The following is a 56,354-nucleotide window of genomic DNA, read 5'->3' as shown; positions in this document are numbered from 1 at the left end:
ATGACAAACCAAACCAAAATGGCAGCAAGGTGTAAATGCCAAAAAGAACTTGGTAAACCGGTGTATGAAACAAACCCACCAAAATAGAATATGAAATGACCAACAGCGTCATGGCGCGAAGCGGTTGCAATCCTTGGCGGGATTCCCAGACGACCACGGCCAATGTGGAGCCGAGCATCAAGATCTGTGGAAAGTAAATGATGGGTGTCAGCCCCACGAGTCCAACCGCCCACCTGAATGGACCGGTGATGGCGGCTGTCACGCAATAACTCAACAGTGCAAGCAATGCCAAGGCCTGAACACCATCATTGGCCGTCCAGCTGTGCCAGTTCATGTCTTGAACGGGTGAGGTCAAGCCTGGGTGATTCATCACAGGGCCAAGCCTGGCTTGGCGTGCAGGCATGCGGTCAGCCGAAGTCATGACTTAGCCGTGATGTTTGGACACCAGACCACTGCGATGCGTGAGCAACAAAGTCATGAATGCTTCACAAGTGACCCAGGCCCACAAGGCCAATTCGGTGTGGGTTGTGTGGAGTGCCCATGCAAAAACAGTCGCTTGCAGCACTGCGCCGGGCAACACCCTTTTGGCTAGCTGTTTTTCTCTGCCTGAGGCCACCCACCACCACGCGCTCAGCATGGCATTGGCAACGTTGAAGGGCAACCAAAATGACAAAATTTTGGCCCAATCAGCGTGCGAGGCGGTTGCCTCATTGAACAAAAGGGCCAAACCCCATTCAGCAAAAGCATGTGCAGTGACCGCGCCTACCAAGGCCAACAATAGAAATACAACAGTCCAGCTGTGCAGTCGTTGTGGCTGAAAGATTTGCCCTTGTCGATGCCAAGCTTGAACCCAGCGCGGTTGCGCGGCTTGAATCAATGGAGAAAACATGCTGGCTGCGGCGCGTATTGTTTTTTCTATGGCGGCATACATGCCCACCACTTCTTTTGAAAACACCATACCCATCAAAAAAACGGTGCTGTTGGCCAGCGCCGTCAATGTGTAATCGGTGATGGCCAAGTGGCGACTTTTTCGGGCGACATCACAGATGCCTGCCCAATGGGGCCTGGACCATGCCAAGCAGGGAAGGGCCAAAATGGTGGGCAAGGCCATGAGGCCTGACAAAAAGGTGGCACTGCTTTGGAGTGCGGCGGCCCACAACAGGTCTTGGGGCCCATCCACCAACAGAAAAATGCCGCAAGTCGCCAACACACGTCCAGCCAAACCAAAAAACAAGGTGTTGTGCATGATTTGCAAGCCCTGAAACAACCATGTGGGAAACACCGCCGATCCGACCACCGTCATGAAGCACCAGGCGAACAAGGGCCATTGGGCATGCCAGGAGGTGATCAGGGCGGTGCAGGTCAGCATCACCAAGGCGCTTGCAAAAAGCAAAAGCCATTTCAGGGCCGTGACATGCACCACCACGGCACCTGCAGCGTGTCTGTTTTCTGCTTTGTTTTGAGGGTCCAGTTTGGCAAGCTCTTTCGCGGCATGTGTGTTCATGCCCGCATCCACCAGCAAAACAAAATAAAAATTAACAGCGGCACTCCAGGCCAACCAGCCAAAGGCTTCAGCGCCCAAAGACCGAACCAAAAAAGGCAATGTCAGCAGTGGAATGATGTAGTTGGCCAGCTGAAGGGCGTACAAGGCATAGGCATTGCGCAGCAAGGTGGAGGGCATGGGCAATGTCCTCATTCGGGGCGCTTCAAAGGGTTTTTGAACAATTCATTTTTAAGAATGACGAATTGGTCGGCAAATTTGGAGCTCGCATTTCTGCGTTGTCTCACGTAGGCACGAGCCCAAATGAACATGATGGTCAGCATGGTGGAGCCGACCCCGGAAAGGATGACGTTGACTTTGATGCGTGGCCGCGATTTGTTTTGGGGGCTGATGGCGATGTCGAGCACCTGAAACAAGGAAAAATCCCGCGTTTCATCCATCTTGCCCAGCTCGGTGTATTGCCCCAAGATGGTCACAATGTTTTCCCAATACTCCACATCGCGCTTGCGTTGACTGTGCTCCATCAAGGCATCGGGTGCCTTTGACAGAGGGACAAACGCGCCTTGACTGTTGGGTTTGGATGCAGAGCCCGGTATTTCGCTGGTGGCTTCTTGCACTTTTTGTTTCAGGTTGCCCAGTTCGCTGCGCAAGAGTCGAACGTCGGGGTTGTCGTCGGTGGCATAACTGAGCAAGGTCCTCAGTTGAACTTCCTTGTTGGCAATTTGATTGCGCAAATCTCGTGCGGTGCTCAAGATGGCTTCATCTTGGCCGCGAAGGCGTGTAAAACCTGTTCGCTTTTCGGTTCTTCTCAGTTGTTCATCTGCTTCGTTGAGGCTTTGCCGGGCTTTGCTCAGCGCGTTGTTGAAAAAGTCGCTTCGCCTGCCACCTTCTTTTTTGGCCAAATCACTGGAAAAGGTTTGAAGTTCCAGGACGTAGGCATTGGCCAGTTGTGCCGCTCTGACCGGGTCAGAGTCTTCCACCGAAATCTCCACAATGCCATCTTTGCCCGAATTGATGTCGGTGCGTGACTCAAGCAATTGCCGGGCCGTGTCCATGTCCTTGGCTTCGTAGTGCTTGAGCAAATCATGGTTTTGAATCACACCATCCAAAATGGTGCGGCTGCGCAAAATGCCCACAAAAAGATCGGTCGGGTTTTTCAGGTTGAGCGCTGAATTGCCCAAGGCACTCTCTCCTCCCATCGCAATCAGGCCGCGGCTGATGGTGTTTTGGTTGTATTGAGGCGGAAGAACCCGGGTCGATGCCTTGAAATACTGGGTTGAAAATATCCCGTGCAACAGGACCAGAACCGAGACCACCAAGGGCACTCCCATCACCCACCATTTCGCTTGCACCAGCGGCAAGAGCACGGGCATGAGGCTGTAGGTGTCCGAGCTTGCAGAGGGCGGTCTTGAAGACACCTCTCTGTGCTTGGGCAGGGGGCGGCTGGGTTTCATTTACAGCCCTTTGACAATGCGAATGCCTGCAATGCCCATGCCCAGTTGGTAGACGATTTGTGAGATGTCCTTGACGCGTCGTATCCAGCTGACCGCTTCGGTGTTTTCTTCGACCCAGATCGTGTCACCCGGGGCGATGTCTTCAGACCCGAGTTGATCGGCTGCAACGAGGGTGCCATCTGGACGAATCACGATGGCGGTTGTGCTTCTGGCGGAACTTCGACGCCCTCCGGCCATTTGGATGTAGTCCTCGGCATCTCTGTTTTTCTGCCAAAGGAATGAACGTTCGGCCATGACCGAGCCCATCACTTCCACGGTTTCAGGAACAGCGGGAATGAAAAAACTGTCGTTGTTTTCGAGTCGAATTTTGGGCAGCTGATCTGGATGCCGAGTTTGGCTGTTGAGCTCCAAAATCATTCGGCCTTCTGGCTTGAGTTTGCGCAGGTTATCCAAGAAGGACTGGACGGCATTTTTTTCCGCTGAAACGGTTTCGGTCTCGCCCGTTGCAACGGTTTCGCGGCTGCGTTCAATCAGGAATTTGGCGAAATCACGCTCCATGGCGTTGATGGCATCTTCTGTGCGGCGTTGTTGTTGTTGTCTGACCGATTCTCGAAACAACTGTGCGCCGTAGAGATAACCCAAGCGCGTGACGCCGCCTGCTTTTTCCAAGAGCGTTGACAGTGTGTCTCCTGCTTGGACGGTGTACATGCCAGGCCTGCGAACTTCACCTTCGATCTTGACCACGCGAGTGCTTTGCTCAATGGGGCCTCGAAAGTCGTTGCGAGAGAAAACGGTGATCGTGTCACCGGGTTGCAGCACCAAATTGTGTTGAGGGTCTCGGTTAAAGACGACCTTGCCCAATTCAAAGGGTATCAAGGTCATTTGAAGTGAAGGGTTCAGAACCCTTTCAATCACTGCATATTCCCAATTGATCTCGGGAAATCTGGGTTCAATTTTGATGTTGGCGGGATCTGTCAAAAAAGATGCAATCTTGTTTTGACTGTTCTTTTCAATCCAGTAGGCGGGTGAAATCAGCGCGTTCACATCGGGAATAATGTCCGAGATGCGCAAGCCCTCTCGCCATGCATGCCGCAAAGGCAGGGCCACTTGTCCCTTGAGGGTCACCGCGTTGTTGAATTGTGGCGAGACAGGCACCAGCACCACCAGATCGCCATCGCGCAAAACGGTTTGCATGGCCTCTTTGCCAAAGTCCAACTCCTCAATCAAACGGCTGGCTTTTGGTGTCGGGGTCTTTTTGTCTGCAGGTTTGGCAATGCGTTCGAGTTTGATGCGCAAACCATCTGCTGTTGACGTGGTTCCCCCGCTGATGCTCAACAGCTGAGCCAGCGTCATCCCTGCTTTGTATTGGTAGATGGCCGAGTTGCGCACGCTGCCTGCAATGGCCACTTGGCCCTGCATGGGGGGGATGTGGATGACGTCTTCGTTTTGCAAGCGCATGTCGGCACTGCGGTTGCCGTTGAGCAAAAAATCATACAAATCGAATTCGGCAATTTTTTCATTGCCTCTGCGCAGTTCAATGTTTCTCAGGTTGCCGTTGGCAGCGGGTCCCCCGGTGACGAACAGCGCACTGATCAGTGATGACAGTGAATTGACTTGGTAGGTTCCAGGTTTGCGTGCAAATCCGGTCACATAAAGGCTGATGCTGCGCAAGCTGCCCATGGTCACAGACAGCTCAAAGCTTTTGTAAACCCGTGACATCGCTTGATTTAAAACGGGTTGCAGTTCTTTGTATGTGAGACCAGACAACTGAATGCTGCCCACTTTGGGAATGAAAACACTGCCCCTGCGGTCAACAGTGACGGCGTATTCCAGTTCAACCGAGCCCCAAGCCCGAACAATGATGTCATCGCCAGGACCAATGACGAAGTCAGCGGGGACATTGACTTGATCGCCGATGTTGAACGAGGCGTTTGGGCTTTGAAAAAGATGGTCTGCAAAGACAGGCAGGGTGATGCCCAGACTTTGTTGAACGAGTATTTCAAAATCGGACATGTCCGATTTCAAGGGTGATGCTTTTTCAGGGGGACGTGATTGGGGCGCTGATTCGACCACCACCCTTGTGGACAGGTTGTTGGCACGCAAACTGGGATAAAGACTGCCGGGTCTTTCCTGCCGTTGTGATGAGCTGCTGTCCTGTGGGGCTTCTGTGCTCGTGTTGGCGTTTTGTGGCTTAGGGCTGCCATAAAGCTCAGTGATGGACGGGGCCTTGTATTCTTGGGCGAATGACTCCGGCACACACAGCAAGGTGCTTAAGAAAAAGCAGGCAAGGACGGAGTGCATCCATCGCTTGTGGCCTGCATTTTCAGCGCGTGATGGAGGTGCCATAGGGTTTAAAAAAAACGGTGTCATGGTGTCACCCCAGTGGGATGAATCTGAATCGATGGTTCTTGGGGCCAAGGTTTGTAGGTGACGATGGATTGGCCGTGCGGGATGCTGGTGAAGTAGTGGACGTGTTCAAAAACCGCATCAATGATGGACAGTCCATAACCTGATTGCGCCAGCAAGTCGGGTTCAGGCAATGTTCTTGATTCCCGTTCGGCAGGTTTGAACGCCTGGCCTTGGTAATGCCATTCAAGCCAAAGTCCGTGGCGATCCAGGATGACCAGCAAATGGATCGGTGTGGCGTGGGTCTGTGCTGCCTGACAAGCATGTCCAATGACATTGCTTGCGGTCTCTGACAGTCCCAATGTCATGTGCTGTTTCCAGTGCACGCTGCTTGCTTCTTCACAATGGGACAGACATGGAGAAACGATGTCTTCAACCCAGGCGCGGATGTCCGGTAAAACCTGCATTTCGGCTTTGAACTGCTTTGAATGGACTGCTCTGGAAAGTGGATTCGGAGCGGTGTAGTGCAAGGCAATGCATGAACGATCGTCAGCGACCCCTGTGCTTGCGCAGGGTTGCTTGACCAGCGCATTGACCAATGGTGCTTCTTGCCCCATTGGATAAAGGGCCATGATCTGCGCTATTTTTTGGTAGGCTTCTTGAGCCAAGGGCAGTCCCCAAGCGTCAAGAATGCCATCCGAGACCAGCAGCAAGCGGTCATCTTGCAACACGGGCACCGAGCAACTGGTGATGGTTTCTGTCGCAATGCCCAAGGGCATCATGTGGCCCGCAATGAACAATATGTGCCCATCACAGGCTCTTTGCAGCAGCAGATGTGGTGCGCCGCAATCGACCCATTCGAGCAGGCCTTGCTGGGTATCGATGTCCGCCAAGCTCAAAGTCAAGAGACTTTCACTCTCTTTGAGCATGGGCGTGACTTTTTCTCTGAGCTGTTGGAGCACCTGCATGGGGCTGGCCATGTATTGCAGGGGTCTGAGTTGGGAGAGGCTGATTTTGATTCCAGCAGAAACAATGGCAGCACCCAAACCCTTGCCCATCACGTCACCGCTGACCAGACAAACACCGCGCTGCGTTGCGACCACATCGACCAAGTCCCCACTGGCACCGTCTTGTGCTTGTGATGCGGCGTGAATTTTCAGCCCAGGAATGCTTTCTTGGGGCAAAGAAAAAAGAAGGTATTTTTGGGCCAATGTGGCCAGTTTTTGCTCGTGTAGACGGCGTGTTTGGAGTTCTTCGTTTTGCTGTTCCAGCAAGATTTGAGCGGCCTTGAGTGCTTCGCGCGTTTGCCGAATGTCTTGCAATCTTTTGAGCGTGGCAAAGAAAGTTTGTTTTAAAAAGGGTTTGATCAGGATTTGATCGACGCCGAGATTGACGGCACTGGAAAACTCTTCCTGTTTTCCGTGTGCGGTCATCAAGACGCAGGCGGCTTGGGGGTGCAGGCGGTGCGCAGCCTCGACCAAACTCAGTCCACCGCCATCTGGATGGTGGCTGCCTAAATTCAGGTCTACAAAAAAAATATCCCAGTGCTTGCCGTTCAGAGCCTCAAGGGCCTGGTTGGGGCTGTTCACGGCCAGACAGTGTGCGTGGCCCTTTAGCCATGTTTTGACAAGATGACGCATGACGGCGTCATCGTCAACCATCAGCACACTCACGGGTGATAACGTTTCTGTCACTTTGATGGGCTGTTGAATTTAGATATGATGAATTTATTCTTTATTATCCACATTTAAACCAAAAGATTTGAAATGACGGGAGAAATGTTATCCCCAGAGCAGGTCATCTGGATCAACGCACGTTTTTTGACGCGGCCTGTGACGGGGGTCGAGCGCGTGGCCCGCGAAGTCATTTCAGCTTTGGTACGACATCATCTGGACTCACAGGGATGCTGGCGGGGTTCAGGTCAGGTGCTCCGTTTTGGCTTGATTGCCCCACGCACGCCAGAAGCACTGTCCAACCCTTGGCCAGAACTGCGTTTGTGGCAAACGGGGGGTTTTCAAGGCCATGCCTGGGAGCAGTGGGACCTGCCACGCTGCACTGCGGGTCGTCTTTTGCTCAATTTTTGCAATACCGCCCCATTGTTCAAACGGCATCAATGGACGTTTTTGCACGACGCTCAGACATTTGCCATTCCGCAAAACTTCACGCTGACGCTGCGTTGGTGGTATCGCTTGATGTTTTGGATGGTGGCCCGTTGGGGTTTGGGTGTGTTGACCAATTCGAGTTTTTCAGCCAGTGAGTTGGCCAGATTCATGGGAGTGGACCGATCTCGATTGACCGTGGCCCATTTGGGAGCGGATCACATGGCGCGTGTGACCCCAGACTTGACCCCAAGGCTCAAAACTTTGATGGACTTGTTGGCCGATCGACCCTTTGTGTTGGCGGTGTCGAGTGACAACCCGAATAAGAATTTTTCGAGCGTGATCAAGGCCTTGGAACTAATGGGGCCACATGCGCCAGCCTGCGTCATTGTGGGTCAAAAAAATGATCGGGTTTTCTCTCGCAGCACGCTCAGTACCGAAAAAATTCACCATTTGGGATACGTCACTGATGCCGAATTGGTGACCCTCTACCGACGCGCCACGGTCATGGCCTACCCTTCTTTTTATGAAGGTTTTGGCTTGCCACCCTTGGAGGCCATGTGGCACGGTTGCCCTGTTGTGGTCTCTCGCACGTCGGCGTTGCCCGAGATCAGTGCCGATGCGGCGCTTTACTGTGATCCGAATGATCCATCCTCCTTGGCCGCGGCATTGAGTTCATTGGTCCACGACCCTGTTCTGCGTTTGCAAATGAGCCGCCGTGGGCAAGACAGGGCAAGAACTTTTGTCTGGCGACAAACAGCCACGGTCATTTTGGACGCCGTCACAGCACCATGCCGATGACCCATCTTTGATGGGCATGTGGCGTCGTTTGTGATCGCGATCGCGGGTCTTTAGCCTGCTTTGAGGGCCTCATTGACCGCCCGTGCAAAGCTGGCTTTGAAGGCAGGTACTGAAAAAATCTGGGCGTGCTGACAAATTTTCTCGGCATCAAGCTCTGTGGCAATCCGTTCAAATTGCCAAACTGCTTCCGACAAACTCTCTGCCGTTTGTTCATGGAAAAAAACACCCGTGGGGTAAAGACCTTGTTGTGGTGTGCCAGGCCAAGGAATCACGGTTTCCAGTGCACCCCCTCGACCGTATGCAATCACCGGTGTTCCACAAGCCTGGGCTTCGACGGGAACGATGCCAAAGTCTTCTTCGGAGGGGAAAATGAATGCTCGCGCCTTGGCCAAATAAGCCCGAACTTGCTCTGGCGGTAAAAAGCCTGTGAAGGTGACATTGGGTCCTGCTTTGCTTCGGATTTTGGCCATTTCAGGACCATCACCGATGAGGATCAGCCGTTTGTCTGGCATGCTGGTGAACGCTTGTGCGACCAGATCAATGCGTTTGAAGGGCACAAATCGGCCTGCACAAACATAAAAATTGTCCCGTTCAGTCTCTAAACAGAACAAGTCGGTGTCCACGGGCGGTGGGATCACGCAAGGGGTGCGACGGTAGTATTTGCTGATGCGTTTGGCCACAAATTTGGAGTTGGCGATGAACTGGTCCACGCCATTGGCACTTTGAATGTCCCAGCCTCGGATGCGGTGAAGTTGCCAGCGGGCAAACCAGGATTTCAGGCCCCGCTCCAAGTTCATCTCGCGCAGGTATTCGTGGTAGTGGTCCCATGCATAACGCATGGGGGAATGACAGTAACAAACATGGGTTTGATTGGGACCTGTCAACACCCCTTTGGCAACGCTGTAGTGGCTGGAGATGATCAGGTCATAACTGCTGAGGTCGAGTTGCTCAATGGCCAGTGGCATCAGGGGCAACATTTTTCGGTAATGGTTGCGTGCACCTGGAATTTTTTGCAGAAAACTGGTGATGGGTGTTTTGCCGCGCAAAAAATGCCGCTGATCATCTTTCACAAAATCGATCAACGAAAAGACATCGGCATCAGGGTAAAGGTCAATGATGTGCTCGAGCACACGCTCGGCCCCACCGTAGATGACCAACCAGTCATGAACGATGGCCACTTTAAGGTGATGTGCACGCCGCGTGTGGGATTCATGTGCGGTGGGCATGCAGGACATCCTTGAATAAATCGGTGAATTGGCTCAGGCGGCGTTGTGACGTGAAGGCTTGTGCTTTTTGACGAGCATGCAGACCCATGTTTTGCCACCGCTCGGGATCCTGCTCCAGTGCCCAAATGACCTTGGCCAAATCCTCTGGATTGCCGGGCTCGAAGAAGGCGCCCGTGAGTCCCTCTTCAATCAATTCGACCCCGCCACCATGTCGACTGGCAATGCTGGCTTTGGCGGAAGCTGCAGCCTCCAAAATGACGTTGCCAAGGGCTTCGTACGAATTGCTTGGAAAGACCAGGGCATCCACGTCAGGCCACAAGGTGTCAGGGTCAATGTGGCCACGCCATTGAAGGTCGAGCAAGGGGTATTGCATTTGCCAGCGTTCAATGTCTTGACTCGGTCCTTTGCCTGCCAGCACCCATTGGATGGGCAAGCCTTTCAACCGCAGGATCTCTGCGGCCGCCAGCAACACATCCAAGCCTTTGGCTTGGTCAAGTCGGCCCAAAAATCCCAATCTGAGTGGGCCGATGCGGCTCCGAGTCGCGGTTTGGTGATGGCTTTTTTGGGGGTTCAGTGCGTTGTAGATGACTTGCCCCTGCGCTTGTCTGAACAAGCCGTGCTCACGATGGAGCTGCAAAATGAATTGACTGACCCCCACCACGGCCGAGACTGAAGCGGTGTGGTTGGCGCGTGGTGCGGTCAACCAACGGCATTCGGTGCACCTGCGTTCATGCAGGCCACAAACGCGCCCGTTTTTGTAGAGCACGGTTCGTGGGCATAAAAGTGAAAAGTCATGCAACACATGCACGATGGGCAGGTTCAATGTTTGCAAACCAGGCCAAATGCCCGTCGAAAACCCCTGCAGGTTGTGGGTGTTGACGATGTCCAGTTTTTTTTCGAGTGCCCATCGCCGAACCTGCTGAGTCATCCAGGGATTGGATGTGTCCAGGGCATGCCAAATCAATCGTCGAAGTGAAGAGGGTGATTTTTGGCCCCGCTCATAGGGCCAGTAAATATTTTGAAGGGGGACACGATGAATGTGTGGTTCATCGGCCATGGGCGCTTGAGGTGCTTGCAGTGTCAAAACAAAGACATCCAAGCCTTGGCTGCGCAAACCGTCCACCAATTGTTGCGCCATGATCTCTGCGCCACCGATGGCCGTCGGCGGATACAGTGCAGAGATCACACCGATGCGCACGGTCAGGGGGCCACTGTTCGTTGGTGTTGCGTCAGAGATTCAATGGTGCTCATCCAAATTTTCTGGACCATTGGGGTCAAGCGTTTGCACGCCAATTCGTCCGACATGACAACAGCCGATTCAAAAGCTTCAAACACTTTGGCTTGTTGATCAAAACCCAAAATTTTCAAACTGGGCAGCTGCGAGTGGGTCAGTTGCCTCAGGCTGTTGAAGTCATTTGAATGTGCCCGCATGTTCACGTCCAGGACGCGGTCACGCAAGGCAGTTTCAAGCAATGCAATGATTTCGCCCATGAGGACCTCATCGTGATCCAGTCGTGACAGACCCACCGCGGGTTGCCAAGACATGGCGTCAGGCACGATGGGGCTGGCGTTGAATGAAAGAATCATTTTCCCCATGATTTCAGAGCCTCAGCTTTGTCGTTGTAAATGTCAAAGACCCGGTGCATGCGCACCACTTCTAAAAGCATGACCACTGGTTTTTGAAGGTTGCAAAGTTTGACTTTTCCAGCTTGTGCTTCGATTTCACGCAGCATCCAGATCAATGCGCCCAGGCCCGAACTGTCGAGAAATTCGACGTGCTCAAGATTCATCAAAAGACAAGGGCTGTCTTTGATGCGATCGCGCAGCATGTCTTTGAAAACAGCCACATTGGAGGCATCCAGCGACTTGATTCTGGGGGTCATTTCATTGATGCCATCGTGCAGGACTTGGCTTAATTCGATCATGTCAGGTCTTTATGGCTTGAAGTTTGACGGGGTTGGAGTTGACAAGGATTTTGTGTAAATACCGCCAGATCAATCCCCATTTGTAGGTCCACTCATGCGATCGGGTTTCCTGGTAACGCTCCAGAACCATGCTTTGCAGGGGATCGTTTTCTTGGATACCCACAACCCATTCCTCTTGCAGCAAACCACAGGCTTTTTGAGCCAACCACCGTTGGTGTGCAAGCGGCAGTTGGGCCCATTGATCGAGACTTCTGGGCCGGGCACCGATGAGGTGGCATTTGCCCATCAAGACACCCGGCAAATTGGGCAGAACAAAACCCACCATGTGTTTCCAGCCAAGGGTGCAAGGGTGTGCACCTAGCCAGCTGATGAATGCCACTGTCGGGATGGCCATGTGGCTGATGTCCGGACGAACCAACTGAATGATCTTTGGGCCTGCTTGAGCGACGGCCGAAGCAGTGACCGCCAACAGCAACAGAGGGGCCAGCAGAAACAACAGCATGAGTGCCAATGTGCGTTCAGTGAAGGCGTTGACGAGGCTGTGCCATTTCAAGGGTGTGCTGCCGTGCGCCAAAATGAGTGCATCAAAAATGGTCATGCGGGCTTGGTGTCTGCGGCTCCAGATCACACCCCTGAAGACCACGCATTCGTGCAGGTCCAGTGCATCACCAATCCAGCTGTCAGGTCCGATTTGGGTTTCAGACAGGCGACTGCTGTGACCTATGTGGGTGCGCCCGCTGAGCGCCACAGCCGGTCCGATTCGACAGTTTTTTTCGATTTCAACGTCGGGTCCGGCGTAGAACGGGGCGATGATTTCAGCCGTCGGGTGAATGATGACGTTTCTCGACAAGAAAATGCCAGGCTCCACTTCGCTGGCATCCAAAACCACGGGAAATGACCGGTTGATCATGCGCGGTATGGCATTGAGCAGGTCATTGCCATCCATCAGGCTCAGGGCTTGAGCGGGAACTCGTGAATGGCAAGTTGCTGCCAAAGCCTGGGGCCATTCATGCCAACGGTGTGCTGCGCTCATTTCTTGGCAAAGTTGGCGATCCAGCCAGGCCCAGTTCCAAAGAGGTGAGCAGTCGGATGTGTCTGTTGCTGGTGGTTCCAGCAAGGTGCCCGGCTGCGCCGTGTTCGTGGATGACACCCGCATCAAGGAGCATGTGGTGGCCAACAAAAAGGGTCCCTCTGCTGGTGCAAGGTCCACCAAACGTGCAAAGGCTTGGCGGGGTCCAGACAAGGAGTGCCAAGTGATGTGGCAGCCCCACTGAAGTCCCGACTGCAGTTGTGCTTGGCATTGTTCAGGCTCATCCCAGCCTAAACAGGTGATGTGTGTGATGCCTGCCTCGACCAAAGCTTGAACGGCAAAGACGAGCGGCGTTTTGCCCAACAAGGGGGTCAGGTGCAGCGGAATTTCTTGGGCCAGTGGTGTTCGCTCTGTGTCATCTGCGGGGGATCCAGCGATCAAGATGGCGCACAGGGTGTGTGCGGAAGTCATCAATAGGCCCCTTTGCCTTGAATGACCGCAGGAATGGTTTTGATCAGCAGCCAAATGTCGACCCAGATGCTTTGGCTGTCCACGTAACGGATGTCCATTTCAACCTGCTTCGCAAAAGGAATGTCGCCGCGACCTTCAACCTGCCAATAACAGGTGAGACCGGGTTTCACGTCCAAGCGTCTGCGATCAGCGAGTTTGTATTTCAGGACTTCGTCGGGAATGGGGGGTCTGGGTCCAACCAGTGACATGTCCCCTTTGAAGACGGACCACAACTGTGGCAATTCGTCGATGCTTGTTTTGCGCAACCAACGGCCGATCGGTGTGACGCGCGGATCGCCATTGATTTTGAAGGTGACACCATCTTTGTGATGGTTTTGAGACAGCAGTTGCTCTTTCAAGGCCTCTGCATTGCAGACCATGGACCTGAACTTTGGAAAGTCAAATTCTCGTCCCCATTGGCCCACGCGTTTTTGGACAAAAAAGATGGGGCCACGATCGTGCAAGCCAATGGCGCAGGCCACAATCAAAAAAACAGGAGATAAAACCAAGAGTCCGACTGAAGCTCCTAAAATATCAATAGAGCGCTTAAGTATTCTTGCGAGAACAATGGTGCCGTACCAAGCATTTCTTTTCCATAGACCCCGCAAATTATGCAAACTCAATGGACCTGCAGCAGAGTAACGGTCTTCAAGTGCCTTGAGTAAATGCGGTCTATGGTGTGCAACGGTTGATTTCATCGAGCGATGCATTGAGTTTTTGGTATTAGTGTCCTTTTAATAATACTACAAAAGAGAGTTTTTTTGAAAATTTCGAAACCTTCATGAGGTGGTTTCGAAACCGAACCATCCACACACGAGGGTCCGGAGGTCCTGTCAGGTGGCCGTGTTTTTCAGATGGTTTTCGATGCAACGGGCCAAAATCTCAGGCTGGTCATGGTGGAGCATGTGGCCTGCATCTTCAATGACGGCGATTTGAAGGTCCGGCACGCACTGCAATCTGGCGTGGTAATCACTCAAGGTGTATTGGCCTTTCCACCATTGCGCTAGAGCGTTGTCGGTTGCTTCTACCGCAAGCAAGGGGGCGGCAATTTTTTTGTAAAGTTCGAGCGACTCCTTTTCTTGAAATAGATAAGGATTGATGACTTTGTGGGCGGCATCGCCCAGAATGTGCCATTGACCGTTTGGGTCTGGTTGTGCCCAGTGGTGGGCCAACCAGAGGGCTTTGTCCATGGAAAGACGTTGATTCGTTTTGACCAAGCGTGCGGCGACGCCTTCGACATTGGGGTAGGGCTTGAGCTTTTTTTCATTCAAGTTGACGGGTTTGATTTCGTCAAGCCACTGGGCCAGTCGTCCGGGCGCTTGCGACGGTTGGGTGGGGGCCATGCCAAAACCCTCCAGGTTGACCAGTTTTCTGATCCGTTGGGGCCGTGCGCCGGCATACATCATCACCACATTGCCGCCCATGCTGTGTCCCACCAGATCCACGGGACGTCCGGGGTAGAGCGCATCAAGAAGGGCGTCCAAGTCGGCCAGATAATCGGGAAACCAGTAGCTGTCGGTGAGCGGCGATTCGGTCAGGCCGTAGCCACGCCAGTCCATGGCCATGATGGGGCGCTGGCTGACAAAATCTTCGCTGAATGCGTCCACCATGAACTGGTAAGAGGCGGCCACGTCCATCCAGCCGTGGGCCAATACCAGCGGGGTTGCTTCGGGTGCATGCGCACCCCAATGACGGACGTGATAGCGGCAGCCGCGCAGCGGCACCCACTGGCTTTGTGATGGGCGTTGAACTTGGTACATACTTTGGATGATAAGGAGACACACGATGAGCGTCAGTCGCAGCCAAGACCGTCCAGTGCCAACATCTGGCCTGAAGTCACTCACCAAGGCCCGCAACCCCGCAAGCCCCCATGCTGGTTTCGAATCGCAAGCCCATCCCGAACCCGTGGACCGCTATGCAGCCATTCACCAAGGCTTCGCCTGGAAAGTGCCCAAGCGCTTCAACATGGCCCAGGCGTGCTGCGGACAATGGGCCGCGCAAGCCGCGACGGCCCGCCGAGTGGCCATTCGTGAGCATGTTGCGGGCCAGGGCTTGGGGCAAAGCTGGACCTACCAGCAATTGCAAAACGCTGCCAATCGCTTGAGTGGGGTGCTTGAGCGTCAAGGCGTGCAGCGGGGTGACCGGGTGGCGATTGTCTTGCCCCAGCGATTTGAAACAGCCGTGGCTTACATGGCGGTGTTGCAAATGGGGGCGGTGGCCATGCCACTGTCGATGCTGTTTGGTCCCGAGGCCTTGTCGTTTCGCATCAACGACAGCCAAGCCCGTGTGGCGCTGTGCGATGAGTCAACTGTGCAGGCCCTGCTGCAGGCCAGGTCAGATTGCCCGGGCTTGCAAACCTTGATTGGCATGGGCGAAGCGGGTCCATTGTCTGATCTTGATTTTGCGCAAGCCCTCGCCTCGCAGGTCGCGACTTTCAAACCAGTGAACACGCTGGCCGATGATCCGGCGGTGCTGATTTACACCAGTGGTACCACCGGCAACCCCAAAGGGGCCTTGATTCCGCATCGGGCCTTGATAGGCAACCTCACGGGTTTTGTGTGCAGCCAGAACTGGTTTGGCTTTGATCCTTTTAAAGCAGGACAAGCCTCCAAAGCCGTGTTCTGGTCACCCGCCGACTGGGCTTGGACCGGCGGGTTGATGGACGCTCTGCTGCCCAGCCTGTACTTTGGCCGGCCCATTGTGGCCTTCAACGGAAGGTTTTCGCCTGAGGTGGCATTCGAAATCTTGCACAGCCACGGCGTGACCCACACCTTTTTGTTTCCGACCGCGCTCAAGGCCATGATGAAGGCGGTGCCTGACGCCAAAACCCGCTACCGCCTCAAGCTCCAGGCGATCATGAGCGCGGGCGAGGCGGTGGGTGATGCGGTGTTTGCTTATTGCCAGCAGCAGCTGGACGTGACCGTGAACGAGATGTTTGGCCAGACCGAAATCAACTACGTGGTGGGCAACTGTGCCCGCTTGTGGCCTGCCAAACCCGGTAGCATGGGCAAGGGCTACCCGGGCCACCGCGTGGCAGTGATCGACGATGCGGGCCAGCTGTGCCCCGCTGGCACCCCAGGCGAGGTGGCTGTCAACCGCCTGGATGTGCACGGCCACCCCGACCCGGTGTTCTTTCTGGGTTACTGGAACAACGACAAAGCCACCACCGCCAAATACACGGGCAACTGGTGCCGCACCGGCGACATGGCTGTGGCCGATGCGGACGGCTACCTCTGGTACCAAGGCCGCACCGACGACATGTTCAAGGCGGCGGGTTACCGCATCGGTCCGGGCGAGATTGAAAACTGTCTGGTCAAGCACCCGGCCGTGGCCAACGCCGCCGTGGTCCCCAAGCCCGACAAAGACCGAGGGGCGCTGGTCAAGGCCTATGTGGTGCTCTCGCCCGATGCGCTGGCGCAGCGGGCCAACGCGGCCAGCAGCGCTGAGTTTGAGGCCGAGGTTCGCCAGTCTCTGCAGTCACATGTAAGGGCCTTGCTCGCCCCCTACGAGTACCCCAAAGAAATTGAGTTCATTGACCAGTTGCCCATGACCACCACTGGCAAGGTGCAGCGTCGCGTGTTGCGTCTGCAAGAAGAAGCACGAGCAAGAGGTGAAGTGGACGCTGTCACATGATGTGGGAACGCCCCTTTTTTGGCAGAAATAATGTCCTCGTCGCGATTGACCCTGGCAGACCCTCAGCGTGTGTCCCCATGGCATGCCGTCGGGCGTGACAAAATAAGGTTTCCCGCATCACACCCACCCAGATAGCTTGACCGGGACGACCGTGTGCCCGCATCAACCGACCCCAACTTCACAGGAAATTCCATGAAACTCGTTCAACTTGGTCAATCCGACCTGCAAGTGACTCCGATTTGCTTGGGCACGATGACTTTCGGCCAACAGGTGAATGAGGCCGATGCGCATGCCATCCTGGACCGCTCTTTGGCCGCTGGCATCAATTTCATCGATACCGCTGAAATGTATGCGGTGCCTGCTTCGGCCGACACCTGTGGTGCGACCGAGACCTTCATCGGCAACTGGTTTGCCAAGAACCCCGGTGCCCGCGACAAGCTGGTGTTGGCCACCAAAGTGGCGGGTCCTTCGCGTGGCATGCCCTGGATCCGTGAAGGCTCGGGCATGACCGGGCAGGACATCCTGAATGCCTGCGATGGCAGCTTGCGCCGATTGCAAACCGATGTGATCGATTTGTACCAGATCCACTGGCCCGAGCGCCATGCTCCAGTCTTTGGCATGACGTATTTCGACCCGGCCAAGGACAAATCGGTCACCTCGATCCACGAGCAGCTCGAAGCCCTGGCGAAATTGGTGCAAGCAGGCAAGGTGCGTTACATCGGCCTGTCCAACGAAACGCCTTATGGTGTGCACGAGTTCGTGCGTCTGGCCGAGCAGCATGGCCTGCCGCGCGTGGCCACGGTGCAAAACCCTTATTGCTTGGTCAGCCGAACCTATGACAACGGCCTGGATGAGAGCTGCTACCGCTTGAACGTGTCCATGCTGGCGTATTCGCCGCTGGGCTTCGGATTGCTCACCGGCAAATACGACCAAGACGACCTGACCGGCCCGCTGGTGCCCGATGGCGGCCGCATTGCCCGTTATGACTCGATGCGCAAGCAGCGCTGGGGCCGTCCCGAGGCCTTGGTGGCCGCCCGCCGCTACAACCAGTTGGCCCGCGACAACGGCATGACCCCCACCCAGATGGCGTTGGCGTTTTGCTACCACCGCTGGAGCGTGGCCAGCACCATCATTGGCGTGACCTCGCTGGCGCAACTCAATGAAGACCTGGCCGCCTGGAGCACCCAGCTCTCACCCGAAGTGCTCAAAGCGATTGATGCCATTCGTTGGGAAATGCGCGATCCGGCCTTGTGATGGTGGGCGATGGCCAAGAAAGACAAAGTCAGTGAAACCCCGGCCACGGCGCTGTTGCGCCAGCAGGGGGTCAGCTTCACCGAGCACCCTTACGAGTACCTGGAGCATGGCGGTGCACAGCACAGCGCCCAGGTCTTGGGCATGGACCCGTTTTCCGTGGTCAAAACCTTGATCATGCAGGATCAAGACGCCAAGCCGCTGGTGGTGTTGATGCACGGCAACCGCAAGGTGTCCACCAAAAACCTGGCGCGGCAAGTGGGTCTCAAGTCCATTGAGCCGTGCGCCCCCGAGGTGGCCAACCGTCACAGCGGTTATTTGGTGGGGGGCACATCGCCCTTTGCCACGCGCAAGCAGATGCCGGTGTTCATCGAGGAGACCATCCTCGCCTTGCCGCGCATCTGTATCAATGGTGGGCGGCGTGGGTATCTGGTGGGCATCGATCCGCAGGTGTGCCTGCAACTGCTGGACGCCAAACCCGTGAATTGCGCACTGGCAGAATGACGCCCATTCAAAAACAAGGGAGATTCGGATGGAGATGTTGATTCAAGTGGGCGTGGTGCTGGCCAGTTACCTGGTGGGCTCGCTCAGTTTTGCGGTGATCGTCAGCCGCCTGATGGGCCTGAACGACCCCCGCAGCTACGGCAGCAAAAACCCAGGTGCCACCAATGTGTTGCGTTCGGGCAGCAAGAAAGCCGCCATTTTGACCTTGTTGCTGGACGCACTCAAGGGCTGGTTGCCCGTGGCCATGGTGTTGGCATACGGCCCCGAATACGGTTTGGGTCCGCAGGTGGCGGCTTTGGCGGGGCTGGCGGCTTTTCTGGGGCATCTGTATCCGGTGTTTTTCGGTTTTGCAGGCGGCAAAGGTGTGGCCACCGCCGTGGGTGTGGTCATTGGCGTAAATGCCCTGTTGGCGCTGGCCACGGTGCTGACTTTCGCCATCGTGGTCTTTTTCAGCCGCTACGTGTCCCTGGCCTCCATGGTCGCCGCCGTGTTTGCGCCGGTGTTTTATCTTTTTGGCGATGGTGTGGCCTGGCAGGCCTCGGCACCCGAAGTGTTGAGCTTGGCCGTCATGGCCTTGCTCTTGGTCTGGCGGCACCGCGAGAACATCAACCGCCTGTTGGCAGGGACAGAGTCCCAACTGGGAAAGAAAAAAGCATGAGCCAGGACATTCAGCGACTGCATGTGTCGGCCCGTTACAGCGAGGCCGCTGTCTTCAATGGCGTGGTTTATTTGGCGGGCATGGTGCCCGAATGCGAAGCCAAAGACATCCGCAGCCAGACGGACGATGTTCTGCGCCAGATCGACCTGCGCCTGCTGGAGGCGGGCAGTGACAAAACCCGCATCTTGCGCACCCAAATTTACCTTCAGGACATCGGTGACATTGCGGCCATGAACGAGGTTTGGGACGCCTGGGTGGTGGCGGGCAGCGCACCGCCCCGTGCCACGGTGCAAGCCGCGCTGGCCAACCCGGACTACAAGATTGAAGTGGTGGTGACGGCTGCCGTTAAGGGCTAAGGCACGAGGGCAAGGCCTCGCGGCCCGTCAATCGCGGAAATTGTCGAACGACAGTGGCAGCTCGGTCATGTCCTTGCGCAGCAGGGCCATGGCCGCTTGCAAGTCGTCGCGCTTGGCGCCCGTGACGCGCACGGCATCCCCTTGAATCGACGCTTGCACCTTGATCTTGCTGTCCTTGATGAGGCGGGTGATCTTCTTGGCGTCTTCGGTCTCGATGCCGTTTTTCACCTTGATCACCTGCTTGACCTTGTCACCGCCGATTTTTTCGACTTTGCCGATGTCCAAAAAGCGCACATCCACGTTGCGCTTGGTCAGCTTGTTGCGCAGGATGTCTTCGACCTGCGTGAGCTGAAACTCGGCGTCGCCGAACATCGTGACCTCTTTGTCCTTGAGTTCAATGTTGGCAGATGTGCCTTTGAAGTCAAAACGGGTGCCGATTTCTTTGGCGGAAGTGTCAACGGCGTTGCGTACTTCGACCATATTGGGTTCGCAAACGGTATCAAACGAGGGCATGGTGGGAAAAATCCGAAGGTTGAGAATGCGACAATTCTCCCATGTTCCTTGAGAAAAATGTCCCCCTGCAGCCTTACAACACCTTTGGCATCGCCGCCAAGGCCCAAGCTTTGGTGCGGGTGCGCTCCGAAGCCGACCTGCTGGCCGTGCTGGCCGACCCGCAACTGGCCACCTTGCCCAGGCAGGTGCTGGGCGGTGGCAGCAACATGGTGTTGACGGGCGACGTCAAGGCGCTGATGCTCAAGATGGAGGTGCCCGGCATTAGCTTGTCGGGTGAGACCGACAAACACTGGCTGATTGAGGCGGGCGCGGGCGTGGACTGGCACGCGCTGGTGGCCTGGAGCATGGACAACGGCTACCCGGGGCTGGAGAACATGGCCCTGATTCCCGGCACGGTGGGCGCATCGCCCGTTCAGAACATCGGTGCCTATGGGGTGGAGCTGCAAGACCGTTTTGACTCGCTGGACGCCATGGACATGTTCACCGGAGAGATGTTCAGCCTGAACGCCGCGCAATGCGGTTTCAGCTACCGCGACTCGGTGTTCAAGCACGCATCGGGCGGCGAGGATGGCCTGGGCCTGGCGGGCCGTGCGGTGATTTTGCGGGTGCGCTTTGCACTGTCCAAGCGCTGGAAGCCCGAGTTGGGCTACTTGGATCTGGAACGCAAGATGGCCGAGACGGGCATCCACAACCCCGATGCCCGGCAGATTTTTGACTGGGTGGTGGCGATTCGCCGCGCCAAACTGCCCGACCCGGCTGTGATCGGCAACGCTGGCAGCTTTTTCAAGAACCCCACCGTCACCCCTGAGCAATGCGCCGACATCATCGCCCGCGAGCCTAAAGTGGTGCATTACCCCATGGCCGACGGCACGATCAAGCTGGCTGCGGGCTGGCTGATTGACGCCTGCGGCTGGAAAGGCAAGACCGTGGGCCATGCCGGGGTCTATGAAAAGCAGGCGCTGGTGCTGGTGAACCGGGGTGGACGCGAGAACCCTTGTACGGGGGGCGAGGTGATGACGCTGGCCAAGGCAATTCAGACCAGTGTGTATGAGCGGTTCGGGATTCGGCTGGAGCCTGAGCCTGTTGTGATTTGAGGCTTACTGTTCGCTGTGATTTGTTGTGCCTGTGTTCCGCCCTGGGTATTGGCCTGAGCGGTCGGCCTCATAACTCGCTTCGCTCGCCAAATCGGCCGATCCGCTCAGGCCAATACCCAGTGCTGCGTTGCTGGTGGGTCAAAGACTTTCCCTGTTTTTGACAGGACGCAGCCTTGGAGCGGGTGCCTGGCGGACTCGCCGATTTGGCGAGCGAAGCGAGTTATGAGGCGAGCCGGCGGGCACCCGCTCCAAGGTGGCAAACACCCACGACGCAAAAAACCAGAGGACAACAAAAAACGGCCTATAGGCCGTTTTTCATTGGTGCAAAGCGCACGACATTCTTTCGCGTTCAATGACGTTCCAGGTTAGGCGGCCACCGATCTTTCGTACAAGGTTTCAGGTGAAATGTCGATGTTGCCGGGCCAGTTCACCGTGCCGGCAAACACATAAGCTTGCTCAAAGACATGCTGTTGCTTTAATGGCTCAAATGGTTTTTTGCTTAACAGTGGTTTGACATCAAACAGACGGTTTTCGCCATTTTCAAAAGACAAAGCCAGCCAATGGTTTTGCATGGGCTTGACCAAGATCACGTCCAACAAGTCTTGCATGGTCATGCTCCTCAACGCAAAGGGTCAATGGGATAGAGCTGCTCACCAGCCTTGGCAAGTTCCCAGTCTGCAAGCAGTTCATCTTTGTGGATTTCAATCCAAGCTTGAACCATTTTCAATTGCTTGGGTGGAAAACCTCCAGCCAACACGCGGCCATCTTCAATGGCAATGGCCGCTTTATCGCCTGCGTAGCGCACATGGATGTGGGCGAGGTGATGCCTGTCCGTGTCCTCAAAGAACATGGAGACCAGGATTCCGTAAAACATGCTGATGGTGGGCATGGGCGGATTGTATGGGGTGAATCGAAGATGGTCACGATGATTGGGTCAGTAACGCAGCCTTGGCGCGGGTGCCTGCTGGACTCGCCGATTTGGCGAGCGAAGCGAGTGATGAGGCGAGCCGGCAGGCACCCGTACCAAGGCGGAAAACACAACTAAATCAAGCAAGACAACAAAAAACGGCCCGAAGGCCGTTTCTCTTTAGAGCAAGGTAAAAATCATTTCTTGCCGCTGCCATCCAGCTTGTAGATGTGCGGGCCTTCGCCTACCGACAGCAGGCCAGCGTGCGCGTAGATGCCCAACTTGGCGCGGGTGTCGACGATGTCGAGGTTGCGCATGGTCAGCTGGCCGATGCGGTCCAGCGGGCTGAAAGGGGCGTCTTCCACTTTTTCCATGCTCAAACGCTCAGGCGCGTAGGTCAGGTTGGGCGACTCGGTGTTCAGGATGCTGTAGTCGTTGCCACGGCGCAGCTCCAGTGTCACCGTGCCGGTCACGGCACGGGCCACCCAGCGCTGGGCGGTTTCGCGCAGCATGATGGACTGCGGGTCGAACCAGCGGCCTTGGTACAACAGGCGACCCAGGCGCAGGCCGTTGATGCGGTACTGCTCGATGGTGTCTTCATTGTGGATGCCGGTGACCAAGCGCTCGTAGGCGATGTGCAGCAGCGCCATGCCAGGGGCTTCGTAGATGCCGCGGCTCTTGGCTTCGATGATGCGGTTTTCGATCTGGTCGCTCATGCCCAAACCGTGGCGGCCGCCGATTTCGTTGGCTTTCAGGAACAGCTCGACCGGGTCGGCGTATTCCACGCCGTTCAAAGCCACGGGCATGCCTTCTTCAAAGCGCACGCTCACTTCTTCGGCCTTGACCTCGACTTCGGGCTTCCAGAACGCCACGCCCATGATGGGGTTGACGATCTTCATGCCGCTTTGCAGGCTTTCCAGGTCCTTGGCTTCGTGGGTCGCGCCCAGCATGTTGCTGTCGGTGGAGTAGGCCTTTTCGGCGCTCATCTTGTACCCAAAACCGTTGGCGGTCATGAAGGCGCTCATTTCGGCGCGGCCGCCCAGCTCGTCGATGAACAGCTGGTCCAGCCAGGGCTTGTAGATCTTGAGGCTTGGGTTGGTCAGCAAACCGTAGCGGTAAAAGCGCTCGATGTCGTTGCCCTTGAAGGTGCTGCCGTCGCCCCAGATGTTGACGTCGTCTTCCTTCATGGCGGCCACCAGCATGGTGCCAGTCACAGCGCGGCCCAGCGGGGTGGTGTTGAAGTAGGTGATGCCACCAGTGGAGATGTGGAAAGCACCGCACTGGATGGCGGCGATGCCTTCGTGGGCCAGCTGGGTGCGGCAGTCGACCAGGCGGGCTTTTTCTGCGCCGTATTCCATCGCTTTGCGGGGAATTTCGTTGTAGTCGGACTCGTCAGGCTGGCCCAAGTTGGCGGTGTAGGCGTAGGGCAGGGCGCCCTTTTGCTTCATCCACAGCAGGGCGGCAGACGTGTCCAGGCCGCCCGAAAAGGCGATACCGACTTTTTGCCCTTTGGGCAGGTTTTGCAGGATGGTGCTCATATCGTTTCGTTCGGCGGGTTCAACCGAAGTGGCAGATGTAGTGGTAAGGCTCGGTCACGCGGATCTCGAACTTGGAGTTGCCAGGGATGCTGAACTCTTCGCCTGCGCTGGACTTGACCCATTCGGTGCTGCCATCGAGCTTGTATTCGCAAGAACCGCCCACGCACTCCATGATTTCAGGTGCGCCGGTGTTGAAGGTCAGCGTGGCGGGCAGGATCACGCCGACCGACAGTTTGGTGCCGTCGGGCAAGGTCAGGCCGTGGCTGACGCATTTGCCGTCAAAGTAAACGTTGGCTTGGGTGTTGACGGAGACGCCGTCGATGGTTTGGGTGGTCATGGTGGGTGCTTCAAGGGGGCGGGCAGGACCCGCATCAATGGAAAAGGGCGTCTTCAGACGCCCTTTGCGGTCAATCAAACCCATATTTTAGGCTCATTGGGGTGTTGGCCGCTCATGTCTGGCCAGGTCTTTCAGCGCCAACGGCCATCTCTTCGACTGTAGCCATGGCCATAGCCATGGCCATGGCCATGACGCCAACCCCAGGCCAGATCAACATGGGTGTAAACGGGCGCGTAACTTCTGTAAACCGGAGCGGGTACATAAACCACGCGTGATTCATGGATCACCGTTGGCGTTGTGCTGGGCATCAAGGGCGCAGACGCTGTGGCTGTCAGGGTAGAGCCCTCGATGCTGGGCAATTCAGAACGAGGGGTCATCACGGGGGTGACTTGCAATTGCAGGGTTGGACCAGGATCCTGGGGCAAGACCACATTGAACTGTTTGCCCGCGTATTCGTACACCACGTTGTAACCCGTCAGCCGGTTTTCATAAACGTTTTGGCTTGTGCAAGTGGTCTGATTTTGGATTTGAGTACCAGGGTTTTCGACTTTGTCCCCCATCATGGCACCGCCCATCACGCCAGCGATGGTGGCCAAGGCGCGGCCTGATCCGCCGCCGATTTGGTTGCCAATGGCCCCACCCGCAATGGCCCCCATCAATGCGCCAGCCCCAGAGCTGGGGTTGGAGACGGTCACAGGGGTTTGTGTGCAGGTTTGGCGGGGCACAATCACTTGCTGGTAAACCGCAGTGCGTGAAATCACCTGTCCCACCTCTTGAGCATGGGCTGCACAGGTGGACAACAACAAGAGGGCAATTGCCAAATTTTTCATGTGGTTTTCCCTTTTCAATTGAATGAATCAAGTGTAGCGCTGGCCAGTCCTGTTGCCCATAACGGGCATGTAAAGTTCTGTTTTGTTCAGCATGTGAGTGCACTCAACGGCTTTCAAGGGGCCAACTGTCTGGTGAGAAACCGACGCTGAACTGTCCAGAGGGCCAAGCGATCACAGGGCGTTTGATGGTGCTGGCGTGTTCCAGCATCACGGCCTTGGCACTGACACGGTCGGTCACGCCCGCTTGCACCGCTGGGTCAAGTTTTCGCCAAGTGCTGCCTTTGCGGTTGAGCACGGTTTCCCAGCCCAAAGCATCCAGCCATTTGTCAATTTCGGTGGGCGGCACGCCTTGCTTTTTAAAGTCATGGAATGTGAAGTCCAGGTCTTGGCTGGCCAGCCATGTGCGGGCTTTTTTGACACTGTCGCAGTTGGGTATGCCGTAAACGATCAGGTTCATGCTGTTTTTCTCTCGTGAAAGCGGGTGGGAGTCGGCGACAATCGCGCCCTATGAAGACTCTACAACAATGGCTCGATTGGTGCGAGCAGTTACACCCCGTGGCCATCGACATGGGGCTTGACCGTGTCAAAACAGTGGCCGACCGCATGGCGCTGCATTTTGACTGCCCGGTGATCACGGTGGCAGGCACCAATGGCAAGGGTTCAACCTGCGCCATGCTCGAGGCCATTTTGTTGCAAGCAGGTTACAGAACCGGGGTTTATACCTCGCCGCATTTGGTTCATTTTGAAGAACGCTGCCGTTTGCATGGCGAATCTGCCTCCTCTGAGGTCTTTGCGCAGGCTTTTGCTTTTGTGGAGTCGGTGCGCGGTGATGTCAGTTTGACTTATTTTGAATTCAGCACACTGGCCATCCTTCATCTGATGGCCAAAGCCCAGCTGGATGTGGCTATTTTGGAAGTGGGTCTGGGGGGCCGCTTGGATGCGGTCAATATCATCGACACGGATTGCGCGGTCATCACCAGCATTGACATCGACCACACGGCCATTTTGGGCCTCGACCGTGAAAGCATCGGTTTCGAGAAGGCGGGCATCATGCGAGCCGCTCGGCCTGTCATTGTGAGCGATCCGGTGGCCCCACAAAGCGTGATCGACCACGCCCAGACTGTGGGTGCCTTGCTCTGGCAATTTGGGCGGGATTTCAATTTTTCAGGTGATCCCCAGCAGTGGGCTTGGGCTGGGCGTGACCGACGCTACAGCGGCCTGGCTTATCCCGCATTGCGCGGGGCCAACCAATTGATCAACGCATCAGGGGTGTTGGCGGCTTTGGAGGCCATGCGTCAGCAAATTCCCGTCACAGCTCAGGCCATCCGCAATGGCTTGGCCATGGTCGAATTGCCCGGGCGCTTTCAGATCGTGCCAGGTCAGCCCGTGTTGGTGCTGGATGTGGCACACAACCCTCACTCTGTGGCTGCCCTGGCCGTCAATCTGGATGCCATGGGGTTTTATCCCACCACCCATGCAGTGTTGGGTGCCATGGGTGACAAAGACCTCTTGCCCATGCTCAAGCGGGTCAGTCCGATGGTGGACAAGTGGTACTTCACAGATTTACCCCTGAGCCGGGCAGCGACGGCCGAGCAGCTTCAAGCGCTTTGGCAGACCCAAAACACGCGCAAAGATGCGACAAGCAGTGTTCATGCCAAGCCCATGGAGGCTTTCCAGGCAGCCATCAAGAACGCAGACCCGGCTGATAGAATCGTGGTCTTTGGTTCCTTCCATACAGTGGGGGGTGTTTTGCAAGATGGCATTCCACGTCTTCAGGCCAAACACCTCAGCCCCTGAACATCGCCATGGCGTTTTTCAAGTTCCGTGTACCCGGTCAGGCTGACCCCGATGCCCCCGTTGCAGAAGTGGCTGTTGCAAGTGCGAGTGAAAACATCGACATCGTCAGAAGGAGAGCACGTCACCGTTTGATGGGTGCCGTGGTATTGGTTCTGGTGGCGGTACTGGGCTTTCCTTTGTTGTTTGACACCCAACCACGTCCTGTGGCTGTGGATACGCCCATTGTTATTCCTGACAGACATTCGACCCCTGCATTGGCCGCCGCCGCGCCAGTGACTCCGGTGGTTCCTGTAGCTGTAGCGCCAGTGGCATCTGTTTCGCCTGTGGCCCCCGTGCCTGTGAAGCCGTCGGTCAATGAGTCCAAGCCTTTGCCCGTCCAAGCCGGGCTGGATGATCGGGAAGAAGTGGTTGTGCGATCGGCCCCTGTGGTCAGTGCCAAGCCTGCCCCTGCGCCGGTTCCTGTCGACGTCAAGCCTGCACAAGCCAAGCCGGTAGAACCCAAGCCAGTGCCTGCCAAAATCGATCCCGTGCCACCGGTCAAGCCCCAACCAAAAGACGATGGGAGCAAAGCCAAGTCTTTGTTGGATGGTCGGGACAATCCTGCAGTTGTAGAGAGGCACGTCATCCAAGTGGGCGCATTTTCGGATGCAAGCAGAGTTCGTGAAGTCCGTAAAAAGCTCGAACAAGGGGGCTTGGTCACCTACACCCAATCGATTGAAGACAAAGAGGGGAAAACGTCCACCCGTGTGCGAGTGGGACCATTTGGATCGCGAGAGGAGGCAGACAAAATTGCCGCACGGATCCGGGCCATGGGTTTTTCGCCCGCTGTGCTGAGGTTATGACGTGGACGTTTCTCTGACTGACTGGATTTTGCTGGGTGTTTTGTTCGTTTCCATGATGGTCGGTTTTTGGAGGGGACTTGTTTACGAAGTGCTCTCTTTGGCCGGTTGGGTGGCCGCATTCGTTTTGGCCCAATGGTTCGCCTCAGATGTGATCGTTTGGCTGCCATTTCTAAAAGGTGCGGCTGAGCCCGTGCAATACGCCATTGCTTTTGTGGTGGTGTTCATCGCCTCATTGTTTGCTGCGGGCTTGGTCTCTTGGCTGATCAAAAAGTTGGTGGAAACCGTGGGCTTGCGTCCCGTAGACCGCAGCTTGGGGGCTTTGTTTGGCTTGGCCCGTGGCCTGGTGTTGCTGCTCGCCCTGACGGTGGTCGTTCAGTTGACTGGTTTTTCAACCGAAGTCTGGTGGAAAAATGCCCGTGGACCTGTGTTTTTGAGCGCAAGTTTGGACCGATTGAAGCCATTGTTGCCACAGAGTTTTGCAGAGATATTGCCCTGATTTGTTTGGGGCGCATCGTTTTTTGAACGGATTAAAAGTATGTGTGGAATTGTTGGCGTTGTCAGTAGCGCTCCGGTCAACCAGTTGATTTATGACGCCTTGTTGCTCTTGCAACACCGCGGTCAAGATGCGGCGGGCATTGTCACGCAGCTGGACCGGAAGTTTTTCATGCACAAAGCCAAAGGCATGGTGCGTGATGTGTTTCGTACCCGCAATATGCGCAGCTTGCCGGGCAACTGCGGATTGGGCCAAGTGCGTTACCCCACGGCGGGCAACGCATTCAGCGAAGAAGAGGCCCAGCCCTTTTATGTGAATGCACCTTTTGGCTTGGTGCTTGTGCACAACGGCAACTTGACCAATGCCCATGCGTTGAAAGCGGAGTTGTTCTCAGTGGACCACCGCCACATCAACACCGACAGTGACTCCGAGGTCTTGCTCAACGTCTTGGCCCATGAGTTGGAAAAAACCACGCGTGGCTTGCCGCTCAAACCCATGGATGTGTTTGAGGCTGTGCGTGGTGTGAACCGCCGTGTCAAAGGTTCTTACGCCGTGATCGCCTTGATCGCAGGGCATGGCCTGGTTGCTTTTCGTGACCCGCATGGCATTCGGCCTTTGTGCCTGGGCCGCAGTGAGGACGGGTCTGTCATGCTGGCCAGCGAGTCGGTGGCTTTGGATGGCACATCGCACCAATTTGAGCGTGACGTGGCCCCAGGGGAAGCCATTTTTGTTGACCTTGAAGGCCAGGTGCACACCCAAGCATGTGCCGACAAAGCGCAATTGAGCCCTTGCATCTTTGAATACGTTTACTTGGCCCGACCCGACTCGACCATGGACGGCATCTCGGTGTACCAAGCCCGCTTGAATTTGGGCGAGACACTGGCCAAACGCGTGATTTCCACTGTGCCACCCAACGACATTGATGTGGTGATTCCGATCCCCGAGTCCAGCCGTCCGAGCGCCACCCAATTGGCCCATTTGCTGGGCATTCCTTACCGCGAAGGCTTTGTCAAAAATCGCTACGTGGGCCGCACCTTCATCATGCCGGGTCAAGCGGTGCGCAAAAAATCGGTTCGTCAAAAGCTCAACACCATCGTGAGTGAGTTCAAGGGCCGCAACGTGTTGTTGGTGGACGACTCCATCGTGCGCGGCACCACCAGCCGCGAGATTGTGCAAATGGCGCGTGATGCAGGAGCCCGCAAAGTCTATATGGCCAGCGCTGCGCCGCCTGTGCGCTTTCCCAACGTGTATGGCATTGATATGCCGACCAAAGAAGAGCTGGTGGCCCACGGCCGCAGCATCGAAGAGATCCGCGAGATCATCGGCTGTGACGCCCTGATCTACCAAGACGTGGATGCCATGAAAACTGCGGTCGCCCAAGCGCGTGTCAATGCAGCGGGTGTGTTGTCTGACTTCGATGCGTCTTGCTTTGACGGGGTGTATGTGACGGGCGATATTTCCGCTGCTGACATCAACCGGTTGAATCAAACCCGTCCTCAAACCGAAGAGGGCGATGACGACAATTCGCGTTTGGCTTTGCCCAACGCCAGCGTGTGAGCCCAAAAACATGACCTCATCTTCCCGATTTGACGATTTGCACATCGAAACCTTGGCTGTGCGTGCCGCAGTGGAGCGCAGCCAGTACGGCGAAAACTCCGAAGCCTTGTACCTGACCAGCGGCTACGTTCAACCTACAGCCGAATCTGCCGCCCGGCGCTTTGCGGGTGACGAAGAAGGCTTTACCTATGGTCGCTACGGCAACCCCACGGTCAGCAGCATGGAAATGCGCTTGGCAGCATTGGAGGGCACTGAAGCGGCCATGGGCACAGCATCAGGCATGTCGGCCATCTTGATGATGTGCATGGGCTTGCTCAAGGCGGGCGATCATGTGGTGTGCTCGCGTTCCATGTTTGGCTCCACCATCAAATTGATTGGCTCGGATTTGGCCAAGTTTGGCGTTGAATCGAGCTTTGTTTCGCAAACCGATTTGAATGAATGGCAATCAGCGGTCCGGCCCAACACACGTTTGCTCTTTGCCGAAACGCCCACCAACCCCCTGACCGAGGTGTGCGACATCCAGGCATTGGCCGACATCGCTCACAACGCTGGTGCCTTGTTTGCTGTCGACAACTGCTTTGCCACACCTGCACTCCAACGCCCTGTGACCATGGGGGCGGACATCATCATGCATTCGGGCACCAAATACCTGGATGGCCAAGGCCGGGTGATGGCGGGGGCGCTTTGTGCTTCGCAGCAAATGATCACAGAGAAATTTTTGCCTGTGCTCAAAAGTGGCGGCATGACACTGGCCCCTTTTAATGCTTGGGTGGTGCTCAAGGGCCTGGAAACACTGGACCTTCGCATGCGTGCTCAAACAAGCCGCGCACAAATTTTGGCCGAATGGCTGGAAACGCATCCCGCCGTGGCCCGTGTGCATTACCCCGGTTTGGCCAGTCACCCCCAACACGACTTGGCGATGCGCCAGATGTCGGGTCTGGGGGGGGCCGTGTTGTCCTTCGATGTGAAAGCCGATGGCCCAGAGCAATCGCGTCAACGAGCTTTCCACGTCATGGACCAAATGCAAATGCTGTCGCTGGCCACCAATTTGGGCGACACCAAAACCATGGTGGCTCACCCCGCCAGCACCTCGCACGGTCGACTGACCGAGGCGCAGCGCCAAGCTGCCGGCATTGGCCAAGGCCTGATCCGGGTGGCCGTTGGCCTCGAATACCCCCAAGATGTTCAAAAAGACCTCTCCCGTGGTCTCGATACCCTCTGATATGACCAAAACACGCACCCGCTTTGCCCCATCGCCCACGGGCTTCATTCACCTGGGCAACATCCGCTCGGCTTTGTACCCTTGGGCTTTTGCCCGCGCGACAGGCGGCGACTTTATTTTGCGCATTGAAGACACCGACCTCGATCGCTCCACCCAGGCTTCTGTCGATGTGATCATCGAAGGCATGGCTTGGCTGGAACTCAACCACGATGAAGGTCCCTTCTACCAAATGCAGCGCATGGAGCGGTACAAGGCCGTTCTGGCCGAATTGATCGCGGCAGGGCACGTTTACCCCTGCTATATGAGCATGCAAGATTTGGATGCTTTGCGTGAGCGCCAAATGGCCAGCAAGGAAAAACCCCGCTACGACGGTACTTGGCGTCCCGCAGAAGGCAAAACCTTGCCCGCGGTTCCCGAGGGTGTGAAGCCAGTGCTGCGATTCAAGAACCCCATCGGTGGTGTGGTCGCCTGGAATGACAAGGTCAAAGGCCTGATTGAAATCAGCAATGACGAGCTGGACGACCTGGTCATTGCTCGCCCCGATGGCACGCCCACCTATAACTTTTGCGTGGTGGTGGACGACATTGACATGCAAATCACGCATGTGATCCGAGGCGATGACCATGTGAACAACACGCCGCGCCAGATCAACATCTTCAAAGCCCTCGGCAAAGAGCCTCCGGTTTACGCCCACCTGCCCACCGTGCTCAACGAGCAGGGCGAGAAGATGAGCAAACGCAATGGCGCCAAAGCCGTGACGGCGTACCGCGACGAAGGCTATCTGCCCGATGCCATGGTCAATTATTTGGCGCGGCTGGGTTGGAGCCATGGCGATGACGAAATTTTCAGCCGAGCACAGTTCCTGGAGTGGTTCAATTTGGACCACTTGGGACGCAGCGCTGCGCAATTCGACGAAGCCAAGCTCAAGTGGGTCAACGCCCAGCACCTCAAGGCCATGAGCGATGACGCTCTGGCCGTTCATGTGCAACCCTTTTTGGACAAATTGGGTGTGGTGGCCGATGAGCGTTTGGCCAGCATTTGCGGCTTGTTCAAAGACCGATGCGACACCTTGGTCGTTTTGGCCCAATGGATTTCTGCTTTCTACCTCGATGTGGTGCCCAATGCACAAGAGAAAGCCTTGCATGTGACCGATGCCGTGAAACCGGCTTTGGGCGTGCTGGCGGACAAGTTGGCAACATGCACTTGGGACAAGGCTTCAATTGCTGCGGCCATCAAGGAAACCTTGGGCGAAGTTGGGCTGAAAATGCCTCAGCTGGCCATGCCCGTGCGTGTCTTGGTCATGGGCACGGCACAGACGCCATCGCTGGATGCCGTACTTTTTTTGAGTAAAAGAGAAAAAATTCTCGCCAACTTAAAAAATGCCTAAAAACCTGTCTATAATTCAAGTCTCGACACCAACGAGGCATAACAAGAAAGCAAACAGCGGTAACGTAGTTTAAAGTCTTGAATGTCAAAGGGGGTATAGCTCAGATGGGAGAGCGCTTGCATGGCATGCAAGAGGTCAGCGGTTCGATCCCGCTTACCTCCACCAAAGTGTCGAGAAGATTCGAAAGAATCAGTCCAGGTTATGACCCTATCGTCTAGAGGCCTAGGACATCACCCTTTCACGGTGAGTACCGGGGTTCGAATCCCCGTAGGGTCGCCAAGTTTTGTAGCACTTGGTCAGTTGCTAAGGCAGTCTGACAAAAGTTACAGCTACCAGGAGTGGTAGTTCAGTTGGTTAGAATACCGGCCTGTCACGCCGGGGGTCGCGGGTTCGAGTCCCGTCCACTCCGCCAGATCAAAGCCTAAGTAGTTATCTACTTGGGCTTTTTTCATTTCAGGAGCGCCAATTCTAGAGATTGGGCCGCGACGACTGACATTCTGGCCTGCATCAAGTCTCTCAAGCCGCAGTGATCGTGTTCATTGAAGCGATCGGTTCACTGCGTCTTTTACAGGGAAAGTGCTCACAAGCAGTGCTGGACGAAGGTTGCACAGTTGCAGTAAGCTACTAGGTTTTCTAGGTAACTCGTTGTCAAACATGGACAGTTTGCTCCCACCCATTCCGGCCAAGCGCTACTTCACCATTGGTGAAGTCGGTGAGCTGTGTGGCGTCAAACCCCACGTCCTTCGCTATTGGGAGCAAGAATTTACCCAACTTCGCCCCGTCAAGCGCAGAGGCAACAGACGTTACTACCAGCGTCACGAGGTGATGATGATCCGGCGCATCCGAGGTCTTCTGTATGACCAAGGGTTCACGATCAGCGGTGCTCGCAACAAATTGCAGGAACTGGTCCAAACTGAACGCCAACTCTCTCGTTTGTCACAAAACGAAGTGGACACCGCGGAAGAAGATTTTTTGCTGGACATGGAAGAGGGCATGAACACAGACATGGATGCAGGGCCAACCTCATTGATGTCGGCTTTGCCTTTGCCGCAGATGACTCCTGTGCAGATTCATGAAGAGCTTTTGCAAATAAGAGCCCTTTTGTCCATTTAAGGCCCCAGAACAGGCTATAATCTTAATCTTGTCGGCGTGTAGCGCAGCCTGGTAGCGCACTTGCATGGGGTGCAAGGGGTCGCGAGTTCGAATCCCGCCACGCCGACCATTTATTCCTAATGAAATCAACGGGTTACAGCTCACAAGGCTGTGACCCGTTTTTCATTGTGGCTTGAGTCCGAGGGTTTTTACTGCTTGCAGACTGTGTTTTGCAGTCAAAAATCGGGGAATTCAAATACACGGAATTTCTCATGCGTCAATCCATCCTCATTGCTTTGGCAGCCAGTTTTTCATTGTGGGGCAGCGTGTGGGCCCAAGAAAAATACCCGAACAAACCTGTCACCATCATCGTGCCGCAGGCCGCAGGGGGTGCCAATGACGCCATTGCCCGCGTGGTGGCTCAAAAACTGACCGAGCAAACAGGGCAATCCTTTGTGGTCGAAAACAGGGCGGGCGCAGGCGGTAATGTGGGCACTGCGGCTGCGGCCAAGGCCAAGCCCGACGGCTACACGCTCATGATCACGGCCGACAGTGCGCAGGTCATCAACCCGTTTTTGTACCAACGCACAGGTTTTGACCCGGTCAAGGACTTTGAACCCGTGGCCCCCCTGGCCCGTGCGGGCTACGTGCTGGTGGCCAATCCCTCATTTCCGGCCAACAACATGTCGGAGTTGATCGCTCAAGCCAAGGCCAATCCTGGCAAATTTGCGATTGCCTCTGCCGGCAACGGCACGCTCAACCACCTGATTGGTGAAATGCTGCAAAAAGCCACCGACATCAAGCTCCAGCACATTCCCTACAAAGGCGCGGCTGCGGCGGCCACCGATGTGGTCAGTGGGCAAGTGCCTTTGTCCGTGCAAAGCATGCCTTCATCGATCGCATTTGTGCGTGCAGGCAAACTCAAGGTGTTGGGTGTGGTGAATGAAAAACGCGTCGCAGCCTTGCCCGATGCACCCACCATTGGCGAAACCGTCAAAGGTTTCGGTGCCACTCCTTGGTATGGCATGTTTGCCCCCGCTGGCACTCCCAAAGACTTGGTGCAGTTTGTGCAAAACGAAGTCTCCAAAGCCTTGGACAGCGCCGATGCGCGGGATCGTCTGGCCACTTTAGGTTGTGAACCTTTCAAGGGCACCTCAGAGCAACTCGCTGCGATCGTGCGCGATGATCTGGTGCGTTGGTCGCGCATCGTCAAAGAATCGGGTGCCAAGGTGGATTGATCCGTCCCCAGTGTGCAGGCCAAAGTGGGTGCATTCATGCCCAACGTGGCTTGACATGACTATGATGGCGATCCACCAAGGACCCTCATGACCAGACCACTTCTCGATGAATCGGCCATTCACCCGGCCATTCGCCAACGCGTTTCCGAACACCATCTGCCCGTCATTACACGGGTGCAAACCGCCATCGCCCAGCACCCAGTGGTGGTGGTCGGCTTGTCGGGCAACCCTTATGTCAGCAAGGCCCGCAAAGCACTGACCGCAGCGGGGGTGGCGCACGAGTACATCGAGTTCGGCAGTTATTTCTCGCAATGGCGCTTGCGCAATGCCCTGAAGATGTGGACCGGCTGGCCCACTTTCCCAATGGTCTTTGTGCGTGGCACCTTGGTCGGTGGCGCCGATGACCTGCGCCGCTTGATCGACAGCGGCGAACTCCAGACCTTGCTCAAAGCCTGAGTGAGATGGCCGCAATGGCAAAACCCGAGTTGTGGCGTACCGAGGTGCGCGATGCGGTGGCCGTGCTCAACATTCCCGGGGCGTTGAAGCGGCCCCGCACGTTTGACATCGATGTGAGCTTGCTGGTGCGCGTGCCCGAAGAGAATGCCGAGGCTTGGCACGCATTGACGCTGGAGATCGATGGCAAGCAGCAGTGGCAACGCCGCATCGCCAGCAACTGCCCGGGGCAAACCGATGGGCTCGATTACCACTGCCGTGTCGTGCTCGAAGCCGGCCCCGCCCTTCGCATCCGCGCTGTGGCGGACACACGTGGCGCTGTGGTGCAACGCCTGCAGATCGAGGCCCGCGAAGACAGTCCTTGATGCCAGCCCAACGCATTGGACAGGCCCTGCAGGTACGGCGCCCTCGCCGCGAAAAAACCACCACGGATCGCCCCGGGGGGCGGGGCTCCTACAAATGGTGTGGCAGGGCTGCTTGCTGAACCGACAAGCTTGTTGTGGGAGCGGCGCCCTCGCCGCGAAAAAACCATCACAGACCACCACGGATCGCCCCGGGGGCGGGGCTCCTACAAATGGCGTGGCAGGCCTGCTTACAGAAACGACAAACATGATTTGGGAGCGGCGCCCTCGCCGCGAAAAAACCATCACAGACCACCACGGATCGCCCCGGGGGCGGGGCTCCTACAAATGGCGTGGCAGGGCGGCTTGCTGAACCGACAAGCTTGTTGTGGGAGCGGCGCCCTCGCCGCGAAAAAGTCATCACAGACCACCACGGATCGCCCCGGGGGCGGGGCTCCTACAAATGGCGTGGCAGGGCGGCTTGCTGAACCGACAAGCTTGTTGTGGGAGCGGCACCCTCGCCGCGAAAAAACCATCACAGACCACCACGGATCGCCCCGGGGGCGGGGCTCCTACAAATGGCTTGACAGGCCTGCTTGCTGAACCGACAAGCTGGTTGTGGGAGCGGCGCCCTCGCCGCGAAAAAACCAGAACAGACCACCACGGATCGCCCCGGGGGCGGGGCTCCTACAAATGGCTTGACAGGCCTGCTTGCTGAACCGAGAAGCTGGTTGTGGGAGCGGCGCCCTCGCCGCGAAAAAACCAGAACAGACCACCACGGATCGCCCCGGGGGCGGGGCTCCTACAAATGGCTTGACAGGGCTGCTTGCTGAACCGACAAGCTTGTTGTGGAAGCGGCGCCCTCGCCGCGAAAAAGTCATCACAGACCACCACGGATCGCCCCGGGGGCGGGGCTCCTACAAATGGCGTGGCAGGGCTGCTTGCTGAACCGACAAGCTGGTTGTGGGAGCGGCGCCCTCGCCGCGAAAAACCATCACAGACCACCACGGATCGCCCCGGGGGCGGGGCTCCTACAAATGGCGTGGCAGGGCTGTTTGCTGAACCGGCAAGCTTGTTGTGGGAGCGGCAGCCTCGCCGCGAAAACCATCACAGACCACCACGGATCGCCCCGGGGGCGGGGATCCTACAAATGGCGTGGCAGGTCTGTTTGCTGAACCGACAAGCTGGTTGTGGGAGCGGCGCCCTCGCCGCGAAAAAGTCATCACAGACCACCACGGATCGCCCCGGGGGCGGGGCTCCTACAAATGGCGTGGCAGGGTTGCTTAACCGATGACCGCCAACTCGCGCAGCGGGCGGTTTTGCGCCAGACGCTCAAATCCGAGTTCTTGCACGTCGATGGTTGGTGATGGCCATTGCAGCATGCACTCGGCCAGCGCCAAACCGGCTCCAGCCGCATGCTGCATGCCGTGGCCAGAAAATCCGTTGATGAAATACAAGTTGCGCAACTCAGGGTGCGGGCCGATCACGGCGTTGTGATCGAAGGTGTTCATCTCGTAATAACCTGCCCAGGCCCGCTCGACCCGCAGTGCAGCCAGCGCCGGAATGCGGTGGGCCAGCGAAGCCCATTGTTCGTCGTTCCATTCGGCCCAGTCAGGCTCCAGCGGCAAGCCGGGCTCGGTTCGTGTGGGCTCTGATCCGCTGATCAAAAACCGTCCCTCCGGGCGCAGCCACCAACCCGTGGGGTCGATCAGCAAAGGGCACAGGGTCAAGGGCTCGGGGCAAGACAGCACAAACACCGTGCGCCTGGCCCCCACCACCGGCAACTGCACCCCGGCCATGGCCGCCACTTCGCCGCCCCAGGCCCCTGCAGCGTTGACCACCTGAGCGCAGCCCAAACTGCCGCCACTGGCCAGGCGTACCCCCGTGATCTGTGTGGCCGTGTGGTCCAGGCCCACCACCCGGTCGTGCAGGCGCTGCACGCCCTGCGCCATGGCTTTTTTCAAGAACGCTTGATGCAGGGCCGGGCCGTCAAACCAACCCTCGCCACTCAGGCCCAAGCTGCCCAGCGCCACATCGTCCACATTCAGCCAGGGGTAACGCTGGCGCAGGGCTTCGGGTGTCAGCAAAGCCACATCGGCACCGGCCTGTTTTTGAATTTGATGCGCGGTGTGCAAGGCGGCCGTTTGCTCGGGCTGGGCCAAATACAAATAGCCGGGCTCTTGCAAGCCCAGCGCCACCGGGTGGTCGGGCAGACCCAGGTGTTGCTCCGCTTCGCGTAAAAACCCGATGCCGAACTGGCTCAAGCGGATGTTGACGGGGCAGGTGAATTGCTGGCGGATCGAGCTGGCCGACAGCGACGAGGAGGCTTTTTCGTAGCGTGTGTCCGACTCGACCAGCGTGACTTTTAAGCCAGGCTGCAAGCGGGTCAGCCAATAGGCCGTGGCCGCGCCCATCACGCCGCTGCCCACAATCACCACATCGGCGCGGCTCATGGGCGAGCGCCTTCGGCCAAAGCCGCCCGGTACACCAGCCGTGCCGCCACCGTGTCTTCCACCGCCTGGCCCAGCGATTTGAAAATGACGGTGGTGCCTGCTGGCGGGGGTGCCACGCGACCGCACAACACCTCCCCGATTTCGGCCGCGACCCTGGCACCCGAGAGCATCACATCGCCCGATTCTTTTTCGGCCGCTTCGCGCTGATCGGCCACCACCCAGTGGGCCATGGCCGCGTCGTCCAGCTCGCGCCAAGTGGGGCGGGGCGCACCCACGGCTGCCACAAAGGCCCCGGGCTTGAGCCAAGCGCCGTGCAGCACGGGTTCGCTGGCATTGGTCACGGTGCACACGATGTCAGCGCCGCGCACGGCGCCTTCGGCGCTGGCGCAAGCCACGCCGCCAATGTCGTGTGCGCACTGCTGCGCGTTGGCTGCGTTGGGGCTCCATACGCGAATTTCGGACACCTCGCGCACGGCCCGCAGCATTTGCGCGTGGCTGCGGGCCAGCACGCCGCTGCCCAGCATGGCCACCACTTGCGGGGTGCGTGGCACCAGCGCGTCGGCCGCCACGGCAGAGGCCGCTGCCGTGCGCATGGCGGTGATGGTGTTGCCCTCCATCACGGCCAAGGTTTTGCCCGTGGCCGGGTCCATCAGCACAATGGTGCTGAGCAGCGTGGGCAAGCCCTTTTGCGCATTGCCCGGCACCAGGGTGATGAGCTTGGTGCTCAGGGCGTCGCCCAGCTGCGCGGGCTTCAAAAACAACAAGCCATCTGCCGATGCATCGCCTATGGGCATGACCATGCGCAGCGGCTGCACCACTTGGCCCAGTGTCAAGGCGACCAGGGCCTCGCGCACGCCTTGCAGCAAATCGGGCACGCTCAACAGTTGCTGAACACGGGTTTCGTCAAAGTAATGGACCATGTCAATTCTCTTGGGGAGGATTTGCCTGAGGGGGCAACACCCATGGGGTGGCCGCCAGATACCGGGTTTCGAAATCACGAATGGCCTGCGCATGGGTCAGGCTCATGCCCACCGCATCCAGACCACGCAGCAGCATTTCTTTGTGCAAAGGGTCGATGTCAAAGTGCAGCGTCTGCCCGTCGCCTGCGGTGTACAAGCTTTGTGTGGGCAAATCCAAAGTGAGGCTGCAGCGCTGTGGGTCTTGGGCCAGGGCCATCAGTCGGTCCACTTCAAAGGCGGGCAACACCAGCGCAGGCACGCCGTTGCGCATGCAGTTGTCGCTGAAAATCCCGCCAAAGCTGGTGCCCAGCACACAGCGGATACCCAGCTCGCGCAGGCCCCACACCGCGTGTTCGCGGCTGGAGCCACAACCAAAATTGGGGCCTGTGACCAGAAAATGCGCCTCGCTCCAAGGGGCCTGGTTCAAGACAAAGTCAGGGCGCATCTGGCCCGAGCCATCAAAACGCATGTCGTGCAAAAAGCCCTGAGCCAGGCCTTGCCGGTCAATGCCCTTGAGGAACTGCTTGGGCATGATCTGGTCGGTGTCCACATGCGGCAAGGGCAGGGCGGCGGCGCAACCCGAGAGGCGGGTGACGGCTGGAAAGGCTGAATTCATCCCATCGCTTTCAGTGGCAGGGCAGGGTGCGCAGATCGGTCAAGGCCCCGGTCACGGCCGCCGCCGCCACCATGGCCGGGCTCATCAGGTGGGTGCGTGCGCCCGGGCCCTGGCGACCCTCAAAATTGCGGTTGGTGCTGGAGGCGCAGCGGTCCCCGGCGTTCAAGTGGTCTTCATTCATGGCCACACACATCGAGCAACCCGCCTGCCGCCATTCAAAACCAGCCTCTTCAAAAATGCGTCCCAGGCCTTCAGCATCGGCCTGCGCACGCACCATCGAGGAGCCGGGCACCACCAAGGCCCGCACGCCGGGTGCGACACGGCGGCCTTTCAAAAAACGCGCCGCATCGCGCAGGTCGTCGATGCGGCTGTTGGTGCACGAGCCAATGAACGCGTGGCTGATGGGCAAGCCTTGCAGGCGTTGGCCGGGCTGCAAATCCATGTAGGCCAAGGCGCGTTGCATGCCTTGTCGGCGTTGCAGGTCGGCCTCCAGCGCCGGGTCGGGCACCACGCCGTCGATGGGCATGCCTTGGTCCGGGCTGGTGCCCCAGGTCACGCGCGGGGCCAAGGTGCGGGCGTCCAGACTGACTTCTTGGTCAAATACCGCCCCGTCGTCGCTGCGCATCAAACGCCACTGCGCGACTGCTGCATCCCACTGTGCGCCTTGTGGCACGCGCGGGCGACCGTGCAAATAATCAAACAGGGCATCGTCCGGGGCCACGATGGCTCCCCGCGCAGCAGCTTCCACGCTCATGTTGCACAGCGTCAAGCGGCCTTCCACGCCCATGGCGCGAATGGCCTCTCCCGCGTACTCGATCACATGGCCCGACGCCCCATCGGCCCCAATGTGTGCAATCAGGCTCAGCACCAGGTCTTTGGCCGTGACGCCGGGCGGCAGCTGGCCGTGCACCGTCACACGCATGTTTTTTTGTGGGCGGTAAATCAGCGTTTGGGTGGCCAGCAGGTGTTCGATCTCGCTGCTGCCAATGCCAAAACCCAAAGCGCCCATGGCCCCGTGGGTGGTGGTGTGGCTGTCTCCGGCCGCCATCACCATGCCGGGCAGCACCCAACCTTGCTCGCTGGCCACCACATGTTCAATGCCCTGGCGAGCGTCGAGCATGTCAAACAGCTCAATGCCGTGCCGTGCACAGTTGTGTGCCAGCGTGCTGACTTGACGAGCGCGGCCGGCATCAAGGAGCACCATGGTGCGGGCGTTGCGCACCGGTGTGGTGGCGTTCACATGGTCCACCACCGCCAGGGTGGACGCGGGTCGCCAGACGGGACGCCCTTGTGCGTGCAAGGCCGCAAAAGCCTGCGGGCTGGTGTATTCGTTGAGCACCTGCCGGTCCACGTACAGCAAGATTTGCCCGCTGTTGCCCAGAGGCCGCACCGTGTGCGCATCCACGATGCGCTGGTACAGGGTGCGCCCCGTCATGCGGGCGGTGATGTGGGCAATGAGGCGCTGCCCGCCGCATAAGCGGCCGTGGCCGCGACCACATCGTCCACGGCAATGGTGGCCGCCGTCAGGCCCGTGGGCAGCACGATCACACCATCGGCATCGACCACGACATGGTCACCGGGCGTGAAGGTCACGCCCCCAAAATGCACTGGCACATCGCGCTCGCCCGCACCGGTGCGGCTGCCGCGTTTGGGCACCGTGCCCAAGGCTTTCACGCCAATGTCAATGCCGTTCAGTTCATTGGCATCACGCACCACACCATGAATGACCACCCCTGCCCAGCCGTTGCGCGAGGCCAAATCGGCCATCACGTCGCCAAACAAGGCCCGCGCTACCGAGCCTCCGCCATCGATCACCAGCACCTGGCCCAAGCCCGGCTGGCTCACGGTGTCGCGCATCAGGCCAATGTCTTCGTGGATGCGCAGGGTGCGCATGGGGCCAGTGAAGGCCCGGCGCAGGCCGTAACTTTGAAACAGCACGGCGCAGGCTTGTGCTTCATCACAGGCATCACACAGGTCGGTGGTTTTGGGGATGGGGCTCATGGCTCAGTCCATGCGCACATTGGCGTCCTTGACCAACTTGGCCCAGGACGCGCTGTCTTCGGGAATGAAGGCCGCAAACGACTCGGGCGTGCCGCCAATGATTTCACCACCTTGCGAGGCGATTTTTTCGGCCACATCGGGCAGCTTCAAAATGGCGGCGATTTCGGTGTTCAAGCGCCGGGTGATGTCGGCGGGCAACTTGGCCGGGCCCAACACGGCAAACCACTGCAGCATCTCGGCGTTGGGCACACCGGCTTCGGCCAGGGTGGGCACATTGGGCATCAGGGGCGAGCGTTTTTCGCTGGTGATGGCCAGCACGCGCAGCTTGCCCGCCTGGTAGTGCGGCAACACATTGGGCGGGCTTTCAAAGTTCAGATTCACCTGGCCCGACAGCAAATCCACAATCGCCTGACCGCTGCCCTTGTAGGGAATGTGGTTCATCTGCGTCTGGGTGGCGAGCATGAAGCGGGCCGCCGCCAAGTGCTGCGCACTGCCACTGCCCGACGACGCAAAGCTCAGGCCCATGGGCTTTTGTTTGGCCAGCGCCACAAACGAGCGCACATCGGTGGCCGGCACGCCCGGGTTGACGGTCAACAGCAAAGGCGTGGACGCCACGCGGATGATGGGCGTGAAATCTTTCACCACGTCATAAGGCAGCTTGGGGTAGAGCGCAGGAGCCACCGAATTGGAGTTGCTGTGGCCCAACAGCAGGGTGTAGCCATCGGGCCGGGCCTTGGCCACGATGTCAGCGCCCACGGTGCCCGCAGCACCGGCCTTGTTGTCCACCACCACCGACTGCCCCAGCCGCTCTTGCAGCTTTTGGCCAATGGTGCGTGCCAGCACATCGGTGAACCCACCGGGCGCAAAACCCACCACGATGCGGATGGGTTTGTCGGGCCAGTTCTGGGCAAATGCGCCGGTGCTCAGGCACAGGGCCAAAGCCACGGCGGTGCGGCGAGAAATTTTGTTCAGGTTCATGAGTTATCTCTGTTGGGGTCAGTCAATCTGTGCGCCTGAAGCCTTGACCACCACGGCCCACTTGGCCAGGTCTTTTTTCAGCATGCCGGCAAACTCGGCGGGTTGGGTGATCAGCACATCGGCGCCTTGCGCATTGAAGCGCTCGATCACGTCCTTGTTTTTCAGCACCTCTTGCACATCCTGGTTGATGCGGCGCACCACCGCAGCCGGGGTTTTGGCCGGGGCAAACAGGCCGAACCAAGGGGACACGTCAAACTCTTTGAAGCCCCCCTCGGCAATGCTGGGGATGTTGGGGAAGTTGCCCGAGCGCACCGCACTGGTCACCGCCACTGGGCGCAGCGTGCCGCTTTTGATGGCCCCGGAGACCGATGGCAAACTGGTGAACACCATGTTGATCTGCCCGCCCATCAGATCTTGCATGGCGGGCGCTGCGCCCCGGTAAGGAATGTGTTCGAGCTTGGTGTTGGCGGCGGCATTGAACATGACGCCCAGCAAATGGTTGACCGAGCCATTGCCCGCCGAGCCAAACGTCAAGGGTGTGCGTTGGCCTTGCTCTGCCAGATCCTTGATGCTTTTGACCGGCGAGTCCGGGCGCACCACCAGCACAAAGGGCAGGGTGGCCAAAGTGGCCACAGGCTCAAAATCTTTTTCGGGGTCGAAGGGCAGTTTTTTGTACAAAGCCGCGTTGATGGCGTGCGATCCTGCATAGCTCATCAGCAAGGTGTGGCCATCGGCCGCGGCTTGTGCCACATGCTCCATGCCCACGTTGCCGCCTGCACCCGCGCGGTTCTCGATCACCACCGACTGGCCCCATTTTTCGCTCAACTTTTGACCCACGATGCGGGCCAAGGCATCCGACGCACCGCCCGGCGTTTGTGGCACCACAATGCGCACAGGCTTGGATAAAAACTCTTGCGCCAACACAGCGCTTTGGCCCATGCACAGACCCACAGCCAAGGCCAGTAAATTCAATCGACGGTTCAGCATCTCAGCTCCAGAAAACAAGAGGTCAAGAATGACACGAAGGGCCACCCGCGCTTGTCTCGCGTCGGACAAAATCGATCGGGGTTTACCCAAGGCCCGTGACACAATGAAATCATGATCATTCGCCAAATTGCAGGTGCCTTGGGCGCCGAGCTGCACGGGGTCGATCTGACCCAGCCCCTGTCTGCAGATGTGCAACAAGACATCCGCGCCGCCTTGATGCAGCATCAAGTCATTTTCTTTCGTGGGCAGGACCTCTCGCCCGATCAGTTCATGCGCTTTGCACACACCCTGGGCCAGCCGGTCGAATACCCTTTTGTCAAAGGCTTGGACGGCTTTCCTTGTGTCATCGAGGTGAAAAAGCTCGAGCATGAAAAGGTCAATTTCGGCGGCATCTGGCACTCCGACACCACTTACCTCGAACAGCCCCCCATGGGCTCGATGCTGCTGGCCAAAGAAGTGCCACCCTACGGCGGTGACACCCTGTTTGCCAACCAGTACATGGCTTGGGACACGCTGTCTGACACCATGAAATCGCTGCTAGATGGCCTCGTGGGCATCAGCAGCTCGGCCAAAGCCGACGTGTCCAAAACCCGCGAAGACCGCATCAAAAGTGACGGCAAGGACAGTGCCCCCAAAGAGTACCAGGCCCACCACCCGCTGGTGCGAACGCACCCCGAAACCGGGCGTAAAGCTTTGTATGTCAACGTCGCCCACACCTCGGGCATTGTGGGCATGACCGAAGCCGAAAGCACGCCCATCCTCAACTTCCTGTTTCAGCACCAGGTCAAGCCCGAGTTCACCTGCCGTTTTGTGTGGCAAGCCCATTCGCTGGCCGTGTGGGACAACCGCTGCACCCAGCACAACCCCGTCAACGATTACCACGGTTTTCGCCGGGTGATGCACCGCATCACGCTGGCGGGCGACACACCCGTTTGATAATGTGCAAGGCGGCCATGCGGGTCGCTTTTTTGATCGACTGGGAGTGCGTGTGAAATTCAAGATGTCCGAGAAATCATTGTTTGCGGTGCTGCTGCGCTCGCCATGGTGGATCAGCTTTGTGTTGGTGGCCGTCATCGCCTTGGTGGCCGGGGCCTTGTTGCCTGAGCAGTACAAGGGCGTGGGCATGTTGGGGGGCTTTCCGTTTTTTGTGATCGGTTGCATGGCCCTTTGGCGTCAGCGCAATTTGCCCACTGCAGCCGAGACCGAACAGGTCTTGCAAACACTGGCGACCATGAATTGGCGTGACTTTTCTGCCCTTCTGGACACCGCATTCACCCGCCAGGGCTACAGCGTATTGCCGCTGAAAGGTCCCTGTGACCTGCAATTGGAGAAAAAAGGCGTGCTGACCGTGGTCAGTGCCAAGCGCTGGAAGGCCGCCAACTTGGGGATTGAACCCTTGCGCGAACTGGTGGCTGAGCGCGATCGCCTGCAAGCGTCCAACAGCGTGTGCATCACCCTTGGCCAAGTCAGTGCCAAGGCCCGTGAATTTGCAGCCCAAAACCGCATCACGCTCATCTCGAATGGCGATCTGGTCGTTTTGACTGCCGACACCTTCAAAACCTTGTGAGCCCATGACCGCTGAACACCCCATCCTCGATGCCCAAGCCCTCAAGGCTTTGGGCGAAGCCTCAGCCCCCAAGGCCTGCACCTGCGCTGTGGGTGCCTGCACCGGGTGGGAAAGCATCACCGAAGACCGCTGGCCTGCAGCGCAAATGAACCGCCTGGGCACTTTGCGTTCAGCGCCCGCCGATCCCTATGCAGGGGCAGACGCGGAGCCGACGTTTGAAGAGTTTCACCCGAATGGCACGCGTTACGAATCGCCCAACGCGCCGATCGCGCCACGGTTTTTTCCCTACAACCGCTGCGATGTCTTGGCCTGCAGCCAATGCCAACACGTGTTGCTCAAGTACACCGAATTTGGCGGCTACTACGTGGACCACCGCGTGCGTGCGCTGCAGCCCAACTTGGTGGTCGAGACCCCCAAGTTGTAGGCCGTGAAGGTACAGGCCAGGCATTGAGCCCCGACGGGTGGATGAGCACCTGTCGGGTCAGCACTCAATCGGCCTTGATGCCGTTCTCGCGCACCACCTTGGCCCAGGTGTCGATCTGGCCATCGATGAAGGTTTTGGCTTTTTCGACGCTGCCGCCTGAAATTTCGATGCCTTGGGCCACCAGGCGCTTGGACACATCCGGGTTGGCCAAGGCCTTGTTCAGCTCTTCGTTCATGCGCTTGACAATCTCGGGCGGGGTTTTGGCCGAGGCCAGCACAGCCCACCAAGCCGGAGCCTCAAAGCCGGCAAAGCCCGCTTCGGCAATGGTGGGCACATCCGGAAAATCAGCCACCCGCTTGGCCGAAGTGACAGCCAGCGGCCGCAAGCGCTTGCTGTCGATGTGTGGCTTGTTCAGGAAAACCGTGCTCATGGTCAGGGGAATGTGCCCGGCAATGGCATCGTTCATCAAAGGGCCGCCGCCCTTGAAGGGCACATGGTTGAACTCCATGCCTCCGTTTTTGGCCAGCAAAGCCATGGCGAGGTGGCCCAAGCTGCCGTTGCCAATCGTGCCAAATGAAACGTTCTTTTTGGCCTTGGCGGCAGCCACCACATCGGCAAATGTTTTGTATTCGGTGCTTGCATGGGTCGACAGCATCATGGCCGAAGTGCCGACCAGCACCAGCGGCACCAGGTCTTTTTTGCTGTCATAAGGCATGCTCGCCATCAAGCTCTGGTTGACACCATGCGTGTCAAACACCACAGCAAAGGTGTAGCCATCGGCCGGTGCACTGAGCACGCTGGCCGTGCCAATCACACCCGAGGCACCGCCCTTGTTTTCCACCACCACGCTTTGGCCCAATTGCTGAGAAAGCGGACCCGACAAAATGCGTGCCACCTGGTCCACCGAGCCACCGGGTGGAAACACCGCCACCAGCTTGATGGGCTGTTTGCTGGGCCAAGCCTGGGCCCACGACAGCAGTGGCAAGCAAGCCACCACGGCCGCGCAGGCCCAGTGTGAGATCTTTGTTTTCATGAGCAACACCTTCAAAAATTCAACAACAAGCAGTATCGACTCTTAAGCTGTTTTGGCGTTGAGCGTAATCCCTTAGGGAGTAAGCCCTGTGAAGTTTGAAGTGAAAGGCTTGTCTTGTACACAACGAGTGTGGGAGCCCCGCCCTCGGGGCGATGGTTGGTGGTCTGCGAGGCTTGATCGCGACGAGGGCGTCGCTCCTACAAGGGAATGCCCTGCATTTTGTGGGGGCGCAGCACAGGGGAATGCCCTGCATTTTGTGGGGGCGCAGCGCAGGGGAATGCCTGCCTTTTGTAGGAGCCCCGCCCTCGGGGCGATGGGTGGTGGTCTGTGAGACGTATCGCGGCGAGGGCGTAGGTCCTGCAAAAAAGTGAGGCAGGCCGCGACCGAGTGGGCCCACGGACCTGGCCTGGGCTTTCACACCGTGGCAATGGGGGTGGCGGGTGAGCCAATGGCTCCGGGCAGGCGCAGCGGCGGCGCTGTCAGCAAAAAGCGTGAGCGACCTGCTTGACGCAAATGTTCTGCCAAAGGCGTCAGGTGCCAGATCTCACCCAAATGGACCCCCAGCTTGAATAAACAATGTTCGTGCAAAGGCAAAGACGCGCAGCTGCCCGGCTGGGGTGTCGACGGCAAACCCTCCACCGCGTAGTTGTCCGCAATCAAAGCCACCAGCCCCGAATCGGTGATCCATTGCAGCAACTTGTCGTCGCGACCTTCCAGCACCGCGCACGAATGCTCCACGGCGTGCGGGTCCGGGTTTTTGTTCATCTCCAGCAGCATTTGCGCAAAGCCCGTGTGCAGGCACACCATGTCGCCGTGCTCTACCACCACCTGGTCTTTGCGCATGATTTCCATGAGCATGTCGAAGTCCACACGCACCCGCTCTCTGCTCAAATGGGCATGCAGGTCAATCATCACGGCACGCCCTTGCACGCAGCGCTCGGACATTTTCTCGATGCCCAAGGCCTTGGCCTGGCTGGTCGATTCACGGGCAATGTCCGGAAAGCCAAAAATACCCGCCCCCTCTGCACTGCGTGGCCCCACGACATCGGTGCCCGCCTTGAAACCGTTGTAATAAACCGGCTCGGGCAGGCCATCGCCGTTGGCGTCAAACATCGAACCCACATGGGCCAAACCATCCCACTGCGTGCTGTACTGCAAATGCATGATCACCAAATCGTCGCAAATCACGTCGGTGCAATCGGGGCTGCTGCACCACAGCTGGTAGTTCATGTTCGGCTGGCCCTCGCGCAAAGTCGGGCGCAAAACAGGGGGCTGACGGCGCGGGTTGAGCACATTGCCGCCCGGAAAATCCAGTGGCAGGCTCAGGTTGAAGCTGTGTCCCGTGCGCACCTCGGCCATGCCCTGCAGCACCTTTTCGGGGGTCAACCAATTCATGCGACCGCATTGGTCATCGGGGCCAAAGTCACCCCAATTGGATCCGGGTGGGCGTTGTTTCCAGCGGGGCGAAGTGGACATGGCGGTCTCCTAGAAATGGGGTTGAAACCTCATCATCGCAAAATCCAGCAAGGACCGCTGTCCGCCGCATGACCCTCTGATACGCGGCTAAAAACCGGGCTCAAACCGTTGTTGTGCTGTTGATCTGGCTTTGTGAGAGTTTCAAGTGAAAGGCTTGTCTTGGGCACAGCGATCAGCGTGGGAGCCCCGCCATTGGGGGAATCTTTTGCATTTTGTAGGAGCCCCGCCCTCGGGGCGATTCTTGGTGGTCTGCGGGGGTGATCGCGACGAGGGCGTCGCTCCTACAAGGGGAATGCCCAGCACAAGGGCAATGCCCAGCACAAAGGCAATGCCCAGCCCACGGGGCGATGCCCTGCATTTTGTAGGAGCCCCGCCCTCGGGGCGATTCTTGGTGGTCTGCGGGGGTGATCGCGACGAGGGCGTCGCTCCTACAAGGGGAATGCCCAGCACAAGGGCAATGCCCAGCACAAAGGCAATGCCCAGCCCATGGGGCGATGCCCTGCATTTTGTAGGAGCCCCGCCCTCGGGGCGATTTCTGGTGGTCTGCGAGGGTGATCGCGACGAGGGCGTCGCTCCTACAAGGGGAATGCCCAGCACAAGGGGAATGCCCTGCATTTTGTAGGAGCCCCGCCCTCGGGGCGATTCTTGGTGGTCTGCGAGGGTGATCGCGTCGGGCCTGCACACCAAGCGCTGATGCAAACTTCGTCGGGCCGGATCAAGAGCCGGGGCGACCCACCTCTTTCCACCGCTGGCCCTCCATCACCCAATAACTGTGCAGGCGTTTGGGGGTGCGACCGGCGGTTTGCAGTTCGTGGCTCAATACCGCCACGTTTTGCTGCTTGTCTGTCCACTCAAAGGCCGAGATCAGCTGCCAATCGCCGGGTGTCTTGCGCATCTGTTCTGGCTCAGGCCAGGCCTTAGGTGGGGCCTTCAGGTGAGGGGCCTTGGCCGCATCGTGCCAAGTCAGTTGTTCTGCAATGACCACGGGGGTGTCGGCTTTGAGCCCCAGCTGGACCAAGCGCGTCATGTCGTCATTGGCCAGCACCACACAGCCATCGGTGGCGGTGGGCGGGCGTGCGTATTGCTGACTGGGCGAGCCATGCAGCCAAATGCCCGAGCCCGTTCTTCTTTGCTCTTTGTCGATGGGGCTGGGGTAGTCCAAAGTCAAGGCCCCTGAGCCATACAGGTCAGGCAGCATTGGATCGGTCAGGTGCTTTTGAACAAAGTACACCCCTGCCGGGGTTTTGCCATCGCCTTCGCGCCATTTGCCCATGCCATTGTTGCCAATGGACACATAGGCATCAAAGACCACTTTGAACGACCTTTTCCCTGCATCATCCCGTTGGTTGGCCAACACATAAAGACGCGATTTTTGGGCATCCACCAACACCACCTGCGCCACATTGGGGGACAAATAACGCACAGGGGCCGGGTATTGGCCGGCAAAAAAAGCCTTGTCCTGGTGGCGTGTGCGCTGCAAGGCTTCGGCTTTGAGTTGGCTCAAGCGTTGGCGCACATCAGGGTGTTGCAACAAAGCGTCGCGCTCGGGCAAGCCCCCCGACAGGCTGGCCAACAGATCGGCATAAATGAACTGCCCCAGCTGAAAGTTCGGGAATCGTTCAACCATGGTTTGCGCCACCTGCATGGCTTGTGCATGCTCCCCCGCATTCAACAGCTGGTAAGTCTGCAAAAACAGGGTTTCACCGTTTTCTGTCGGCTTTTCCCGTGGGGGTTTGGCACCTGCAGCAGCCTTGCTCCCCGGTGCGAGACCGAGCGGCTCGTCCTTGGGCGGTTCGCTGGGTTCATACAAGGTGTGCCACGCAGCGCGGGGTGTCGAATGGCCATTCGCGTGCGAATCACCTTCAGTGCTGGATTTGGCCACGGCATCCACGCTGATCAAGCGCAGCAAAATCCACAGCGCTGCCAACAGCGGCAGCGCCATCCACAAGACGCGTGACCCCGTCTTGCCCCAACCCAGTCTCAAAAAGGTCCCTTGAACCCGTTGCCAAATAGCCATGTCTCTCAATCCGTAGTTTCGCTTTGAATCAACCATTGACCCTCACGTTTTTGCCACACCATGGTTTTTTGGTCGAGTCGGCGCAAGCGCTCGTCCTGATAAACCTGGGTGAACTTGACGGTGGCCCATGACCCGTTGATCTGCAGTCTGAGTTTTTCAAATGAAATCTGGATGCTTTGCTTGCTCGAAATCCGATCACTGCGCAACCGGGTCCAAGCCGCTTTGCTCAGACCTTTGGGCGGCACAAAATCCGGACTGTAAAAACCGAGGTAGGCCGGAACATCTCTGGCACTCCAAGTCTCACTCCAGCGGGTCAAGGCTGAACGCAGCGCACTGTCATCACTCACAGCCGGTTCTTGGGCGTCTGGCTGGGTGCCCGATGCCAAGCTGGGGGTGACCTGGATGTTTTCTCTCAGCTCAATGGGCGGCAACCAGTTGCTGGCGCCGGGGTTTTCCGACGGCTTTTGATAAAACCAAAGGGCCAGCAGCAGCCACAAAGGAATGCTCCATAAAACCAGCCGACGAGGCCACAGGGTGTGGGTTCTGAATAAATGTCTCAAGCGCATGCTCACTGGGCGATGACGTTTTCCCGCTCAATCCTCCAGCCGCCTTCGTGGCGCACCAAATCCAGGCGTTTGCGGTGGGTCGAAAAAATGTTGTCGGACTCGTAAACCTGGCTGAAACGGGCCACCACCTTGACACCGACTTTCTCAAAGCTGAATTGACGCACGGACACGCGAACAAACTTTCGCTCCGCAATGCGCGACGTGCGCTCGGCTTCCCATGCGGCCCGTCCAAGCCCTTTGGGCATTGAAAAATCCGGCGTGTAAGACGCGAAATACTGCGGCATGTTTTGAGCGCTCCAGGCCTGTGCCCATGCTTCGATGGCCGCTTGGACTTGCTGGCGTGTGGCCTCGTCCAAGGGCGTTTTCTCGTTGGCCTGGACCGGTGCAGTCTTGGGTTGGATCGCCTGCACAGCGGGGGCAGGTGCAGCGCTGGGCACCGCTGCGGCAGGCGCAGCGCTGGGCACTGCGGCGACCGTGTCGGCCGCAGGGGGCGGCAAAGTGGCTTTTGCCGGGCTTGGGGCATCGGTGGCCACCGGCTTGGGTTTTTTCTCGATGCTGCTCAGCGAAGTCGATGCTAACAAAGTCAGCTTGGGCGCGGCGGGTTTTAAGGGCCATTCGGTCTGCAGTGCACTGGCATAAGCCTTGCGCGAGACCTCGGCCTGCAAGTTTTGCATGTTTTGGTGCACTGTCCACAAGGCCGGAACGCGTTGCATGGCCAAATTCAGCCAGCGCCTGGCCTCATCGTGCTGCCCCAAACTGGCGTGCAGCACGCCCAAATTGTTGTAGGCCTCCAGCATGTCGGGCTGCGCTTTGACCAGTGCGTTCAGGCAAGTGATGGCTTTGGGCGTTTGGTTTTGGTTCGCCAAGACCACACACTGCAGCAATTGAAATTGAGGGTCTGGGGCGGGTTTTTGCAACTGACGAGCGATTTCTTGCCCCGCTTCGGCCAAGCGCCCGGCCTGCATCAACTCGCGCACTTGCACCAGCGATGCGGGCTCAGCCTCGAGCAAAGCCGTGAGCGCAGGGGATTTGGGTGTGCTGGTCACAGGCCACAGCAATACCCCCAAACAAAGCCAGCCACGGATCAACAAGTTCATGTGCACAGTGCCCACCTCAAATGAACAGCCTTGCAGGTTCGTTCAAGCGCTCCAAAGTCATGCCACAACCGCGGGCGACACAGGTCAGAGGCTCGGGAGCGATGAACACCGGCACGCCGGTGGCATCGCTCAACAATTTGTCCAAATCACGCAGCAAGGCCCCCCCACCGGTCAGCACCATGCCTTTGTTGGCAATGTCTGCGCCCAGCTCTGGTGGCGTGCTTTCCAAAGCGTTTCTGACCGACTCAATGATTTGCCCAAGCGGCTCGGTCAGCGCCTGCGTGACTTCGTTGCTGGTGATCGTGAAGGTGTGGGGCACCCCCAAGGCCATGTGGCGGCCATTGACCTCGATTTGCAAGACTTCTTTTGACGGCAAGGCACCGCCCACCGCGATCTTGATGCTTTCTGCCGTGTGTTCACCAATCAACACGCCGTGATGGCGGCGCACATGGGCCATGATGGCCTCGTCAAATGTGTCGCCCCCCACGCGGATGCTGGATTTGAAAACCATGCCGGCCAAAGAGATGATGCCGACCTCGGTGCTGCCCCCACCCAAGACCACCACCATGGAGCCCGTGGCCTCGGTCACGGGCATGCCCGCACCAAAGGCCGCAGCCAAAGGCTCTTCCAGCAAAAAAACCGCTTTGGCACCCGTGGCCAAAGCCGACTCGCGAATGGCACGCCTTTCAACCTGAGTCGACCCACACGGCACACAAATCACCATGCGGGGTAGCGATCTGAAAAGCCCTTTGGGCCGCACCTTGCGAATGAATTCCTTCAGCATCAGTTCGGTCAAGGCGAAATCGGCAATCACCCCACCGCGCATGGGGCGAATGGCAGACAAATTGCCGGGCACCTTGCCCAACATCGCCTTGGCCTCGCTCCCCACCGCCTGCAAAGACTTTTTACCCAAAGGTCCACCGATTGAGCGAATGGCTACCACCGAAGGCTCATTCAAAACAATGCCTTGTCCTCGAACGTACACCAAAGTGTTGCAAGTCCCCAAATCAATCGCAATGTCTTTGGGTTGAAAAAATCCTGAAAACATTGAGTTAGGCAGTTAAATTGATTATTTTGTTAAAAATCACAATTTAATTGTATCCTCAATGTCGTGGTCAACAAATAAAGTGTTTGCAGTCGAGGTGTCACTTCATGCCTCACAACCTGTGAGTCCTTCACAAGGCTAGGCAGACCGTTTCGGGTTTTTGTGAGGACCAGCCTTCCTGACATCGGGTTCGGTGGTGGTCTGCAACGCTTGATCGCGACGAGGGCATCGCTCCCACAAGGGAGGGGATGGCCCAGCAATATGGGTGATGGCCCAGCAATACGGGCGATGACCCCGCATTTTGTGGGAGCCCCGCCCTCGGGGCGATGGGTGGTGGTCTGCGAGGCTTATCGCGACGAGGGCGTCGCTCCCACAAGGGATTGCCCCGCCCCCGGGGCGATGGGTGGTGGTCTGCGAGGCTTATCGCGACGAGGGCGTCGCTCCCACAAGGGGAGGGATGGCCCCGCATTTTGTGGGAGCCCCGCCCCCGGGGCGATGGGGGACTTAGGCCACCAGAGAGGTCAGCAACTTTTGTTGCGCGGGCAAGCACTGGGTGTGCAGGTCGTAGCGCGACACGGCGGTGTCTCGGGCGCGTTGGCGCAGGTTTTGGTAGGCCTGGGGGTGGGCCAGCACATGGCTGGCTTTGTCGGCCAAGGCTTCGGTGTCAAAGAAATCCACCAACACACCGTTGTGGCCGTCTTCAATCACCTCCATCACCGGGGCGGTGCGCGAACCCACCACCACACAGCCTGCGCTCAGGGCCTCCACGCAGCTCCAGGACAGCACAAAGGGGTAGGTCAAATACACATGGCATGCCGACAGCTGCAAGACCTTGAGGTAGTTTTCATAAGCCAAAGTGCCCAGAAAATAAATGCGCGACAGGTCCAGCTGGTCTTTGACTTCGTTGAGGTAAATGTTTTTCCAGCTGCTGCCTTGAGGGGCCGCCTGGCCATAGCTGTGGCCGTCGCCGCCCACGATCAAGGTGATGACTTGGGGCCTTTGTGCCTGGATTTTGGGCAAAGCCCGCATGAACTGGTGGTAACCCCGGTAGGGCTCGAGTTGCCGCGCCACAAAAGTCAGCACCTCGTCGCCCACCTGAATGCGGTGGCCTGTGCCGTCGGCGTGTTGCAGCTGCATGTGGGGCTTGGCATCGGGCCGCACCACTTGGGTGTTGATGCCGTCAAACACCACATCAATCCGGTCTTGCCATGCGCTGGGAAAAGTGCTGCGCTGCCAATGGGTGGGGGCCATGCCGTGGTCCATGCATTCAAGAGCCAGCATGTGGGTCATGTTTTTCAAGCGCAGCTGCGCCAGCATGTCCATGTTGACGGTCTGCATGCCCGGCTCAAAGCCCACATCGCGGCCCGTGGCGCTGTAATAAAACTCTAAAAATGCCAAAACCTTGGTCTGCGGCCACACCTCTTTGATGAACATGGCCTCGCCCCAAGCGGGGTGGGCCACCACCAGGTCGGGGTACCAGCCTTGTTGCTTCATGGCCAGCATGGCCTGAAGTGCCGAGGTGCCCCGGATCAGCTTGGTCTCAAATTCGGCCAGCCAAGGGTGAATCGTTTTGCTGGGCTGCATATTGGGCTGGTGCCGCACCATGTCCACGCCCGTCAAGCCTTTGCCTTGTATGGCCAAGGCCCGCACGCTGTGGCCAGCCGCCTGCATGGCGGGGGCCAAATGGCGAAATTGCCCCGGAAAATTCTGGTGAATGAAGAGGATGCGCATACAAAGTGTTGAAATGACCAATATCTTCAAATAGCTAAAAAATACATTTTCAATAAAAAAATGTCAAAAAAGTGGTTTTTCTTGGTTTGGATGTCGTTTTTTTTCGGATTTCCTACAATGACCTATTCCCAATCTCCTGTTTTGTTGCGCGGCGTCGTGGTGCCTGGTGGCGTGGTGTGCCCGTTGTTTCGCACCGAAAGCGGAGATTTGGTGAGTTTGACCGGTCTGAGTGTGCAAGGTTTTGCGCCCGGCATTTTGATGAGTCTTCAAGGTCGATGGGAAACGCAGTCGGTCTGCATGCAGGCCTACCCCACCTTGCGTGTTGAACACATTTCAGTCAAGGAGCCTTTGCGATGATCATTCCAACATTAACGCCCACCGACCCGCTGTACATCACCCAGTGGCACCTGGCCATGATTGGCAAGCTGGGCTTTGCCGGGGTCAACAACACCGTCGGCATGGAACGGGTTTGGGCCGATTACACGGGCTTGAGTGTCCGAGTGGGCATTTGGGATTCTGGGGTGCAAGCCACCCAATGGGATTTGAGCGCCAATTTTTTCAGCTCGCTTTTGGTCTCTGTGAACGGTCAGATCAACGCGGGCTTGCCACTGACCCCGGCTGACATTCATGGCACGGCCGTGGCCGGTTTGATCGCCGCAGACAACAACGGCCTGGGCGGGGTGGGGGTCGCGTTTGACGGCAGCATCACCAGCGTCACCATTTTTGGGGGGCCTGATGACATCAACCTCAACTGGGACCGCTACTTGCTGACCTTGGACGGTTTGCAGAACTTTGATGTCACCAACCACAGCTACGGTGCCGTGGCCAATTTTTTGACCTTGGCCGATGTTCAAAAGTTTCACAATGCAGCGGTTTTTGGGCGCAAGGGTTTGGGCACCATCACCGTCAAATCGGCGGGTAATTACGACGCCAATGGCAACGGTGACGGACTGGACGCGTCCCAGCACAGCGTCACAGTGGCCGCCATTGCGGCCGATGGCTACATTGCCAGTTATTCCACCTATGGGGCGCACATTTTGGTCAGCGCCCCAGCCGGCTCGGTGACCACCGATGTGACCGGCTTGGGTGTGGGTTATGACGGCCTGTTGAACGGCGATTACACCAACACCTTTGGTGGCACCTCGGCTTCTGCGCCCATTGTGACTGGGGTGGTGGCGCTGATTTTGGATGCCAACCCGCTTTTGGGCTGGCGCGATGTGCATGCCATTTTGTCTTTGAGCGCCATTGGCACGGGCAGCATTTATGGCGGTCCGGCCAACACCGAACACTTTGGCTGGCGCTGGAACAAGGCCAACAACTGGAACGGCGGCGGACTGCACTACAGCGAAGACTATGGCTACGGCATGGTCAACGCCTACAACGCCGTGCGCATGGCCGAGGTCTGGAGCCTGTTCATGCCGCAAGCGCAAACATCGGCCAACGAGCAAACATTGAGCACCGGCCTCATCAGTGCCAACATGGCCCTGGTCGATGGCGGCACGCTGATCTACAACTTCAACGTGACGCAAAACATGTCTTTGGAGCATGTTTCATTGGATGTCAATTTCACGCACGCCAACTTGACGCAACTGCGCATTCAGCTGGTCTCGCCGTCGGGCACCAGCATGAACCTCTACAACGGCACCACGGGCACGATGTCGACTTCTGACCTGGGCCTGTCTTACGCCTTTGGTCTGGATGGCCTTCGGGGCGAGCAAATGGCGGGCACCTGGTCGCTGCGCATGCAAGACACGGGGCTGGGCGAAACGGGCACGCTCAATACGGTGGCGTTGACGGGTTTTGGCTCCGCCGTGAATGTGAACGACGTTTACCATTACACCGATGAAGTTTTAACCCTGCAGACCCAAACGGGCCAGACCCAGCGGGTGAACCTGATCGACACCAACGGGGGGGTGGACTGGATCAACGGTGCCGCCCTGTACCAAGATGTGTTGCTGGACCTCAATTTGGGGGCCAACTCCACCCTGGGCGGCGTGAAGTTCATCACCATTGGCATAGCCAGCGCGATAGAAAATGCCGTGACTGGCGACGGCAACGACCGCCTGCAAGGCAACAACCTCGACAACCAACTGCTGGCTCAGCAAGGTGATGACACTTTGTTTGGCGGCTTGGGCAACGACACACTGGATGGCGGTGACGGACTGGACTGGGCGGTTTTTCAGGGCTTGTCCAGTGCCTATGTCATCACCACATCGGGGGGCAAAACCCTGGTTTCGGGGGCAGAGGGCAGCGACTGGTTAACCGGCATTGAATACATCGCCTTCAGTGACAAAAACCTGCTCGACCCCACCGCCTTGCTTGGCACACCTGCGCCCCCCTTGGTCGGTCCTGGGCCTGGCGCGGGATCGGTGACGCCACCACCCCCGCCACCACCGCCACCACCGCCACCACCRMSCACCGCTGGGGCAGACACCCTCAACGGAACAGCGCAAGCAGACCTGATCGAAG

General features: G+C 57.7%; 55 protein-coding genes and 4 tRNA genes (1 of these 59 running past the window's edge). 26 read left to right on the top strand and 33 right to left on the bottom strand.

Features of this window, described 5'->3' with window-relative positions; genetic code table 11:
• The 5 genes from AMM41_RS18930 to AMM41_RS18910 all read right to left on the bottom strand — a co-directional run.
• Positions 1-421 carry the 5' end (the start) of a hypothetical protein gene (locus AMM41_RS18930; RefSeq protein WP_089963061.1) on the bottom strand. Its footprint begins 908 nt before the window's first position, so the window shows 421 of its 1,329 coding nt (coding positions 1-421); it begins with the start codon at positions 419-421; its stop codon lies beyond the left edge, outside the window.
• A gap of 3 nt (positions 422-424) precedes the next feature.
• The gene (locus AMM41_RS18925; RefSeq protein ID WP_158273285.1) at positions 425-1,681 is read right to left on the bottom strand and encodes a lipopolysaccharide biosynthesis protein; all 1,257 of its coding nucleotides are present in this window, start codon (positions 1,679-1,681) and stop codon (positions 425-427) included.
• Between the two features lie 11 nt (positions 1,682-1,692).
• Entirely contained in the window at positions 1,693-2,955 is a 1,263-nt protein-coding gene (locus tag AMM41_RS18920) for a Wzz/FepE/Etk N-terminal domain-containing protein (protein WP_089963055.1), read from the bottom strand.
• Positions 2,956-4,968 (bottom strand): SLBB domain-containing protein, encoded by a 2,013-nt coding sequence (locus tag AMM41_RS18915; protein WP_158273284.1) that lies wholly within the window; start codon positions 4,966-4,968, stop codon positions 2,956-2,958. It lies immediately after the preceding gene.
• A 353-nt stretch (positions 4,969-5,321) separates the two neighbouring features.
• Positions 5,322-6,962 (bottom strand): ATP-binding SpoIIE family protein phosphatase, encoded by a 1,641-nt coding sequence (locus AMM41_RS18910; RefSeq protein ID WP_194944873.1) that lies wholly within the window; start codon positions 6,960-6,962, stop codon positions 5,322-5,324.
• Positions 6,963-7,079: 117 nt separating this feature from the next.
• Here AMM41_RS18910 and AMM41_RS18905 point away from each other — a divergent pair, with 117 nt between their 5' ends.
• Positions 7,080-8,201 carry a glycosyltransferase family 4 protein gene (locus tag AMM41_RS18905; RefSeq protein WP_194944872.1) on the top strand — a complete coding sequence of 374 codons (1,122 nt, stop codon included), beginning with the start codon at positions 7,080-7,082 and terminating at the stop codon, positions 8,199-8,201.
• Positions 8,202-8,251: 50 nt separating this feature from the next.
• On the opposite strand, the gene AMM41_RS18900 is transcribed toward AMM41_RS18905, so the two are convergent.
• The 7 genes from AMM41_RS18900 to AMM41_RS18870 all read right to left on the bottom strand — a co-directional run bounded on the left by AMM41_RS18900 (position 8,252) and on the right by AMM41_RS18870 (position 14,652).
• Complete coding sequence (locus AMM41_RS18900) at positions 8,252-9,427, bottom strand: glycosyltransferase family 4 protein (RefSeq protein WP_089963044.1); 1,176 nt, start codon at positions 9,425-9,427, stop codon at positions 8,252-8,254.
• Positions 9,411-10,625, bottom strand: coding sequence for a glycosyltransferase (locus tag AMM41_RS18895; RefSeq protein ID WP_089963041.1), 1,215 nt, complete (start codon positions 10,623-10,625; stop codon positions 9,411-9,413). The genes AMM41_RS18900 and AMM41_RS18895 overlap by 17 nt, the downstream gene beginning before the upstream one ends.
• A 2-nt stretch (positions 10,626-10,627) precedes the next feature.
• Positions 10,628-11,014 carry a hypothetical protein gene (locus tag AMM41_RS18890; RefSeq protein ID WP_146186299.1) on the bottom strand — a complete coding sequence of 129 codons (387 nt, stop codon included), beginning with the start codon at positions 11,012-11,014 and terminating at the stop codon, positions 10,628-10,630.
• Positions 11,011-11,352 (bottom strand): STAS domain-containing protein, encoded by a 342-nt coding sequence (locus AMM41_RS18885; RefSeq protein ID WP_089963037.1) that lies wholly within the window; start codon positions 11,350-11,352, stop codon positions 11,011-11,013. Before AMM41_RS18885 ends, AMM41_RS18890 begins: the two co-directional genes overlap by 4 nt.
• Position 11,353: 1 nt before the next feature.
• On the bottom strand, positions 11,354-12,853 hold the full coding sequence (locus tag AMM41_RS18880; RefSeq protein WP_089963034.1) for an LbetaH domain-containing protein: 1,500 nt from the start codon (positions 12,851-12,853) through the stop codon (positions 11,354-11,356).
• The gene (locus AMM41_RS18875) at positions 12,853-13,590 is read right to left on the bottom strand and encodes a sugar transferase (RefSeq protein WP_089963031.1); all 738 of its coding nucleotides are present in this window, start codon (positions 13,588-13,590) and stop codon (positions 12,853-12,855) included. The genes AMM41_RS18880 and AMM41_RS18875 overlap by 1 nt, the downstream gene beginning before the upstream one ends.
• Positions 13,591-13,725: 135 nt before the next feature.
• On the bottom strand, positions 13,726-14,652 hold the full coding sequence (locus tag AMM41_RS18870; protein ID WP_089963028.1) for an alpha/beta fold hydrolase: 927 nt from the start codon (positions 14,650-14,652) through the stop codon (positions 13,726-13,728).
• Between the two features lie 25 nt (positions 14,653-14,677).
• Between AMM41_RS18870 and AMM41_RS18865 the strand changes: the two genes are divergently transcribed.
• The 5 genes from AMM41_RS18865 (at position 14,678) to AMM41_RS18845 (ending at position 19,294) form a co-directional block, all read left to right on the top strand.
• Positions 14,678-16,525 (top strand): acyl-CoA synthetase, encoded by a 1,848-nt coding sequence (locus AMM41_RS18865; protein ID WP_368664977.1) that lies wholly within the window; start codon positions 14,678-14,680, stop codon positions 16,523-16,525.
• 192 nt (positions 16,526-16,717) lie between these two features.
• The gene (locus AMM41_RS18860; RefSeq protein WP_089963022.1) at positions 16,718-17,779 is read left to right on the top strand and encodes an aldo/keto reductase; all 1,062 of its coding nucleotides are present in this window, start codon (positions 16,718-16,720) and stop codon (positions 17,777-17,779) included.
• Between the two features lie 9 nt (positions 17,780-17,788).
• Positions 17,789-18,280 (top strand): aminoacyl-tRNA deacylase, encoded by a 492-nt coding sequence (locus AMM41_RS18855; RefSeq protein ID WP_089963020.1) that lies wholly within the window; start codon positions 17,789-17,791, stop codon positions 18,278-18,280.
• A 28-nt stretch (positions 18,281-18,308) separates the two neighbouring features.
• On the top strand, positions 18,309-18,938 hold the full coding sequence (gene plsY / locus AMM41_RS18850) for a glycerol-3-phosphate 1-O-acyltransferase PlsY (RefSeq protein ID WP_089963015.1): 630 nt from the start codon (positions 18,309-18,311) through the stop codon (positions 18,936-18,938).
• Entirely contained in the window at positions 18,935-19,294 is a 360-nt protein-coding gene (locus AMM41_RS18845) for a RidA family protein (protein ID WP_089963012.1), read from the top strand. The genes plsY and AMM41_RS18845 overlap by 4 nt, the downstream gene beginning before the upstream one ends.
• A 27-nt stretch (positions 19,295-19,321) precedes the next feature.
• Here the strand turns inward: AMM41_RS18845 and AMM41_RS18840 are convergent, their stop codons facing one another.
• Positions 19,322-19,807, bottom strand: a complete 486-nt coding sequence (locus AMM41_RS18840) for a YajQ family cyclic di-GMP-binding protein (RefSeq protein WP_089963010.1) — start codon at positions 19,805-19,807, stop codon at positions 19,322-19,324.
• A gap of 41 nt (positions 19,808-19,848) precedes the next feature.
• On the opposite strand from AMM41_RS18840, the gene murB reads away from it, so the two are divergent.
• Positions 19,849-20,901, top strand: coding sequence for a UDP-N-acetylmuramate dehydrogenase (gene murB, locus AMM41_RS18835; RefSeq protein WP_089963007.1), 1,053 nt, complete (start codon positions 19,849-19,851; stop codon positions 20,899-20,901).
• Between the two features lie 365 nt (positions 20,902-21,266).
• On the opposite strand, the gene AMM41_RS18830 is transcribed toward murB, so the two are convergent.
• The 6 genes from AMM41_RS18830 to AMM41_RS18805 all read right to left on the bottom strand — a co-directional run bounded on the left by AMM41_RS18830 (position 21,267) and on the right by AMM41_RS18805 (position 24,970).
• Positions 21,267-21,509: a DUF2442 domain-containing protein gene (locus AMM41_RS18830; RefSeq protein ID WP_089963094.1), complete on the bottom strand. Its 243-nt coding sequence runs from the start codon at positions 21,507-21,509 to the stop codon at positions 21,267-21,269.
• Positions 21,510-21,520: 11 nt separating this feature from the next.
• Positions 21,521-21,790, bottom strand: a complete 270-nt coding sequence (locus AMM41_RS18825) for a DUF4160 domain-containing protein (RefSeq protein ID WP_089963005.1) — start codon at positions 21,788-21,790, stop codon at positions 21,521-21,523.
• A gap of 215 nt (positions 21,791-22,005) precedes the next feature.
• Positions 22,006-23,346, bottom strand: coding sequence for an argininosuccinate synthase (gene argG, locus AMM41_RS18820; protein ID WP_053174808.1), 1,341 nt, complete (start codon positions 23,344-23,346; stop codon positions 22,006-22,008).
• A 19-nt stretch (positions 23,347-23,365) separates the two neighbouring features.
• Positions 23,366-23,683: a pyrimidine/purine nucleoside phosphorylase gene (locus AMM41_RS18815; protein WP_089963092.1), complete on the bottom strand. Its 318-nt coding sequence runs from the start codon at positions 23,681-23,683 to the stop codon at positions 23,366-23,368.
• A 131-nt stretch (positions 23,684-23,814) separates the two neighbouring features.
• Entirely contained in the window at positions 23,815-24,513 is a 699-nt protein-coding gene (locus AMM41_RS18810) for a glycine zipper 2TM domain-containing protein (protein WP_089963003.1), read from the bottom strand.
• A gap of 103 nt (positions 24,514-24,616) precedes the next feature.
• On the bottom strand, positions 24,617-24,970 hold the full coding sequence (locus tag AMM41_RS18805; protein ID WP_089963001.1) for an arsenate reductase: 354 nt from the start codon (positions 24,968-24,970) through the stop codon (positions 24,617-24,619).
• A 50-nt stretch (positions 24,971-25,020) separates the two neighbouring features.
• Here AMM41_RS18805 and folC point away from each other — a divergent pair, with 50 nt between their 5' ends.
• From folC to AMM41_RS18735, 14 genes are all read left to right on the top strand, one after another.
• Positions 25,021-26,310: a bifunctional tetrahydrofolate synthase/dihydrofolate synthase gene (folC, locus tag AMM41_RS18800; protein ID WP_089962998.1), complete on the top strand. Its 1,290-nt coding sequence runs from the start codon at positions 25,021-25,023 to the stop codon at positions 26,308-26,310.
• Between the two features lie 8 nt (positions 26,311-26,318).
• The gene (locus AMM41_RS18795) at positions 26,319-27,152 is read left to right on the top strand and encodes an SPOR domain-containing protein (RefSeq protein ID WP_089962996.1); all 834 of its coding nucleotides are present in this window, start codon (positions 26,319-26,321) and stop codon (positions 27,150-27,152) included.
• A gap of 1 nt (position 27,153) precedes the next feature.
• On the top strand, positions 27,154-27,648 hold the full coding sequence (locus AMM41_RS18790; RefSeq protein ID WP_089962993.1) for a CvpA family protein: 495 nt from the start codon (positions 27,154-27,156) through the stop codon (positions 27,646-27,648).
• Between the two features lie 39 nt (positions 27,649-27,687).
• Positions 27,688-29,202: an amidophosphoribosyltransferase gene (purF, locus tag AMM41_RS18785; protein ID WP_089962991.1), complete on the top strand. Its 1,515-nt coding sequence runs from the start codon at positions 27,688-27,690 to the stop codon at positions 29,200-29,202.
• A gap of 10 nt (positions 29,203-29,212) precedes the next feature.
• Positions 29,213-30,424, top strand: a complete 1,212-nt coding sequence (locus AMM41_RS18780; protein WP_089962989.1) for an O-succinylhomoserine sulfhydrylase — start codon at positions 29,213-29,215, stop codon at positions 30,422-30,424.
• Position 30,425: 1 nt separating this feature from the next.
• Positions 30,426-31,811 carry a glutamate--tRNA ligase gene (gene gltX / locus AMM41_RS18775; RefSeq protein WP_089962987.1) on the top strand — a complete coding sequence of 462 codons (1,386 nt, stop codon included), beginning with the start codon at positions 30,426-30,428 and terminating at the stop codon, positions 31,809-31,811.
• Between the two features lie 89 nt (positions 31,812-31,900).
• Positions 31,901-31,976, top strand: a tRNA-Ala gene (locus AMM41_RS18770).
• A 38-nt stretch (positions 31,977-32,014) separates the two neighbouring features.
• Positions 32,015-32,090 (top strand) — tRNA-Glu (locus AMM41_RS18765).
• Positions 32,091-32,146: 56 nt separating this feature from the next.
• A tRNA-Asp gene (locus tag AMM41_RS18760) sits at positions 32,147-32,223 on the top strand.
• 242 nt (positions 32,224-32,465) lie between these two features.
• On the top strand, positions 32,466-32,924 hold the full coding sequence (locus tag AMM41_RS18755) for a MerR family transcriptional regulator (protein WP_089962985.1): 459 nt from the start codon (positions 32,466-32,468) through the stop codon (positions 32,922-32,924).
• A gap of 32 nt (positions 32,925-32,956) precedes the next feature.
• Positions 32,957-33,033, top strand: a tRNA-Pro gene (locus AMM41_RS18750).
• Positions 33,034-33,175: 142 nt separating this feature from the next.
• A complete protein-coding gene (locus tag AMM41_RS18745; RefSeq protein ID WP_089963087.1) occupies positions 33,176-34,141 on the top strand; it encodes a Bug family tripartite tricarboxylate transporter substrate binding protein in 966 nt (321 codons plus the stop codon).
• An 87-nt stretch (positions 34,142-34,228) separates the two neighbouring features.
• Positions 34,229-34,597, top strand: a complete 369-nt coding sequence (locus AMM41_RS18740; protein ID WP_089962983.1) for a glutaredoxin domain-containing protein — start codon at positions 34,229-34,231, stop codon at positions 34,595-34,597.
• Between the two features lie 5 nt (positions 34,598-34,602).
• Positions 34,603-34,959: a hypothetical protein gene (locus AMM41_RS18735; RefSeq protein WP_089962981.1), complete on the top strand. Its 357-nt coding sequence runs from the start codon at positions 34,603-34,605 to the stop codon at positions 34,957-34,959.
• Positions 34,960-36,218: 1,259 nt separating this feature from the next.
• Here AMM41_RS18735 and AMM41_RS18730 read toward each other — a convergent pair.
• From AMM41_RS18730 to AMM41_RS18700, 7 genes are read right to left on the bottom strand one after another with little or no spacing between them, the layout of a single operon-like run.
• Positions 36,219-37,388, bottom strand: a complete 1,170-nt coding sequence (locus AMM41_RS18730) for an NAD(P)/FAD-dependent oxidoreductase (protein ID WP_089962979.1) — start codon at positions 37,386-37,388, stop codon at positions 36,219-36,221.
• Complete coding sequence (locus AMM41_RS18725) at positions 37,385-38,308, bottom strand: ornithine cyclodeaminase family protein (protein WP_194944871.1); 924 nt, start codon at positions 38,306-38,308, stop codon at positions 37,385-37,387. The genes AMM41_RS18730 and AMM41_RS18725 overlap by 4 nt, the downstream gene beginning before the upstream one ends.
• A 1-nt stretch (position 38,309) precedes the next feature.
• Complete coding sequence (gene leuD, locus AMM41_RS18720; RefSeq protein WP_089962975.1) at positions 38,310-38,963, bottom strand: 3-isopropylmalate dehydratase small subunit; 654 nt, start codon at positions 38,961-38,963, stop codon at positions 38,310-38,312.
• Between the two features lie 10 nt (positions 38,964-38,973).
• The gene (leuC, locus tag AMM41_RS18715) at positions 38,974-40,398 is read right to left on the bottom strand and encodes a 3-isopropylmalate dehydratase large subunit (RefSeq protein WP_089962973.1); all 1,425 of its coding nucleotides are present in this window, start codon (positions 40,396-40,398) and stop codon (positions 38,974-38,976) included.
• Positions 40,395-40,964 carry a ribonuclease E activity regulator RraA gene (gene rraA, locus AMM41_RS18710; RefSeq protein WP_089962971.1) on the bottom strand — a complete coding sequence of 190 codons (570 nt, stop codon included), beginning with the start codon at positions 40,962-40,964 and terminating at the stop codon, positions 40,395-40,397. Before rraA ends, leuC begins: the two co-directional genes overlap by 4 nt.
• 3 nt (positions 40,965-40,967) lie before the next feature.
• Positions 40,968-41,942: a Bug family tripartite tricarboxylate transporter substrate binding protein gene (locus AMM41_RS18705; protein WP_089962969.1), complete on the bottom strand. Its 975-nt coding sequence runs from the start codon at positions 41,940-41,942 to the stop codon at positions 40,968-40,970.
• Between the two features lie 18 nt (positions 41,943-41,960).
• Positions 41,961-42,929, bottom strand: coding sequence for a Bug family tripartite tricarboxylate transporter substrate binding protein (locus tag AMM41_RS18700; RefSeq protein ID WP_089962967.1), 969 nt, complete (start codon positions 42,927-42,929; stop codon positions 41,961-41,963).
• 111 nt (positions 42,930-43,040) lie between these two features.
• Here AMM41_RS18700 and AMM41_RS18695 point away from each other — a divergent pair, with 111 nt between their 5' ends.
• From AMM41_RS18695 to AMM41_RS18685, 3 genes are all read left to right on the top strand, one after another.
• Positions 43,041-43,865: a TauD/TfdA dioxygenase family protein gene (locus AMM41_RS18695; RefSeq protein ID WP_089962965.1), complete on the top strand. Its 825-nt coding sequence runs from the start codon at positions 43,041-43,043 to the stop codon at positions 43,863-43,865.
• Between the two features lie 64 nt (positions 43,866-43,929).
• Positions 43,930-44,496 (top strand): restriction endonuclease, encoded by a 567-nt coding sequence (locus tag AMM41_RS18690; protein ID WP_228769359.1) that lies wholly within the window; start codon positions 43,930-43,932, stop codon positions 44,494-44,496.
• A gap of 4 nt (positions 44,497-44,500) precedes the next feature.
• Positions 44,501-44,920, top strand: coding sequence for a hypothetical protein (locus AMM41_RS18685; RefSeq protein WP_089962963.1), 420 nt, complete (start codon positions 44,501-44,503; stop codon positions 44,918-44,920).
• Positions 44,921-44,984: 64 nt separating this feature from the next.
• Here the strand turns inward: AMM41_RS18685 and AMM41_RS18680 are convergent, their stop codons facing one another.
• The 7 genes from AMM41_RS18680 to AMM41_RS18650 all read right to left on the bottom strand — a co-directional run bounded on the left by AMM41_RS18680 (position 44,985) and on the right by AMM41_RS18650 (position 53,885).
• The gene (locus AMM41_RS18680) at positions 44,985-45,953 is read right to left on the bottom strand and encodes a tripartite tricarboxylate transporter substrate binding protein (RefSeq protein WP_089962961.1); all 969 of its coding nucleotides are present in this window, start codon (positions 45,951-45,953) and stop codon (positions 44,985-44,987) included.
• A 414-nt stretch (positions 45,954-46,367) separates the two neighbouring features.
• The gene (locus AMM41_RS18675; RefSeq protein WP_089962960.1) at positions 46,368-47,429 is read right to left on the bottom strand and encodes a cyclase family protein; all 1,062 of its coding nucleotides are present in this window, start codon (positions 47,427-47,429) and stop codon (positions 46,368-46,370) included.
• Positions 47,430-48,144: 715 nt separating this feature from the next.
• On the bottom strand, positions 48,145-49,446 hold the full coding sequence (locus tag AMM41_RS18670; protein WP_194944870.1) for a L,D-transpeptidase family protein: 1,302 nt from the start codon (positions 49,444-49,446) through the stop codon (positions 48,145-48,147).
• 5 nt (positions 49,447-49,451) lie between these two features.
• On the bottom strand, positions 49,452-50,012 hold the full coding sequence (locus AMM41_RS18665) for a YybH family protein (protein WP_089963081.1): 561 nt from the start codon (positions 50,010-50,012) through the stop codon (positions 49,452-49,454).
• 2 nt (positions 50,013-50,014) lie between these two features.
• Complete coding sequence (locus AMM41_RS18660) at positions 50,015-51,109, bottom strand: L,D-transpeptidase Cds6 family protein (protein ID WP_089962956.1); 1,095 nt, start codon at positions 51,107-51,109, stop codon at positions 50,015-50,017.
• A gap of 16 nt (positions 51,110-51,125) precedes the next feature.
• Positions 51,126-52,157, bottom strand: coding sequence for a rod shape-determining protein (locus AMM41_RS18655; protein ID WP_089962954.1), 1,032 nt, complete (start codon positions 52,155-52,157; stop codon positions 51,126-51,128).
• A 501-nt stretch (positions 52,158-52,658) separates the two neighbouring features.
• Positions 52,659-53,885, bottom strand: coding sequence for a glycosyltransferase (locus AMM41_RS18650; protein WP_089962952.1), 1,227 nt, complete (start codon positions 53,883-53,885; stop codon positions 52,659-52,661).
• 117 nt (positions 53,886-54,002) lie between these two features.
• On the opposite strand from AMM41_RS18650, the gene AMM41_RS18645 reads away from it, so the two are divergent.
• Both AMM41_RS18645 and AMM41_RS18640 read left to right on the top strand, forming a co-directional pair.
• The gene (locus tag AMM41_RS18645; RefSeq protein WP_194944869.1) at positions 54,003-54,242 is read left to right on the top strand and encodes a hypothetical protein; all 240 of its coding nucleotides are present in this window, start codon (positions 54,003-54,005) and stop codon (positions 54,240-54,242) included.
• Positions 54,239-56,354: S8 family serine peptidase (locus AMM41_RS18640; protein WP_089962948.1), on the top strand; the 2,116-nt coding region annotated here is incomplete at its 3' end. The genes AMM41_RS18645 and AMM41_RS18640, both read left to right, overlap by 4 nt.

This window comes from Limnohabitans sp. 2KL-3 (assembly GCF_001269405.1).
GTDB lineage: Bacteria > Pseudomonadota > Gammaproteobacteria > Burkholderiales > Burkholderiaceae_C > Limnohabitans_A.
The sequence above is the reverse complement of the archived record's forward strand: the minus strand, read 5'-3'. Positions and strand labels throughout refer to the sequence as shown.

Bases quoted from the DNA above. Each gene is read 5' to 3' on its own strand.
- AMM41_RS18925 (WP_158273285.1), bottom strand. From the start codon at position 1,681: ATGCCCTCCACCTTGCTGCGCAATGCCTATGCCTTGTACGCCCTTCAG.
- AMM41_RS18920 (WP_089963055.1), bottom strand. From the start codon at position 2,955: ATGAAACCCAGCCGCCCCCTGCCCAAGCACAGAGAGGTGTCTTCAAGA.
- AMM41_RS18915 (WP_158273284.1), bottom strand. From the start codon at position 4,968: ATGTCCGATTTTGAAATACTCGTTCAACAAAGTCTGGGCATCACCCTG.
- AMM41_RS18910 (WP_194944873.1), bottom strand. From the start codon at position 6,962: ATGGTTGACGATGACGCCGTCATGCGTCATCTTGTCAAAACATGGCTA.
- AMM41_RS18905 (WP_194944872.1), top strand. From the start codon at position 7,080: ATGTTATCCCCAGAGCAGGTCATCTGGATCAACGCACGTTTTTTGACG.
- AMM41_RS18900 (WP_089963044.1), bottom strand. From the start codon at position 9,427: ATGCCCACCGCACATGAATCCCACACGCGGCGTGCACATCACCTTAAA.
- AMM41_RS18890 (WP_146186299.1), bottom strand. From the start codon at position 11,014: ATGATTCTTTCATTCAACGCCAGCCCCATCGTGCCTGACGCCATGTCT.
- AMM41_RS18885 (WP_089963037.1), bottom strand. From the start codon at position 11,352: ATGATCGAATTAAGCCAAGTCCTGCACGATGGCATCAATGAAATGACC.
- AMM41_RS18880 (WP_089963034.1), bottom strand. From the start codon at position 12,853: ATGACTTCCGCACACACCCTGTGCGCCATCTTGATCGCTGGATCCCCC.
- AMM41_RS18875 (WP_089963031.1), bottom strand. From the start codon at position 13,590: ATGAAATCAACCGTTGCACACCATAGACCGCATTTACTCAAGGCACTT.
- AMM41_RS18870 (WP_089963028.1), bottom strand. From the start codon at position 14,652: ATGTACCAAGTTCAACGCCCATCACAAAGCCAGTGGGTGCCGCTGCGC.
- AMM41_RS18865 (WP_368664977.1), top strand. From the start codon at position 14,678: ATGAGCGTCAGTCGCAGCCAAGACCGTCCAGTGCCAACATCTGGCCTG.
- AMM41_RS18860 (WP_089963022.1), top strand. From the start codon at position 16,718: ATGAAACTCGTTCAACTTGGTCAATCCGACCTGCAAGTGACTCCGATT.
- AMM41_RS18855 (WP_089963020.1), top strand. From the start codon at position 17,789: ATGGCCAAGAAAGACAAAGTCAGTGAAACCCCGGCCACGGCGCTGTTG.
- plsY (WP_089963015.1), top strand. From the start codon at position 18,309: ATGGAGATGTTGATTCAAGTGGGCGTGGTGCTGGCCAGTTACCTGGTG.
- AMM41_RS18845 (WP_089963012.1), top strand. From the start codon at position 18,935: ATGAGCCAGGACATTCAGCGACTGCATGTGTCGGCCCGTTACAGCGAG.
- AMM41_RS18840 (WP_089963010.1), bottom strand. From the start codon at position 19,807: ATGCCCTCGTTTGATACCGTTTGCGAACCCAATATGGTCGAAGTACGC.
- murB (WP_089963007.1), top strand. From the start codon at position 19,849: ATGTTCCTTGAGAAAAATGTCCCCCTGCAGCCTTACAACACCTTTGGC.
- AMM41_RS18830 (WP_089963094.1), bottom strand. From the start codon at position 21,509: ATGCAAGACTTGTTGGACGTGATCTTGGTCAAGCCCATGCAAAACCAT.
- AMM41_RS18825 (WP_089963005.1), bottom strand. From the start codon at position 21,790: ATGCCCACCATCAGCATGTTTTACGGAATCCTGGTCTCCATGTTCTTT.
- argG (WP_053174808.1), bottom strand. From the start codon at position 23,346: ATGAGCACCATCCTGCAAAACCTGCCCAAAGGGCAAAAAGTCGGTATC.
- AMM41_RS18815 (WP_089963092.1), bottom strand. From the start codon at position 23,683: ATGACCACCCAAACCATCGACGGCGTCTCCGTCAACACCCAAGCCAAC.
- AMM41_RS18810 (WP_089963003.1), bottom strand. From the start codon at position 24,513: ATGAAAAATTTGGCAATTGCCCTCTTGTTGTTGTCCACCTGTGCAGCC.
- AMM41_RS18805 (WP_089963001.1), bottom strand. From the start codon at position 24,970: ATGAACCTGATCGTTTACGGCATACCCAACTGCGACAGTGTCAAAAAA.
- folC (WP_089962998.1), top strand. From the start codon at position 25,021: ATGAAGACTCTACAACAATGGCTCGATTGGTGCGAGCAGTTACACCCC.
- AMM41_RS18795 (WP_089962996.1), top strand. From the start codon at position 26,319: ATGGCGTTTTTCAAGTTCCGTGTACCCGGTCAGGCTGACCCCGATGCC.
- purF (WP_089962991.1), top strand. From the start codon at position 27,688: ATGTGTGGAATTGTTGGCGTTGTCAGTAGCGCTCCGGTCAACCAGTTG.
- AMM41_RS18780 (WP_089962989.1), top strand. From the start codon at position 29,213: ATGACCTCATCTTCCCGATTTGACGATTTGCACATCGAAACCTTGGCT.
- gltX (WP_089962987.1), top strand. From the start codon at position 30,426: ATGACCAAAACACGCACCCGCTTTGCCCCATCGCCCACGGGCTTCATT.
- AMM41_RS18755 (WP_089962985.1), top strand. From the start codon at position 32,466: ATGGACAGTTTGCTCCCACCCATTCCGGCCAAGCGCTACTTCACCATT.
- AMM41_RS18745 (WP_089963087.1), top strand. From the start codon at position 33,176: ATGCGTCAATCCATCCTCATTGCTTTGGCAGCCAGTTTTTCATTGTGG.
- AMM41_RS18740 (WP_089962983.1), top strand. From the start codon at position 34,229: ATGACCAGACCACTTCTCGATGAATCGGCCATTCACCCGGCCATTCGC.
- AMM41_RS18735 (WP_089962981.1), top strand. From the start codon at position 34,603: ATGGCCGCAATGGCAAAACCCGAGTTGTGGCGTACCGAGGTGCGCGAT.
- AMM41_RS18730 (WP_089962979.1), bottom strand. From the start codon at position 37,388: ATGAGCCGCGCCGATGTGGTGATTGTGGGCAGCGGCGTGATGGGCGCG.
- AMM41_RS18725 (WP_194944871.1), bottom strand. From the start codon at position 38,308: ATGGTCCATTACTTTGACGAAACCCGTGTTCAGCAACTGTTGAGCGTG.
- leuD (WP_089962975.1), bottom strand. From the start codon at position 38,963: ATGAATTCAGCCTTTCCAGCCGTCACCCGCCTCTCGGGTTGCGCCGCC.
- leuC (WP_089962973.1), bottom strand. From the start codon at position 40,398: ATGACGGGGCGCACCCTGTACCAGCGCATCGTGGATGCGCACACGGTG.
- rraA (WP_089962971.1), bottom strand. From the start codon at position 40,964: ATGAGCCCCATCCCCAAAACCACCGACCTGTGTGATGCCTGTGATGAA.
- AMM41_RS18705 (WP_089962969.1), bottom strand. From the start codon at position 41,942: ATGAACCTGAACAAAATTTCTCGCCGCACCGCCGTGGCTTTGGCCCTG.
- AMM41_RS18700 (WP_089962967.1), bottom strand. From the start codon at position 42,929: ATGCTGAACCGTCGATTGAATTTACTGGCCTTGGCTGTGGGTCTGTGC.
- AMM41_RS18695 (WP_089962965.1), top strand. From the start codon at position 43,041: ATGATCATTCGCCAAATTGCAGGTGCCTTGGGCGCCGAGCTGCACGGG.
- AMM41_RS18690 (WP_228769359.1), top strand. From the start codon at position 43,930: ATGTCCGAGAAATCATTGTTTGCGGTGCTGCTGCGCTCGCCATGGTGG.
- AMM41_RS18685 (WP_089962963.1), top strand. From the start codon at position 44,501: ATGACCGCTGAACACCCCATCCTCGATGCCCAAGCCCTCAAGGCTTTG.
- AMM41_RS18680 (WP_089962961.1), bottom strand. From the start codon at position 45,953: ATGAAAACAAAGATCTCACACTGGGCCTGCGCGGCCGTGGTGGCTTGC.
- AMM41_RS18675 (WP_089962960.1), bottom strand. From the start codon at position 47,429: ATGTCCACTTCGCCCCGCTGGAAACAACGCCCACCCGGATCCAATTGG.
- AMM41_RS18670 (WP_194944870.1), bottom strand. From the start codon at position 49,446: ATGGCTATTTGGCAACGGGTTCAAGGGACCTTTTTGAGACTGGGTTGG.
- AMM41_RS18665 (WP_089963081.1), bottom strand. From the start codon at position 50,012: ATGCGCTTGAGACATTTATTCAGAACCCACACCCTGTGGCCTCGTCGG.
- AMM41_RS18660 (WP_089962956.1), bottom strand. From the start codon at position 51,109: ATGAACTTGTTGATCCGTGGCTGGCTTTGTTTGGGGGTATTGCTGTGG.
- AMM41_RS18655 (WP_089962954.1), bottom strand. From the start codon at position 52,157: ATGTTTTCAGGATTTTTTCAACCCAAAGACATTGCGATTGATTTGGGG.
- AMM41_RS18650 (WP_089962952.1), bottom strand. From the start codon at position 53,885: ATGCGCATCCTCTTCATTCACCAGAATTTTCCGGGGCAATTTCGCCAT.
- AMM41_RS18645 (WP_194944869.1), top strand. From the start codon at position 54,003: ATGACCTATTCCCAATCTCCTGTTTTGTTGCGCGGCGTCGTGGTGCCT.